At 38.0% G+C, this 57,671-nt stretch carries 52 protein-coding genes, 1 tRNA gene, 2 rRNA genes, 2 pseudogenes and 2 other annotated features (1 of these 59 cut by a window edge); of the genes and pseudogenes, 9 read left to right on the top strand and 48 right to left on the bottom strand.

Annotated elements, in window-relative coordinates; genetic code table 11:
- The first annotated feature begins 208 nt into the window (after window positions 1-208).
- Window positions 209-712: a hypothetical protein gene (locus tag FHY60_RS01330; protein ID WP_139902467.1), complete on the top strand. Its 504-nt coding sequence runs from the start codon at window positions 209-211 to the stop codon at window positions 710-712.
- A gap of 60 nt (window positions 713-772) precedes the next feature.
- Here the strand turns inward: FHY60_RS01330 and deoD are convergent, their stop codons facing one another.
- The 5 genes from deoD to FHY60_RS01305 all read right to left on the bottom strand — a co-directional run bounded on the left by deoD (window position 773) and on the right by FHY60_RS01305 (window position 5,929).
- Window positions 773-1,480 carry a purine-nucleoside phosphorylase gene (deoD, locus tag FHY60_RS01325; RefSeq protein WP_139902465.1) on the bottom strand — a complete coding sequence of 236 codons (708 nt, stop codon included), beginning with the start codon at window positions 1,478-1,480 and terminating at the stop codon, window positions 773-775.
- Between the two features lie 13 nt (window positions 1,481-1,493).
- Window positions 1,494-2,678: a phosphopentomutase gene (locus tag FHY60_RS01320; RefSeq protein ID WP_279230424.1), complete on the bottom strand. Its 1,185-nt coding sequence runs from the start codon at window positions 2,676-2,678 to the stop codon at window positions 1,494-1,496.
- Window positions 2,679-2,858: 180 nt separating this feature from the next.
- Window positions 2,859-4,163: a pyrimidine-nucleoside phosphorylase gene (locus FHY60_RS01315; RefSeq protein ID WP_139902462.1), complete on the bottom strand. Its 1,305-nt coding sequence runs from the start codon at window positions 4,161-4,163 to the stop codon at window positions 2,859-2,861.
- Window positions 4,164-4,207: 44 nt separating this feature from the next.
- A complete protein-coding gene (gene deoC, locus FHY60_RS01310) occupies window positions 4,208-4,879 on the bottom strand; it encodes a deoxyribose-phosphate aldolase (protein ID WP_139902458.1) in 672 nt (223 codons plus the stop codon).
- Between the two features lie 30 nt (window positions 4,880-4,909).
- Window positions 4,910-5,929, bottom strand: a complete 1,020-nt coding sequence (locus tag FHY60_RS01305; protein ID WP_139902455.1) for a LacI family DNA-binding transcriptional regulator — start codon at window positions 5,927-5,929, stop codon at window positions 4,910-4,912.
- Between the two features lie 305 nt (window positions 5,930-6,234).
- On the opposite strand from FHY60_RS01305, the gene FHY60_RS01300 reads away from it, so the two are divergent.
- Window positions 6,235-9,177: an ABC transporter substrate binding protein gene (locus FHY60_RS01300; RefSeq protein ID WP_139902452.1), complete on the top strand. Its 2,943-nt coding sequence runs from the start codon at window positions 6,235-6,237 to the stop codon at window positions 9,175-9,177.
- 60 nt (window positions 9,178-9,237) lie between these two features.
- Here the strand turns inward: FHY60_RS01300 and FHY60_RS01295 are convergent, their stop codons facing one another.
- The 7 genes from FHY60_RS01295 to FHY60_RS01265 all read right to left on the bottom strand — a co-directional run bounded on the left by FHY60_RS01295 (window position 9,238) and on the right by FHY60_RS01265 (window position 16,063).
- Window positions 9,238-9,942 (bottom strand): ABC transporter ATP-binding protein, encoded by a 705-nt coding sequence (locus tag FHY60_RS01295; protein WP_139902449.1) that lies wholly within the window; start codon window positions 9,940-9,942, stop codon window positions 9,238-9,240.
- Window positions 9,929-10,717, bottom strand: coding sequence for an ABC transporter ATP-binding protein (locus FHY60_RS01290; RefSeq protein ID WP_139902447.1), 789 nt, complete (start codon window positions 10,715-10,717; stop codon window positions 9,929-9,931). The genes FHY60_RS01295 and FHY60_RS01290 overlap by 14 nt, the downstream gene beginning before the upstream one ends.
- Window positions 10,686-11,657 carry a branched-chain amino acid ABC transporter permease gene (locus FHY60_RS01285; RefSeq protein ID WP_139902444.1) on the bottom strand — a complete coding sequence of 324 codons (972 nt, stop codon included), beginning with the start codon at window positions 11,655-11,657 and terminating at the stop codon, window positions 10,686-10,688. The genes FHY60_RS01290 and FHY60_RS01285 overlap by 32 nt, the downstream gene beginning before the upstream one ends.
- A gap of 10 nt (window positions 11,658-11,667) precedes the next feature.
- On the bottom strand, window positions 11,668-12,552 hold the full coding sequence (locus FHY60_RS01280) for a branched-chain amino acid ABC transporter permease (protein ID WP_139906253.1): 885 nt from the start codon (window positions 12,550-12,552) through the stop codon (window positions 11,668-11,670).
- A gap of 133 nt (window positions 12,553-12,685) precedes the next feature.
- Window positions 12,686-13,840, bottom strand: a complete 1,155-nt coding sequence (locus FHY60_RS01275; protein WP_139902442.1) for an ABC transporter substrate-binding protein — start codon at window positions 13,838-13,840, stop codon at window positions 12,686-12,688.
- Between the two features lie 203 nt (window positions 13,841-14,043).
- Window positions 14,044-14,274 (bottom strand) — a binding site (T-box leader).
- 227 nt (window positions 14,275-14,501) lie between these two features.
- On the bottom strand, window positions 14,502-15,038 hold the full coding sequence (locus FHY60_RS01270; RefSeq protein WP_163216112.1) for a Uma2 family endonuclease: 537 nt from the start codon (window positions 15,036-15,038) through the stop codon (window positions 14,502-14,504).
- Between the two features lie 209 nt (window positions 15,039-15,247).
- A complete protein-coding gene (locus tag FHY60_RS01265) occupies window positions 15,248-16,063 on the bottom strand; it encodes a DUF368 domain-containing protein (protein WP_139902436.1) in 816 nt (271 codons plus the stop codon).
- Window positions 16,064-16,180: 117 nt separating this feature from the next.
- On the opposite strand from FHY60_RS01265, the gene FHY60_RS17695 reads away from it, so the two are divergent.
- Complete coding sequence (locus FHY60_RS17695) at window positions 16,181-16,327, top strand: hypothetical protein (protein WP_163216109.1); 147 nt, start codon at window positions 16,181-16,183, stop codon at window positions 16,325-16,327.
- A 1,192-nt stretch (window positions 16,328-17,519) separates the two neighbouring features.
- On the opposite strand, the gene FHY60_RS01260 is transcribed toward FHY60_RS17695, so the two are convergent.
- From FHY60_RS01260 to FHY60_RS01230, 8 genes are all read right to left on the bottom strand, one after another.
- On the bottom strand, window positions 17,520-19,274 hold the full coding sequence (locus FHY60_RS01260) for an ABC transporter ATP-binding protein (protein WP_139902434.1): 1,755 nt from the start codon (window positions 19,272-19,274) through the stop codon (window positions 17,520-17,522).
- Between the two features lie 173 nt (window positions 19,275-19,447).
- Window positions 19,448-20,608: an aminotransferase class I/II-fold pyridoxal phosphate-dependent enzyme gene (locus tag FHY60_RS01255; RefSeq protein WP_139902431.1), complete on the bottom strand. Its 1,161-nt coding sequence runs from the start codon at window positions 20,606-20,608 to the stop codon at window positions 19,448-19,450.
- Window positions 20,605-21,084, bottom strand: coding sequence for an Lrp/AsnC family transcriptional regulator (locus FHY60_RS01250; protein WP_139902428.1), 480 nt, complete (start codon window positions 21,082-21,084; stop codon window positions 20,605-20,607). The genes FHY60_RS01255 and FHY60_RS01250 overlap by 4 nt, the downstream gene beginning before the upstream one ends.
- A 111-nt stretch (window positions 21,085-21,195) precedes the next feature.
- Window positions 21,196-21,445 (bottom strand) — a binding site (T-box leader).
- Window positions 21,446-21,520: 75 nt separating this feature from the next.
- Window positions 21,521-21,991, bottom strand: coding sequence for a hypothetical protein (locus tag FHY60_RS18185; protein WP_243122193.1), 471 nt, complete (start codon window positions 21,989-21,991; stop codon window positions 21,521-21,523).
- Window positions 21,992-22,001: 10 nt separating this feature from the next.
- A complete protein-coding gene (locus tag FHY60_RS18180; protein ID WP_243122192.1) occupies window positions 22,002-22,808 on the bottom strand; it encodes an alpha-amylase family glycosyl hydrolase in 807 nt (268 codons plus the stop codon).
- Window positions 22,809-22,858: 50 nt separating this feature from the next.
- Window positions 22,859-24,385: an FAD-dependent oxidoreductase gene (locus FHY60_RS01240; protein WP_243122191.1), complete on the bottom strand. Its 1,527-nt coding sequence runs from the start codon at window positions 24,383-24,385 to the stop codon at window positions 22,859-22,861.
- 99 nt (window positions 24,386-24,484) lie between these two features.
- A complete protein-coding gene (msrA, locus tag FHY60_RS01235; RefSeq protein WP_139902426.1) occupies window positions 24,485-24,973 on the bottom strand; it encodes a peptide-methionine (S)-S-oxide reductase MsrA in 489 nt (162 codons plus the stop codon).
- A 21-nt stretch (window positions 24,974-24,994) separates the two neighbouring features.
- Window positions 24,995-25,474, bottom strand: coding sequence for a glutathione peroxidase (locus FHY60_RS01230; RefSeq protein WP_139902423.1), 480 nt, complete (start codon window positions 25,472-25,474; stop codon window positions 24,995-24,997).
- Window positions 25,475-25,690: 216 nt separating this feature from the next.
- Between FHY60_RS01230 and FHY60_RS01225 the strand changes: the two genes are divergently transcribed.
- Window positions 25,691-26,146 carry a MarR family winged helix-turn-helix transcriptional regulator gene (locus tag FHY60_RS01225; RefSeq protein WP_139902420.1) on the top strand — a complete coding sequence of 152 codons (456 nt, stop codon included), beginning with the start codon at window positions 25,691-25,693 and terminating at the stop codon, window positions 26,144-26,146.
- 89 nt (window positions 26,147-26,235) lie between these two features.
- Here the strand turns inward: FHY60_RS01225 and FHY60_RS01220 are convergent, their stop codons facing one another.
- From FHY60_RS01220 to FHY60_RS01210, 4 genes are all read right to left on the bottom strand, one after another.
- Window positions 26,236-27,939, bottom strand: coding sequence for an IS1096 element passenger TnpR family protein (locus FHY60_RS01220; RefSeq protein WP_163216103.1), 1,704 nt, complete (start codon window positions 27,937-27,939; stop codon window positions 26,236-26,238).
- A gap of 160 nt (window positions 27,940-28,099) precedes the next feature.
- Entirely contained in the window at window positions 28,100-29,329 is a 1,230-nt protein-coding gene (locus FHY60_RS01215) for an MFS transporter (RefSeq protein WP_139902414.1), read from the bottom strand.
- A gap of 258 nt (window positions 29,330-29,587) precedes the next feature.
- Window positions 29,588-29,764, bottom strand: a complete 177-nt coding sequence (locus FHY60_RS17690) for a hypothetical protein (RefSeq protein ID WP_163216100.1) — start codon at window positions 29,762-29,764, stop codon at window positions 29,588-29,590.
- Window positions 29,765-30,227: 463 nt separating this feature from the next.
- On the bottom strand, window positions 30,228-31,523 hold the full coding sequence (locus FHY60_RS01210; protein WP_139902412.1) for an IS30 family transposase: 1,296 nt from the start codon (window positions 31,521-31,523) through the stop codon (window positions 30,228-30,230).
- Window positions 31,524-31,883: 360 nt separating this feature from the next.
- Between FHY60_RS01210 and FHY60_RS01205 the strand changes: the two genes are divergently transcribed.
- Together FHY60_RS01205 and FHY60_RS01200 are read left to right on the top strand one after the other, a co-directional pair.
- The gene (locus FHY60_RS01205; RefSeq protein WP_139902409.1) at window positions 31,884-32,534 is read left to right on the top strand and encodes a deoxynucleoside kinase; all 651 of its coding nucleotides are present in this window, start codon (window positions 31,884-31,886) and stop codon (window positions 32,532-32,534) included.
- A gap of 218 nt (window positions 32,535-32,752) precedes the next feature.
- On the top strand, window positions 32,753-33,595 hold the full coding sequence (locus tag FHY60_RS01200; RefSeq protein WP_139902406.1) for an AraC family transcriptional regulator: 843 nt from the start codon (window positions 32,753-32,755) through the stop codon (window positions 33,593-33,595).
- Between the two features lie 23 nt (window positions 33,596-33,618).
- Here FHY60_RS01200 and FHY60_RS01195 read toward each other — a convergent pair whose 3' ends face one another.
- From FHY60_RS01195 to FHY60_RS01135, 14 genes are all read right to left on the bottom strand, one after another.
- Window positions 33,619-34,485: a sugar phosphate isomerase/epimerase family protein gene (locus FHY60_RS01195; protein ID WP_139902403.1), complete on the bottom strand. Its 867-nt coding sequence runs from the start codon at window positions 34,483-34,485 to the stop codon at window positions 33,619-33,621.
- 21 nt (window positions 34,486-34,506) lie between these two features.
- Complete coding sequence (locus FHY60_RS01190) at window positions 34,507-35,664, bottom strand: Gfo/Idh/MocA family protein (RefSeq protein WP_139902400.1); 1,158 nt, start codon at window positions 35,662-35,664, stop codon at window positions 34,507-34,509.
- 34 nt (window positions 35,665-35,698) lie between these two features.
- Window positions 35,699-35,845: a hypothetical protein gene (locus tag FHY60_RS17685; protein ID WP_163216129.1), complete on the bottom strand. Its 147-nt coding sequence runs from the start codon at window positions 35,843-35,845 to the stop codon at window positions 35,699-35,701.
- A 176-nt stretch (window positions 35,846-36,021) separates the two neighbouring features.
- Complete coding sequence (locus FHY60_RS01185; RefSeq protein ID WP_139902398.1) at window positions 36,022-36,816, bottom strand: ABC transporter ATP-binding protein; 795 nt, start codon at window positions 36,814-36,816, stop codon at window positions 36,022-36,024.
- On the bottom strand, window positions 36,791-37,720 hold the full coding sequence (locus tag FHY60_RS01180) for an ABC transporter permease (RefSeq protein WP_139902395.1): 930 nt from the start codon (window positions 37,718-37,720) through the stop codon (window positions 36,791-36,793). The genes FHY60_RS01185 and FHY60_RS01180 overlap by 26 nt, the downstream gene beginning before the upstream one ends.
- A gap of 1 nt (window position 37,721) precedes the next feature.
- Window positions 37,722-38,729, bottom strand: a complete 1,008-nt coding sequence (locus FHY60_RS01175; protein WP_139902392.1) for an ABC transporter substrate-binding protein — start codon at window positions 38,727-38,729, stop codon at window positions 37,722-37,724.
- 283 nt (window positions 38,730-39,012) lie between these two features.
- A complete protein-coding gene (locus FHY60_RS01170) occupies window positions 39,013-39,429 on the bottom strand; it encodes a HutP family protein (RefSeq protein ID WP_139902390.1) in 417 nt (138 codons plus the stop codon).
- Window positions 39,430-39,547: 118 nt separating this feature from the next.
- Window positions 39,548-41,464, bottom strand: coding sequence for an ABC-F family ATP-binding cassette domain-containing protein (locus FHY60_RS01165; protein ID WP_139902387.1), 1,917 nt, complete (start codon window positions 41,462-41,464; stop codon window positions 39,548-39,550).
- A 202-nt stretch (window positions 41,465-41,666) separates the two neighbouring features.
- Entirely contained in the window at window positions 41,667-42,290 is a 624-nt protein-coding gene (locus FHY60_RS01160; RefSeq protein WP_139902385.1) for a hypothetical protein, read from the bottom strand.
- Window positions 42,291-42,337: 47 nt separating this feature from the next.
- Window positions 42,338-43,420, bottom strand: a complete 1,083-nt coding sequence (locus tag FHY60_RS01155) for a PD40 domain-containing protein (RefSeq protein WP_139902382.1) — start codon at window positions 43,418-43,420, stop codon at window positions 42,338-42,340.
- A 133-nt stretch (window positions 43,421-43,553) separates the two neighbouring features.
- Window positions 43,554-45,212, bottom strand: a complete 1,659-nt coding sequence (locus tag FHY60_RS01150) for a SulP family inorganic anion transporter (RefSeq protein WP_139902379.1) — start codon at window positions 45,210-45,212, stop codon at window positions 43,554-43,556.
- Between the two features lie 174 nt (window positions 45,213-45,386).
- Window positions 45,387-45,806, bottom strand: a complete 420-nt coding sequence (locus FHY60_RS01145) for a GNAT family N-acetyltransferase (RefSeq protein WP_139902376.1) — start codon at window positions 45,804-45,806, stop codon at window positions 45,387-45,389.
- A 103-nt stretch (window positions 45,807-45,909) separates the two neighbouring features.
- A complete protein-coding gene (locus FHY60_RS01140) occupies window positions 45,910-46,449 on the bottom strand; it encodes a hypothetical protein (RefSeq protein ID WP_139902374.1) in 540 nt (179 codons plus the stop codon).
- 85 nt (window positions 46,450-46,534) lie between these two features.
- Window positions 46,535-47,059, bottom strand: coding sequence for a cysteine hydrolase family protein (locus FHY60_RS01135; RefSeq protein WP_139902371.1), 525 nt, complete (start codon window positions 47,057-47,059; stop codon window positions 46,535-46,537).
- Window positions 47,060-47,195: 136 nt separating this feature from the next.
- Between FHY60_RS01135 and gloA2 the strand changes: the two genes are divergently transcribed.
- Window positions 47,196-47,582 carry an SMU1112c/YaeR family gloxylase I-like metalloprotein gene (gloA2, locus tag FHY60_RS01130; RefSeq protein WP_139902368.1) on the top strand — a complete coding sequence of 129 codons (387 nt, stop codon included), beginning with the start codon at window positions 47,196-47,198 and terminating at the stop codon, window positions 47,580-47,582.
- Between the two features lie 195 nt (window positions 47,583-47,777).
- Here the strand turns inward: gloA2 and FHY60_RS01125 are convergent, their stop codons facing one another.
- From FHY60_RS01125 to fusA, 5 genes and pseudogenes are all read right to left on the bottom strand, one after another.
- On the bottom strand, window positions 47,778-48,731 hold the full coding sequence (locus tag FHY60_RS01125) for a CPBP family intramembrane glutamic endopeptidase (protein ID WP_180375445.1): 954 nt from the start codon (window positions 48,729-48,731) through the stop codon (window positions 47,778-47,780).
- Between the two features lie 72 nt (window positions 48,732-48,803).
- A pseudogene (locus tag FHY60_RS01120) lies at window positions 48,804-49,268 on the bottom strand (CinA family protein); the annotation flags it as partial.
- A 92-nt stretch (window positions 49,269-49,360) separates the two neighbouring features.
- Window positions 49,361-50,299: pseudogene (locus FHY60_RS01115) on the bottom strand (ROK family protein); the annotation flags it as partial.
- A gap of 173 nt (window positions 50,300-50,472) precedes the next feature.
- Window positions 50,473-50,709 (bottom strand): hypothetical protein, encoded by a 237-nt coding sequence (locus FHY60_RS01110; RefSeq protein ID WP_139902357.1) that lies wholly within the window; start codon window positions 50,707-50,709, stop codon window positions 50,473-50,475.
- A gap of 96 nt (window positions 50,710-50,805) precedes the next feature.
- Window positions 50,806-52,890 (bottom strand): elongation factor G, encoded by a 2,085-nt coding sequence (fusA, locus tag FHY60_RS01105; RefSeq protein WP_139902354.1) that lies wholly within the window; start codon window positions 52,888-52,890, stop codon window positions 50,806-50,808.
- Between the two features lie 428 nt (window positions 52,891-53,318).
- On the opposite strand from fusA, the gene FHY60_RS01100 reads away from it, so the two are divergent.
- Window positions 53,319-53,594 (top strand): DUF4372 domain-containing protein, encoded by a 276-nt coding sequence (locus FHY60_RS01100; RefSeq protein ID WP_139902352.1) that lies wholly within the window; start codon window positions 53,319-53,321, stop codon window positions 53,592-53,594.
- A gap of 468 nt (window positions 53,595-54,062) precedes the next feature.
- On the opposite strand, the gene FHY60_RS01095 is transcribed toward FHY60_RS01100, so the two are convergent.
- Both FHY60_RS01095 and FHY60_RS01090 read right to left on the bottom strand, forming a co-directional pair.
- On the bottom strand, window positions 54,063-54,521 hold the full coding sequence (locus tag FHY60_RS01095) for a hypothetical protein (RefSeq protein ID WP_139902349.1): 459 nt from the start codon (window positions 54,519-54,521) through the stop codon (window positions 54,063-54,065).
- Window positions 54,522-54,811: 290 nt separating this feature from the next.
- Window positions 54,812-55,555, bottom strand: a complete 744-nt coding sequence (locus FHY60_RS01090) for a hypothetical protein (RefSeq protein ID WP_139902346.1) — start codon at window positions 55,553-55,555, stop codon at window positions 54,812-54,814.
- A gap of 514 nt (window positions 55,556-56,069) precedes the next feature.
- Here FHY60_RS01090 and tnpA point away from each other — a divergent pair.
- Window positions 56,070-56,375: an IS66 family insertion sequence element accessory protein TnpA gene (gene tnpA, locus FHY60_RS01085; protein ID WP_139902344.1), complete on the top strand. Its 306-nt coding sequence runs from the start codon at window positions 56,070-56,072 to the stop codon at window positions 56,373-56,375.
- A gap of 75 nt (window positions 56,376-56,450) precedes the next feature.
- Here tnpA and FHY60_RS01080 read toward each other — a convergent pair.
- The 3 genes from FHY60_RS01080 to FHY60_RS01070 form a co-directional block, all read right to left on the bottom strand.
- Window positions 56,451-56,525 (bottom strand) — tRNA-Asn (locus FHY60_RS01080).
- A gap of 7 nt (window positions 56,526-56,532) precedes the next feature.
- Window positions 56,533-56,649 (bottom strand): 5S ribosomal RNA (rrf, locus tag FHY60_RS01075).
- A gap of 46 nt (window positions 56,650-56,695) precedes the next feature.
- Window positions 56,696-57,671 (bottom strand): 23S ribosomal RNA (locus tag FHY60_RS01070); it runs 1,975 nt beyond the window's last position.

The raw sequence follows: 57,671 nt of genomic DNA, 5'->3' as shown, positions 1-57,671 counted from the left end.
TTTCACCTGTTGTTTCTCACACTACTGTGCCGGAATTTTTCCACGATATCATTCCGTCAGAATTTCCAATTGTTACAGAGAAGTTGGAAGCGCTAGCGGAATTTTATTTTAAAAAATGCTGCCTAAACGGCAGCATATTTATTATATATTATTCATTTTTTGCATAATTACCTTTTTCTAAGGAATCCTAGAGTTGAGGTGATTTTGTATGAAAAAAATAATATCTATGCTTTCGGCTGTGTTGCTTTGCTTGCTGATTCCATCTCAAACTGTCTATGCAAGGGCTGCTCTTAGGAGTCCTGAGAGCGAATTTAATGCTCAGGTAAAAGAAAAACGAAGGGCCATCAGTGAAAAAGAAAAGGAAATCAAGAAAATACAGCAGGAAATAAATAAAAAGGGGAAGAAAGCAGCGGACCTTTATATGAATTTATTCAGTGGTGAAATTCATCCTTCGGAAGAAGACAGCAGAAGGGTAGAAAAGATGGAGATGGAACTAAGCAACATTTCTGAGCAGCTTATACTTGTAGAGAAGGCAATTTCAAGAAGAAACTCAAACATTCAAAAACTCATAAAAAGTAAGTACTATGAAGAAGCCTTATCAGGTTATGATGGTATTTTAACTGTAATGAAAAAACAAATCGGTATCTTGAATAAAGAGAACGAACTATTGCAAAAATATATTGATTTATTGGAATCTCTACGGCATAAATGATGAGGAGAGTTGCTTTTAAAGTTAAAAAAGCTAGGATGATAGGCATCCTAGCTTTTTTTATTAATCTTCTATTATAGTATCCAAGGCAACTTCAATCATATTAGTAAAGGTCTTCTGTCTTTCTTCTGCACTTGTAAGTTCTCCTGTTACAAGATGATCGCTTACGGTTAATATTCCAAGAGCATCTACTCCAAACTTAGCTGCTATGGTATATAGGGCTGCTGTTTCCATTTCTACAGCCATAACTCCGTACTTAGCCCAAAGCTTCCAGCTGTCTGCCTCATCATTGTAGAAGGTGTCGGAGCTTAATACGCTACCTACCTTTGTGTTTAAGCCTTTCTCTACGCTTGTGTCATAGGCTTTCTTAAGCAGCTTGAAGCTGGCTGTAGGAGCATAATCCATGCCGTGGAATCTCAACTTGTTTATGTTTGAATCTGTGGAAGCTGACATTGCAATGATTACGTCTCTAACCTTAACATCTTCCAGGAAGGACCCGCAGGTACCTACTCTTATTAATTTCTTTACGCCATAGGACTGTATAAGTTCTGTAGCATAAATTGATATCGAAGGCATTCCCATACCGGTTCCTTGTACTGATACTCTCTTGCCCTTATAAGTACCGGTAAAACCATACATGCCTCTTACTTCATTATAGCATTCAGGATTTTCCAGGAAAGTTTCTGCTATAAACTTAGCTCTTAAAGGATCTCCCGGTAATAATATTCTATCTGCTATCTGTCCTTCCTTTGCACCAATATGAACACTCATTTAAAAATCCTCCTTATTTTATAACTTCAGCTAAGAAGCTTTTTCCGTTTTGAATACTTTCTGTTTCAAAAATATCTGCCAAGGTCTGACCCATATCTGCAAAAGTATGTCTTGTGCCAAGATTTACGCCTTCCTTTAAGGTCTTACCGTAAGCTATAAATGGTACATACTCCCTTGTATGATCTGTTCCTGGTGTTGTGGGGTCACAACCATGGTCTGCAGTTATAAACAATACATCTGTATCCTTCATGACATTTAATATTTCAGGCAGCCTTGCGTCAAAGTCTTCAAGACCCTTTCCATAGGCCTTATAGTCATTTCTGTGTCCCCACTTCATATCAAAGTCCACCAGGTTTGTAAAGATAAGACCCTTCTTATCTTCCTTCATGTATTCAAGCGTTTTATCAACGCCATCCATATTATCCTTTGTATGAACAGCTTCTGTAATTCCTTTGCCGGAGAAAATATCTTCTATCTTACCAACGGCCATAACGTTATAGCCGGCCTTTTTCATCTTATCTAATATTGTATCGTAAGGCGGTACCAATGAAAAGTCTCTTCTGTTAGGAGTTCTTGTAAAGGCTCCGGGCTTACCTACGAAAGGTCTTGCTATAACTCTGGCCACTGCATGAGGTTCTACCAAGATGTTTCTTGCAATTTCACACATCTTATATAGTTCTTCCAGAGGAACAACCTGTTCATGGGCAGCAATTTGGAATACACTGTCTGCAGAAGTATATACAATCACCTTGCCGGTCTTCATATGTTCTTCCCCAAGTTCATCCAATATCTCAGTGCCGGAAGCCGGCTTGTTACCTATAACCTTTCTGCCTGTTGCCTTCTCAAAAGCTTCAATTATATCCTGTGGAAAGCCTTCCGGGTAGGTTGGGAAGGGAACATCAGAAATAACACCGCTCATTTCCCAGTGTCCTGTAGTAGTGTCCTTACCTCTTGAGGCCTCAGCAAACCTTGCAAAACAGCCCTTTGGAGAATCTACTCTGTTTACTCCCTTTATTCCGTCTATATTTCCAAGACCTAAGGACTCCATGTTAGGCACCTTTAGGCCTCCCAGTGCCTTAGACACGTTACCGATAGTATTTACACCTACATCACCAAAGTCCTTGGCATCCGGCATTTCTCCCATACCAACACTGTCCAGCACAATCCATATTACTCTGTCTATATTGCCTTTTGTCAATTTTAACACCTCCGTATCTTAATTAGTACTTAATATTGAGTAATGAGTAATTAAGGAAGATATTTTTCAGCGAAGCTGAAAAATATCCACTAATTTATATTTTGTAGAAATTCAGCTTAGGCTGAATTTCCTCCATAATTACTCATTACTAATTACTCATTACTAATTACTCATTGCTCATTATCTAATCACGTCGTATATCAGCGGAATATTACGTGCTGCTTCCGGTGAAATAACGTAGTTCTTAAGTATATCCTTCTTGGCCTTTTCGATTCGGCTTTCGTCGTTGGCGTGAATATAGGCTATGGTTTCACCAACTTCTACCTTGTCGCCCCTCTTTTTGTTGAGCACGACTCCCACTGCCAGGTCAATGACATCTTCCTTTGTGGCCCTGCCAGCGCCCAGCTCCATAGCTATTAAGCCTAGGCTTTGGGCATTTATCTTTGTAACATAACCTGCCCTGTCACTCTTAACTTCCACTACATATTTAGCCTTTGGAAGCAGGTCTGGATTATCCACCTGTTCAGCACTGCCGCCTTGAGCTGTTATAAATTCTTTAAACTTGCGGATGGCAGAACCGTCTTCAATGGTCTTTAACAGCATCTGTCTTGCTTCTTCTACTGAAGCAGCTTTCTTGGCCAACAGCACCATCTGGCTTCCCACAGTCAAACACAGCTCCAACAAATCCTGTGGACCTTTTCCAACTAAGGTATCCATGGCTTCTCTTACTTCCAGGGCATTACCTATAGCTAAGCCCAGAGGTTGATCCATGTCAGAGATTACAGCTATGGTTTCTCTGCCTACATTCTTACCTATGCTCACCATAGCCTGGGCCAGTTCTTTTGCCTCCTCATAGGACTTCATAAAGGCTCCGTCTCCAACCTTAACGTCCAGAACTATGGCATCAGCTCCGGCCGCAATCTTCTTGCTCATTATACTTGAAGATATCAGTGAAATATTGTCTACAGTACCGGTAACATCTCTTAAGGCGTAGAGTTTTTTATCTGCAGGGGCTAAATCTGCAGTCTGGCCCATAATAGCCAGCTTTATTGTATTTACATTGTTTATAAACTGATCTTCAGTTATCTCTACAGAAAAGCCCTTGAAGGACTCCAGCTTATCTATAGTTCCTCCGGTATGGCCAAGTCCTCTTCCGGACATTTTAGCCACCGGTATTCCCAGCGCTGCCACCATAGGTGTAAGCACCAGGGAAGTAGTATCCCCAACACCGCCGGTGCTGTGCTTATCTACCTTTATACCCTCTATCTTTGAAAGATCCAATACATCCCCTGAATTGACAATAGCCATGGTCAGAGCCGAGGTTTCTCTCATGTTCATCTTCTGAAAATAAATAGCCATCATTAAGGCAGACACCTGATAATCCGGTATGTTCCCCTTTGTGTAGTTCTCAATAAAGTAATTTATCTCTTCTGTACTAAGCTCCTGACCATTTCTTTTCTTAATGATCAAATCATACATCCTCATACTGCATTCTCCTTCTCTGAGCTTCACTAATATTTAATGAGTAATTAGTATTTATCTCCACCTGCAGCTTCTTCGCCTTTAACTACCGCAATTCCTGCGCTCAAGCCCAAGCGGTTGGCTCCTGCATTGATCATTTCCATAGCTGTTTTGTAGTCTCTTATTCCACCGGAAGCCTTTACGCCCATGTCTTGGCCTACGGTTTTTCTCATCAGGGCTACATCTGCAGCGGTAGCTCCGCCGCTGGAAAAGCCTGTGGATGTCTTTACAAAGTCTGCTCCGGCGGTCTTGGCGATGGCACAAACCTGTACCTTTTCCTCATCGGTTAGTAGACAGGTTTCAATTATTACCTTTACCTTAGCTCTCTTGTTTGCTGCATTAACTACTGCTTCGATATCTGCTTTTACCACATCATATTTTTTATCCTTAAGTGCACCGATATTTATAACCATATCTATTTCTTCTGCACCGTGTTCTATGGCCTGGTTTGTTTCGAAGGCCTTTACTTCCTTTGTATTAGCTCCCAAGGGGAAACCTACTACCACACATACCTTAACATCTGAATCCATCAATTCTTTAGCTGCAAGGGAAGCATAATATGGATTTACACAAACAGAGGCGAAACCGTATTCCTTAGCCTCTTTGCAAAGCTTTATTACTGCCTCTTCCGTAGCCTCCGGTTTTAATATTGTATGGTCTATGTATTTTGCTAAATTCATTTAACTCGACATCCTTTCTTTGATAATTTTTTATTTTAAATACTTTTCTGAACCCTTTAATACAACAGTGGGACTAATAGTTACTTCTCTTATTCCTTTACTGTCCTCCTGTTCCACCAGCTGCAGCAGCATATTTGCCGCTTCTTTGCCCAGTTCTACCGGAAAATCATCTACATAGCTTATGTTAAAGCCCAATAAGTCCAAGGCCTGTATTTTGTCAAAGCCGATTATGGCTAAATCCTCCGGTATCTTTTTACCTGAATCGTGAATTGCCTTTACTGCCCCCAAGGTCATCATATTGCTGCATATGACAAGGGCAGTAGGACGGTCCGGCTTTTCCAGAATCTCCTTGGTAATTGTGTAGGCCTTCTCCATTCTGTAATCCCCATGGTATATTAAGCTTTCCTCCACGGGTAAATTACTGAAGGCCATAGCTTTTTTATAGCCCATAAGCCTATCCACAGATGGTTTTGAACTTAACCCACCGGTTATGATTCCGATTTTAGTATGCCCTTCTTTAATCAAATGATTAGTGGCGTCAAAAGCTCCCTTTATATCATCCACGAAGACACCGTTGAGCTTTGCATACTTTACGCTGGCTGCTGCCAGCACCAGAGGTACACCGATATTTTCAAGGGTATTTATATATTCACTGTTCAGGTCTTCTTCTCCAAAGCCGGGAGTCATGATTATACCCTTTATTCTTTGGGCCTTCAATAACTTTAGGGCCCTCAATTCCTTATTAATATTATCATCTGTATTAAATAATATGATATTCAAATCTTTACTTTCTGCAATTTCACTTATTCCCTTTATTATTTCACCAAAATAGGAGTTAGTTATATCCGGCACTACAATCCCTATGGTGTTTGTTTCGTTCTTAGACAGGCTTCTGGCTATGCCATTTGGTGTAAAGTCAAGTTCTTTTATTGCCTGAAGCACCTTTTTCCTCGTGTCAGCTGACACGTAACCGGAATCATTGATTACTCTGGATACAGTAGCCAAGGATACACCTGCCTTGTTTGCTATGTCATTTATGGTAACGGCCATGATTTAATCCTCCTGTCTTTCAGAACATGTGATAGCGCTTACATATTTAGTATACGTCTATTTTCTTTATAATGTCAACTCTATTCCCCATATATTTTTCTTACATTTTTTCATGCAGTGTGAAAATTATTTCATACATTTTTTACAGATTCCAACATTTATTATAAGCTTTTTCTATACTTTTATTTTAAATTTTTTATTATGTGATATAATTGTATATAATAATCATTTTTAGTTGATAATTTATTCCCATATTTTACATATCAGAAAACACACTAAAAATTATAATATACGGAGGTGAGTTTATGAAAAAACAAAAATGTCTACCCGCTGTCAAATTTCTAATTCTTCTTTTAGCTATCTTTACTGCAAGTTTCTGCAAACCCCTTTTTGTTTATGCAGATAAAATAGACGGACTAGTATTGATAATTAATTCTTATCATAGGGGGTATTCTTGGACCGACGATCAAACAGAGGGTATTTTAAGTTCTCTTAAAGAAAAGTATCCTGATAAGAATATTTCAGTAGAGTATATGGATTGGAAGCGCTATCCAACAAAGGAACAACTGCAAAACTTTTATTCTTCTCTAAAGTTAAAGTACCTTAATGAACATATTGATCTCTTAATTACCACTGACGATGCAGCTCTGGAGTTTGCCCTCGAAAATAGAAAGGAACTATTCTCTGATGCCCCCATAGTATTTTCCGGAATAAATGAAGATGGTCTGACTGCGCTGACCAAAGGTCACGAAAATATTACAGGCGTTATAGAAAACATCGATGTCAGAGGTACAGTATCCACAGCTTTACAAATCAATCCTGCCCTAAAAAAGATATATCTAATCTATGACAACACGGAAAGCGGTAAGTCTACTGCTCTGCTCTCTATCAAGACAATCACTGAATTAAATAAAGATATAGAAGTTATTCCACTAAATAATCACACACAAGAAGAAATATTTGAAACCCTATCGAAGCAAGAAGAAAATAGCATTACCTTAATTACTACTTATTCCACGGATATCGCAAATAAGTCTGTAGATAATGAATACTTTACCAGGCAGCTGAGCCAAAGGTCCCCAATTCCCATTTACCATATTTATGAATTTTCATCCGATGATGGCGTAGTGGGTGGCAGCATGGTTAGCGCCTCACAATATGGAGCGGATGCGGGAAAGTTAGCCATAGAAATACTGGAAGGTAAGAAGGCTTCTGATTTGCCTATTATTGCAAAGGAAAATTCACAATTAATATTCAACTACCTCCAATTAAAAAGATTCAATATACCCATGAAGCAGCTGCCCAATAATAGCCGTATATTAAATAATCCTTACGCTTTTTTTGAAACCTATGCCAGCTTGATAACCTACACCATTATTGCATTTCTTGTGCTACTTTCATCAGTTGCAATATTATTATATTACCTGGATAAGACAAGAAAAATGAAGAAACAATTGGAGCAGAGCCATGGTGAGTTGACTGAACTGTATAAGAATCTTTCTGACGCGGATAGCGAACTGAAAAGGCAGTATGAAATTATATGTACTTCCCAGGAAGAATTAAAGGAAAGCGAACAGAGATATAAGACCATACTGGATGCCACCAATGACGGCCTATGGGATTGGGACCTTCTTACCGATAAGATATACTTTTCTGATAAGTGGTTTGAAATTATGGGCTATGACAGGAAGTCCTACAAGCATACAGAAGAACAATGGCTTTCACTGGTTCATCCTAATGACAGAGAAAAGATAAAAACAACCCGTAAATTATATCTTAATAGGGAGATTGACAGCTATGAGTGTGACTATCGAATCAAGGCCCGGGATGGCTCTTACCGTTGGCTTCATACTCGCGGACAAGCTATCTTTAATGATGCCGGAGTTCCGGTGAGAATGATAGGATCCCATACTGATGTTACAAACACTAAACAATATCAAAGAGTACTTAAGCATTTAGCCTATCATGATCAGTTGACAGATTTATATAACAGGACATATTTTAATGAAGTATTTTCAGCAGAACTAAAGGATGTAAATACAAATGTAAGTCTGCAAGCAATGCTATTTATCGATACTGATAATTTCAAGCTGATAAACGATACCCTAGGCCACTCCTTTGGAGACAAAGTACTGATAGAAGTTGCCAACCGTTTATCCTCTGTTGCCAACTCCTCCTGTACCTTGTTTAGACTTGGTGGAGACGAGTTCATCTTTTATGTAAAGCAGGCAGAGAGTAGGGGTGAAATTGAGAACTATGCCCGTAATATAATTAATGTTTTCAGCTCACCCTTGATAATAGAGGAGAACACTATAAATATTACCGTGAGCATAGGAATTTCACTCTTCCCACAAGATGGTACAACCTTAGACAGCCTCCTGAAGTGCGCGGATATGGCAATGTATAAGTCAAAAGAAAAGGGAAAGAATGGGTATAGTTTCTTTAACTCAACTATAAAGGATGCGGTCATTACCAGAGTAGTTATTGAAAAGCAGTTGAAAAATGCCTTGGAGAAAAAGGAATTCCTGCTGTACTATCAGCCTCAAATTGATATCCGCACCAATGAAATTTACGGCTTTGAAGCTCTGGTCCGCTGGAAAAATGAAAAACTCGGTCTGGTTCCGCCACTACAGTTCATAGGTATTGCAGAGGAAACCCGCTTCATAGTTCCCCTAGGTGAATGGATATTGGAAAGCGCCTGCCGTTTCGCAGCAGACCTAAATAGAAGGCTTAACAGCCAATATAGGATAAGTATAAACATATCCGTAATTCAAATCCTCCAGGAAAACTTTTGTCAAATGATTATGGATATTATTGAAAGGTACAAGCTTCCAAACCACCTGTTAGAACTTGAAATCACTGAATCAGTTATTATGGAATCACCGGACATGATTATAGAAAAGCTTCAGTTTCTCAATGGAAAGGGTATACGGATCGCCCTGGATGACTTTGGCACAGGATATTCTTCTCTTGGTTACTTGAGAAACCTACCTATAAATACTTTGAAAATAGATAAGATGTTTATTGACGACATCATTGGAGACACTACCAAAAGCATTATTACAGACTCAATTATAGACTTGGGGCATAAAATCGGTGTTACCATAGTATCAGAGGGGGTAGAAACTCAAGAACAGCTTCACTATCTAAAAAATAATAATTGTGATATCATTCAGGGCTACTACTATTCCAAGCCTCTGCCGGAAGATCAGTTGGACAATTTTATAGAAAAACATAAAATTAAATAGGCATAAACCATAAGGGCTTCAGTAAAAGTATTTCAACCTTTACTGAAGCCCTTAATATATTTAGCCCCCTAAATATGCTTTCTTAACTTTTTCATCATGGAGAAGTTCCTGTGCCCTACCCTCGGCTTCGATTTCTCCGTTGGCAATTATATAAGCTCTGTCTGCAATCTTCAGAGCCATGCTGGCATTTTGCTCTACCAGCAAAACAGTAGTGCCTTCATTATTTATTTCTTTTATTATATTGAATATTTCCTTTACCACCAGAGGAGCCAGCCCCATTGAAGGCTCATCCAGGAGTAAAAGCTTCGGCCTTGACATCAGGGCTCTTCCCATGGCCAGCATCTGCTGCTCTCCGCCGGAGAGGGTACCTGCCATTTGAGACTTTCTTTCCTTCAATCTTGGAAACAGGGTAAATACCCTTTCAAAGTCTGCTTTAATCTCAGCCTTATCCTCTCTTGTATAAGCACCCATCTCTAAATTTTCCATAACCGTCATTTGAGGAAATACTCTTCTGCCCTCCGGTACCTGTGACAGCCCCATAGAAACTATTTCCGAAGCATTGGTCTTTCCTAAATCCCTGCCGTTGAACTCAATGCTGCCGGAGCTTATTTTTTCTATGCCGGAGATAGCCCGTAAGGTTGATGATTTTCCAGCCCCATTGGAACCTATCAACGTTACAATCTCCCCTTCTTGTATATTTATATTTATCCCCTTCAAGGCATGTATTACCCCATAATACAAATTTACGTCCCTAAGCTGTAGCATCCTGCTCCTCCTCTCCTAAGTAGGCCTTAATAACCTCAGGGTTATTTTGAACCTCATAAGGAGTTCCCTGGGCAATTAGCTTTCCATAGTCAAATACAAATATCTTTTCACATATATCCATAACCAAGGACATATCATGCTCAATAAGAATTACTGTAAGGTCGAAATCTTTTCTTATGTTCCTTATCAGCTTGGTAAGGTCCTTGGTTTCCTGTGGGTTCATTCCTGCTGCAGGCTCATCCAGCAGCAAGATCTTGGGCTTAGTGGCTAAGGCCCTTGCTATTTCAAGCTTTCTTTGCTCTCCGTAAGGAAGGTTTTTAGCTAATTCGTCCTTCTTTTCCAGCAGCCCCATTACCTTAAGAAGATCCATAGCCTCTTCCTTTGCCTTTTCTTCCCCCTTAAAGAAAGCCGGAAGCCTGAAGAATGAAGATAGTACACTGTACTTAAAGTTGCTGTGATAGCCCAACAATACGTTGTCCAAAACTGTCATCTCTTTAAAAAGTCTTACATTCTGAAAGGTTCTTGATATGCCATAGCCTGCAATCTTATGCGGCTTTAAGTTTTTGTTGCTTACTGTCCTATCAAGCTCATATATAATTTCTCCGGCGGAAGGAGTATAAATCCCTGTCAACAGATTAAAGAAGGTTGTTTTACCTGCCCCATTAGGTCCAATAACCCCTGCAATCTGACCCTTCTGTACTTCCATATTTATATCCGCAACCGCTACAATACCTCCAAAGGTCCTAGATAGATTCTTTACTGTCAATATTGCCATTTATACTTCCTCCCTTCTTTAAAAACCTGTTTATGAAGTTCAAATTTCCTTTTCCCAATAACCCCTGTGGTCTGTACACCATAATTACAAAGAGAATTACTGCATAGACTACCATTCTAAGTTCAGGTATGCTCTGCAATAAAGTAGATATTATTACCAGCGCTACTGCCCCCAAAGCAGCACCGGTAATACTGCCGATTCCACCAAATACCACCATAACAAGTATATCTATTGATCTCATAAAATCAAAAGATGTAGGCTTTATAAAGTTTACATATCCGGAATACAAGGCTCCGGCTATTCCTGCAAAGGCTGCTCCTATAACAAAGGCCATAACCTTATATTTTGTAGTGTTAACCCCCATAGCTTCTGCTGCAATTTCATCTTCTCTTATGGCAATACAGGCACGCCCCTGAAAGGATTTAACAAAATTACTGATAAGCAGCATGGTCAAAACTACCATAAAGAAGAGCCATGTCCAAGTTGTATTATTAGGTATATCATTGAAGCCTGTAGCTCCACCTAAGTATTCGTTATTCAAAATCAAAACCTGTATTATTTCGCAAAACCCCAAGGTTGCTATAGCTAAATAGTCACCTTTTAATCTTAAAGTTGGAATTCCAATGATAAGCCCTGCCAAAGCTGCTGTTACCGCTGAGGCAATAAGTCCAACAACAAAAGGCTGTCCGAAGTTTGATGTTATTACTGCAGAGGTATAAGCTCCTACAGACATAAAGGCTGCATGTCCAAGAGAAAACTGTCCTGTAAAACCGGTAATAAGATTTAGGCTTACTGCTAAAATAATATTTATACCAACTATAAACAAGTTAAAGGAAATATGCTGAGGAATGGCGCCTCCATCAATCAAAACCTTTGTAATAATGTAGACTAAAGCAATTACTGCTGCACCGACTGTATTCTTTTTTTGAAGCACCTTCATGTTATCACCTCTATACTTTCTCTTTAATATTTTTACCTAACAGCCCTCTTGGTTTAACGATTAATACTAATATCAATATTGCAAAAGCAACCGCATCCTTATATAAGGAATAACCCACTGCACTGACAAAGGTTTCAGTTATGCCTAAGAAAAATCCTCCAAACACTGCTCCCGGTATAATTCCTATACCTCCGATTACTGCTGCTATGAAGGCCTTTAACCCAGGGGTTGCCCCCATTAACGGGTTGATGGAATTATAGTAAACCCCTACTAAAACCCCTGCCGCTCCTGCCAAGGCTGAACCAATGGCAAAGGTATAGGATATAGTCTTGTTGATGTTAATCCCCATCAGCTGAGCAGCATCCCTATCCTGGGAAACGGCTCTCATAGCCTTACCAACCTTTGTCCTATGAACTATATACTGAAGTGCCGCCATAAGTAAAATTGTTATTGCAATAATATAGATATTTCTTGAATCCAATACTACGTTTCCGTTAAACAGTATAATGTTATGTCTTGGCAAAACATCCGGAAAAATTCTTGTCTCAGCCTTTACGAAAAACATCATTCCATATTGTAGGAACAGAGATACACTTATAGCCGTAATAAGCGCCGCTATTCTGCTTGAATTTCTAATTGGTTTATAAGCTACCTTTTCTATTCCCATTCCCAACAATGCACAAATTACCATAGATATTAGGAGGGATGGTAAAAATCCAAGGCCCAGAGTTGTAGTTACCGCAAATCCCACATAAGCACCCACCATTAATACTTCTCCGTGAGCAAAGTTAATTAAATTTATAATTCCGTAAACCATTGTGTATCCTAAAGCTATTAGAGCATATATACTTCCGATAGATACTCCGTTTATTAATTGTTGTACAAACTGCTGCACCATCATCACCTCTTTTTTTATCTATGTTGCTAATTTGGCGTCCTCTTTCAATGATTTTTTAAGAAAGGAGAAATTCAGCCCAAGCTGAATTTCCACCATAATTACTAATTATTAATTGTTAATTTTTAATTGATTAAGGTTCTACCTTCTTAACAAATGTAAAGTTCCCATCTTTAACTTCCAACACTGTTATGGATTTTACAGGGTTGTGGTCTTCGCCTATTGAGAATTTACCTGTTACTGCATTAAAGTCCTTAGTTTCTTCAAGAGCCTTCTTGATTGCCTCCGGATCAGCCTTACCTGCTCTCTTTATAGCATCTGCAGCAAAGTATCCTAAATCATAGCCAAGTGCATTAAATGCATCTGGGTCCTTGCCGTATTTAGCTTTGAAAGCTTCTCTGAATTTAGCTACTTCAGGTGCAGTATCCTGTGAAGAATAGTGGTTTGTGAAATAAACCTTGTTTAGTGCATCTTTTCCTGCTAACTCTATGAGCTTTGGTGAATCATAACCGTCTCCGCCTAGTACCGGAACATTTAAACCAAGCTCTCTGGCCTGTTTAACAATCAGACCAACTTCTTCATAATATCCAGGTACGAATAATACATCCGGTTGTGCAGCTTTTAGGTTAGTTAATACTGCCATAAAGTCTGTATCTTTTGCCTTGTAAGCTTCTTCTTTTGCTACAGTTCCGCCAAGCTTCTCATAGGTTTCCTGGAAGTTCTTTGCAAGCCCCTTACTATAATCACTGGTAGCATCTATAAGCATTGCTGCCTTCTTTGTGCCTAGGTCATTAAAGGCAAAGTTCGCCATTATAACTCCCTGGAAGGAATCGCTGAAACAAGTTTTAAATACGTATTCTCTTACCTTACCATTCTTGTCCACTGTTACGTCGTCAGCTGTAGCTGAAGCGGATACCAATGGGATTTTATTTTGATTAGCTATTGGTGATGCTGCCTTTGTATTTCCTGAGGTAGCTGGTCCTAACATCAAGACTACCTTGTCCTTAGTTGCTAACTTTGTTGCAACACTGGCTGCTTCTGTATCATTGGATTTATTATCTACCTTTACAGCTTCTATTTGCTTTTCCAGCACTCCGCCAGCCTTATTAATTTCTTCAAAAGCCAGTTCTATGCCTTCAACAAGACCTGTACCATAAGTAGCTACCTGACCAGATAACTCATAATTTAAACCTATCTTAACTGTATTAGAATTTTCTGCCTTACTGCAGCCTGCAAAAAGGCTTGCCCCAACCAAAACCGCAGTTAATAAACTCAAAGATTTTTTCATATTCAACATCCTTTCAACTTTTTGTCGTTAAAATATTTTTAGTATTCAGATTCTACTGGCGTATTATACCTTCCTCATCCTGTTGAATAGTAATCTCCAACAAAATCGCCCCCTTTTATTTATAATTACATCTTTTTATGTAAGCCCCATTTACATAAAAAGATAAGCCCCAATTATGCAAAACGCCTCTATATGTCTAAACATATAGAGGCGTTACATACGCGTTACCACTCTAGTTTACAGTTACTTCACAGCAACTGCCTCATCAGGTTCTTTCAAACCTTAGCCTTTTAACGGGACCACCGTTATGACTTACTGACTTCAGCCATAAGACTCAGAAGTGATCATTACCTATCAAACTAATACCGGTTTCCACCTATCCCGGCTCTCTGTAATTAATTTACTGATAGCTTTATCTTCTTCAACGTCTTTACATTTATTTTTATTCATAATTTTTGAATTAATTTACCTTGCTTTTAAATAATTAATAATAAATTCAAGGTTTTTTTAAATCTGTTATATATAAAATAGCATACAGTTAACACTATGTCAATAATTCACTTTAAAAAATGCGAATTATTTTTTAAAGCAATGAAAAAATGTTTGTAATCGTTTTAATTTTTTACAAAATTAAAACTCCGGCCTAAATAAGCCGGAGCTGTTACACCTCAAATAATTTAATATCCTTCAAACATATAGCCAAATCCTCAAAAATATTTACTTTAATCTCATCCTGAAAAGAATATACTGTCTCTTGACCATTAAAGCAAACGGTGACTGATTTATCAAAATAATCAACTATCCAATATTCTTTTACACCCTTAGAGATATACAGCTCCTTCTTAATATAATTATCTATTTTTATGGAGCTAGGACTTACTATCTCTAAAATAAAGTCTGGAATAGCTACAATATTATTTCCTACAAGCTCAAAACTATTATTACAAACAACAAATAAATCAGGCACTACAGGCCTTTTTAATTCGTTTATACTTATTGGTTCTTTGGGATCAGCCAAACATAAATCTGTTTTGTCCGGAAATAACTCACAGCTTTTATTTTCTAAGTAGTTGGCAAGTGTATTAAAAATCTTCTTATAAACTCTGCCATGATTGGGGTGCGGTGAAGGAGTCATATATTTTACGCCGTGGACCCATTCTATGGTAGTGTTATCCTCATAGTAATCTGTATAGACCACATTTACACTTCCTTTCCTTAAATGTTTGTTTTTATTCTTATCTGCATATATGGACAATTAATCTAATCAATTTATAACAATATTCTATATAATATTGTAAGCTTTATGCAATTATTTTTCCAAAATATTATATGATTATCTCCAAAAAGATAAGGCAGTAAAGAGAGTTTACAGTTGTATGATATCTGATTCATTCTTTCAAATAAAACTCAGGCTTCTACATCCTTTTTACTTATCCATCTTATAAGCATGAAGCCTAGCACAAAGGTTACTATTGAAGAGATTATGCTGTAGCCTGTTGGGAAACCAACCTGCTCAAATACCGGTTTTATTGAACCGGCCACAAAACCTAGAATAAGCATATAAGCTATGGATGGATACTTCTTTAATAATCCTTCTATTAATCTTGTGGTTGCTAAAGTACCAACTAGTACTCCCAAGGCCAAGGGTATTAGGAAAGGAATACTCCTATTTTCTATAGCACCTAGGGTTACATCGTATAGGCCCAGAATAAGAAGCATATAAGATCCGCTTATTCCCGGCAAAATCAGTGCTATGGCCATAACTATACCGGCAATGAATAAAAATATCATACTTTCTATACCCGGGGTAGTAGCCAAAGCTGCTGTTGTAGCCTCATCTGCGGGCATAATCATTACTATTACAAGTCCAATAAGCAGGAATATCCAGCCTTTTATGTCTTTTTTACCTTCTCCTGCCCTATTATAGAGCACCGGAATACCTCCGCAGATAATACCAATAAATAAAAACCTCATCTCAAAAGGGAAAGTTTCTACGGCAGACTTTAACAAGCTGCTAAACACCACAAGACCGGTAAGTCCTCCCAGGCCAACCTGTAGTAAGAATAGGGTATGCTTTTTCCAATCCTTGAAGAAAAAACCAATGGAATGCAGTAAATCATCGTAGATACCGAATATGATAGCCATTGTACCGCCGCTTACTCCCGGCACCAAGGTAGCCAGACCTACCGCTACTCCCTTTAAATAATTTATTAAAAATTTCATAGATACCTCCATTATGTATGTAGTATTTCTTTATATATCACCCTATCTATTTTAACTATAAATCCTACAATTGTAAATTTAAAAGTTAATAAATTTCAAAAGGACGCCATAGAAGAGATGACCAAGATCATCAAGGTATTGGAGGACGAAGTGCTGAAAACAACAGCGAAGGTTATTAACGATCACATACAGGAAGCAAGCATTGTGGATGAGCAGTTGCAAGAGGCTAGGTTACAGTTGGCTGCTTTTCAGAAAGATAGTTGAGAGGGGTACAATTAAAAATGTTTACCGTTTAATCAATGTTACTCATTATGCAATAAAAACAGAAGGCAGATATTTGACCTTCTGTTTCTAATTATTAGATTTCGTTAATTACTTCTATATCTCAATAATCTATAGAACTCTCTTATTTAGCTTTGTATTTAAATTATACATATTTTACTTAGAAAATTAGGCTAGTTTTTAATCCCCTTTTTAAAGCTATCACTGTATTTCTCTTTCCTTGAGTTTTCATGAAAATAATAATATACTATTAATTTAGGACATATTTTTAGCGTCCAGCATAATAATCTCCATTACCATTTCCGTAGATAGGAATTAAATCTTGATCACAATTTCATCCCTTATCATATTTGGATTTATGTCAATATAGTGGACACAAATAATCGAACTTTTTTATGCAGACAGCCTGGCCAACTCTTGGCATTTTTGAGAAGTAATGTATCCAATGCTCCTATGGATTCTTTTTCTATTATGCCAAGATTATATGTATCCAAGATTGCTAATCTGGCAGCGTTAAAGTCATAATACGTTACTAAATTAACCTCCTCTTTTTGCCATCGTAGACACTTCCTTCCCCTTTCTATATTTTAGAGCCTTCATCTTTTCGTGTCTACACTAATATACTAACACCAGTACATCTTTTATCCCTTGAGTCATATATAACTTCCACCAGCGGATTTAAATCATCATAATTATACTAATCTGCTTTAACTAGCTTTGTTTGCTTTGTTATGGCAATTGACAAAAACAAAGCAAATATTGCAAATATGTATAAAATTCTTTTTTAGTCCTGTTATCCCTCCTAGCAAAAATTAGCATACTGATGTGTTTTTTTACATAATTACTAGTTCATCTCTAATATGTAAGCAAAGCAATAAAATTTTGGCGATATTTTTATAATTAAACTCCTATTTTCAAAAGTCTTTGGCTCCATAGTCCTAAATATATGCATAAGGTATTTCCATAAACTTCAATTTTCGCCATAAGAAAAACACCTCAGCGCCTTTTGCAGACGAAGGTGTCCTTCTAATAAAAACTTACAACTTTTAGAAGTAAGTTCTAGCTTCTAATTAGTTCCGCTGAGAGGCTGTGATTACAGCAGGCTAAATGTTAAATCTGTCATAGTAACTCAAAAAAATAGATGTACAACCTCTCGATTGTACATCCATCTTCTTTAATTTAAACTTTCTGCTGCCACATCCTCAAACTGCATATTATAAAGATATGCATAAACGCCGCTCTGCTCCAGCAGCTCCTCATGGTTTCCTCTTTCCTTTATGCCCTCATCCGTCAATACCACTATCTCATCAGCATTTCTTATGGTACTTAGTCTATGGGCAATTACAAGAGTTGTCCTATTCTTTGACAGCTCTTCAAGGGATTTTTGTATAAACTTTTCGCTCTCATTGTCCAAGGCTGAGGTGGCTTCGTCCAATATCAGTATTGGAGGGTTTTTCAGGAATACTCTTGCTATGGATATTCTCTGTTTCTGACCTCCGGAAAGCTTAACTCCTCTTTCTCCCACGTAGGTGTCATAACCATCCTCAAGGCTCATGATAAAGTCATGAATATTGGCCTTTTTGGCAGCCTCCATAATTTCCTCTTTAGCAGCTCCGGGCTTGCCGTAGCCTATGTTTTCTCCTATGCTTCCTGCAAAGAGGTATACATCCTGCTGGACTATACCAATGGCCTTTCTCAGGGATTTTAGTTTTATATCCCTTATATCAATACCATCTATAGTTATAGATCCTTCGCTGATTTCATAGAATCTTGGGATAAGGCTGCAGAAGGTGGTCTTTCCTCCACCGGAAGGGCCTACCAGTGCAACATTTTTCCCGGCCTCTATACTAATGTTTATATTGCTTAATACATTGTTCTTATCGTTGTAGCTAAAGGATACATTGTTAAAAACTATATCTCCCTTAGGGTTAACAAGCTCTACAGCATCCTTTTTGTCCTGAATATCCGGTTCAGTTTCTACAACCTGTAAAAATCTTTCAAAGCCGGTAATTCCCTTTTGGAATTGCTCTGTGAAGTTTACAAGCTTATCGATAGGATTGAGGAATATATTGATATATAAGATATATACAGTTAAGCCTGAAAGTGTTAATTCACCAGCACTGATAAATATTCCCCCACCCAGTATTACTGATAGGTACAAAATTCCTTGGAAGAAGCTATTGCCGCTGAAGAATTTTCCCATTATGAAGTAACTATCCTTCTTTGTTTCCAGGAATTCCATATTTCCTTTTTCAAACTTTGTGTTTTCTATTTTTTCATTGGCAAAGGATTTTACAACTCTGATGCCGGAAAGGCTGTCCTGAACCTGCGCATTGACATTGGCAATCTTTTCTCTGTTCTTTTGGAAAACCAGACGCATTTTTTTGTTGTAGAATATTGAGAAGAACAACATAATTATGGTTACACCCAGTAGTATCAGGGTTATTCTCACATTAATTGTCATCAGTATTATAAAGGATCCCAACAATTTAATTATGGATATAAATATGTCCTCCGGTCCATGGTGGGCAAGCTCTGAGATATCAAAAAGATCATTAATGATCCTGGACATTAGCTTACCGGTATTTGTATTGTCATAGTATGAGAATGATAGCTTCTGAAGGTGTTCAAAAATATCTCTTCTCATGTCAGCTTCCATCTTGGCCCCCATAATATGGCCCCATGAGGTTATAAAGTACTGGCAGAAATATCTTACTATATACATTGCCAGCAATATGCCTCCAACGATTAGTACATATTTTAATATCTTACTTCTATCCTCCATGAGGTATACATCATCTAAGAGAAATCTAACAACAAGGGGAAACAGCAAGTCTATACCAGACAAGGTCAGCGCACAGAACATATCTGCAAAAAACAAATGCTTATAGGGTTTGTAGTAGGCTATAAATTTCCTTATGCTTTTCATGCTTTCGTTGTCACCTTCCTTCAAAAAACTCTCTTCATATTAGAATACCACTATGAGGTATCTTTAGCAATGGACAAATTTAGCTTGTCCCTGCCACAAGGACGAATGAAAAGCACAGCATGCCTGAACTGCTGCCTGTCAAGTTAGTAGTTCACACATGTTGTGCTTTCAAATTATAAGGATTTTATAAATCTCTCAATCCTCTTCAGGGCCTCAACTATATTTTCATAAGAAGATGCATAGCAGGCTCTGATAAAGCCCTCTCCGCATTGACCGAAGGCATTTCCCGGTACCACCAGGACCTTTTCCTGCATCAGGAGTCTTTCGCAGAATTCCTCGGAGGTCAGGCCTGTGGATTTAATGGATGGGAAAACATAAAAGGCTCCCAGAGGTTCAAAGCAGTCAAGTCCCATGTCTCTGAAACCTTTCACCATAACCCTTCTTCTCCTGTTGTATTCCTTCACCATTTCCACTACGTCATTGCCACAGTTTCTCAAGGCCTCAATAGCTCCATACTGAGCTGTGGTAGGAGCGCACATCAGTGCATATTGATGGATCTTCTTCATTTCTTCTATCAATATAGGATGTCCGCAAACATAGCCCAATCTCCAGCCCGTCATAGCAAAGGCCTTAGAGAAACCATTGATGACCAAGGTCTTATCCCTCATTTCCGGGAAACTTGCTATGGATACATGTTCAACTCCATAGCTTAATTCCGAGTATATTTCATCAGATATTACTATGAGGTCCTTATCCTTCAAAACCTCTACAATAGCCGCTAATTCTTCCCTTGTCATTATGGCCCCGGTAGGGTTATTGGGGAAAGGTACTATAACCACCTTGGTTTTAGGGGTTATGGCTTCCATCAAAAGTTCCGGGGTCAGCTTGAACTGATCCTCTGCTCTTAGATTTATGACCTTAGGAGTAGCTCCTGTAAAGGCTGTACAACCTTGATAGGCCACAAAGCTTGGTTCCGGAATTACTACCTCATCTCCAGGCCCCACCAAGGCTCTTAAAGCGATATCAATACCTTCGCTGCCTCCTACAGTTACAAGTATCTGATTCTTTGGGTCATAATGAAGATCATACTTCTTGAGGTAGTTTGCAATTTCCTGCCGCAGCTCCACAAAACCAGCATTGGAGGAATAATGGGTGTGACCTTCTTCCAAGGAGTAAATACCTGCCTCTCTCACCCTCCAAGGCGTTACAAAGTCCGGCTCACCAACTCCTAGGGATATGGCATCCTTCATTTCATTCAACAGATCAAAATACTTTCTTATGCCTGATGGCGGCATGGTCTTTACTTTATCCAAAATCATATCCTCTATTCTCATACAAATATAGCCTCCCTGTCATCCACCGGTTTTTTCTCAAAGATTGTACCCTTGTCCTTGTATTTCTTTAGCACAAAATGAGTTGCACAGCTCAGTACACTTTCCTGTACCGCCAACTTTTCTGCCACAAACAAGGCCACTTCTTTCATGGTCTTACCCTCTACTATGACAGTGAGGTCGAAACCTCCGGACATCAAGTAGCAAGCCTTAACCTCCGGGAATTTATATATTCTGGCTGCAACCTTATCAAAACCCTCTCCCCTTTGAGGAGTAACCTTAACTTCTATAAGTGCAGTTACACTTTCTTTTTCTGTTTCTTCATAATTTATCAAGGCTGTATATCCAACAATAACATTCTTTTCTTCGTACTCCTTTATGGCCGCTTCAACCTCTGCCACGGTTTTCCCCGCCATCACCGCAATTTCTTCATTGCTGAGTCTGCTGTTCTTTTCAAGGATTTCTAAGATTTCATCCATTTTAATAACCCCTTTCTATGTTTTCAGCGGATTTTTTCTTTGCTCACTTTTAACAGTAAAGCAAATGTCCCCTTAAAAAATTTTTAAAAATAAAAAACTCCTTCATCCCTGCAAAGGGACGAAGGAGTAAATTCGCGGTACCACCCTAATTAGTGCCAAAAGACACTCTCTCAACCGGAACAAAATTATTCCGTGCCTCTGTAACGTGAGGTAACGTCTTATTTATTGAGTACAACTTATACTCATTTCTCAGTAAGAAATTCAAAGGCTGCTTTCCATAAGGGCTTACCACCGGATTTCCACCACCACCGGCTCTCTAAGAGTTTTACCCAGATGTACTCTTCCTCATCAACATTTTTAAGCATTTATTTGATTTTTTTAATAATTATACTTCATAATTCATAATAATTCAATAGTTTTTTTATTATTTCAATAATTATACTCTTATTATTACCGGAACATAGGGGAGCTTCAGCTCTCCGTTTTCCATATGTATAAATTTGCCCGTTGCCAGGTTTTCGTAACTTCCGCCCTCTATAGGAAGCTGAATGGTCCCATTTTCAAGGCCAACATTAAATATGCCAATAAGCTTTTCCTGTCCCATTTCATAGGTAATAACTATTACGTCCTTGTCATCAAAGACCCCTATGGAATAGTTCCCCTCCGCCATTATAGGCGTCTTCTTCAAGGCTGCCAACCTTCTTAGCATGGATGTAAATTCATCCCTTGCTCCATCCCACACTACCTTGTCGATGTTGAAAAGGTTGGGAAGATGATCATCTTTAGCCTCCTGACCGTTGAATAGAAGTACCGCTCCCTTTTGGAAGTACATATACGCTGTCCATATGTCTAACTTTATATCATCATGGATAAGTTCTGCAGCCCTTAGCTGGTCATGGTTCTCCAAAAATCTGAGCTTAACATAGTTGTCTGGATATATACTCCTGCTGGGCCACCTTTTCTATATATTCTTTAAGGGTATATTCACCCATGAGGTAGCCTTTGAAGTATTTATGTACATCGTAATCGTAGCAGATATCAAAGGCATTGTACATCTCACTGTCTGAATGAGCTATAAAACCGCCTTTTCTAAGTTCCAATATAAAGCTAGCTTCCACGCTTTCCGCCAGCCATATGAAGTCCGGTTTAATTTTCTTAATTTCTTCTCTGGCCTGCATCCAGAACTGGATTGGTACTAAGGGGGCTACATCGCACCTAAAGCCATCCACTCCCATCTGAACCCAGTATTTCAAAGTTTCTATCTGGTATCTCCACAAATCCTTGTTGTTGTAATCTAAGTCAACAATGTCACTCCAGTCTCCCACTTTGTTTCCAATTTTTCCATCAGGTTTCTTATAGAAATATTCCGGCCTGTTCTTCACAAGATAGGAATCAGGCGAGGTATGGTTATATACTATGTCCATCATAGCCTTCATACCATATTGATGAATCTTGTCAACCAACCTTTTAAAGTCCTCCAAGGTGCCGTACTCAGGATTTACTTCTCTGTAATCCCTAATAGCATATGGGGACCCCTTAATGCCCTTCCTGTTTAATTCCCCTATAGGATGGATTGGCAGAAACCAGATTATATCTGTACCAAGGTCCTTTACCCTCTGCAGATCATTTTCCACATCAATAAATTTGCCGTTCTTTCCGTAATTTCTCACATATACAGAATAAATTATTGCATTTCTCAAATTCTTCGATGTGTCCAAAGCCATATTACCACTCCCTTACCTAACTATTATATCAAATTTTGCATATAACAGCACTAATCAAGCTGTTTAAGCGGCTTAAGAGCAGGGCCTTCTATTACATGACCATCTACATCAAATCTAGACCCGTGGCAAGGACAATCCCAGCTTCTTTCAGCACTGTTCCACTGCACTTCACAGCCCATATGTGTACAGGTGGTATCAACCATGTAAGTCCTGCCCTCACTGTTCTTATATACACCTACCTTATTGCCATCGATATCTATAACCTTGCCAGCATCAGGCTGTAAATCCTCCAAGGTCTGTGAGGCGGCCTTTAGCTTGCCCTTAATAAACTCCTTTGCTATCATGGCACCTTCTTTTGCCAGGTTTTTAAGTGAAGGGTCTGATTTGAATCTTGAAGGCGTATAAAGTTCCTCCCAAGGACTTTGCTTTTTCAGGATCAAATCCTTAATTAAAAGGCCTGCCATTGTACCCGTAGTCATCCCCCACTTTTTATAACCGGTAGCCACAAAAACATTTTGCTTTCCTGTAGTTAAGCGACCTATGTAAGGCAGGTCATCCAAAGTCATCAGGTCTTGAGTGGACCAGCGGAACAGTATCTCATTAATTCCATAGGTCTGTTCTGCAAAATCTCTTAAGTTCTCAAAATGCACCATTGTATTGGCATCCTGCCCTGTATTGTGGTGTTCTCCGCCTACTATTACAAGCTTTTCCCCATTAAAGGGAGTATACCTTAAGGATCTTGTAGGCTGTTCCGCATTTATAAACATACCTTCTTCAAAGCCCTTCTTTGTTTTTATAGCCATGGCATAGGACTTCTGAGCATACATTCTCATGAAGTACATTCCAAACCCATCAAAAAAAGGGAAATGGCTTGCAATTACAGCATAGTCACAATAAACTTTAACTTCATTTTCTGCAATTACAATGAGTTTTTTATCTCCTGAAGCATCCTGCTCAATATCCAGGGCCCTGGTATTTTCATATATACATTGGTCTTTTTCGTTTATGAGCCTGCACAGGGCAGCGAGATACCTTAGAGGGTGAAACATGGCTTGGTCCTCAAAGCATACAGCACACTTTATATCAAAGGGCAGGGGCACCTTTTCCAGATATGTAGCTTTTAAGCCAAGCTGTTGAGCTGTTTTTACTTCATCTTGTATCTTTTGTATGTAATCATCAGACTGGGTATATACATAGGAATTTTGAGCTACAAAATCACAATCTATATTCTTTTCTTTTATTATATCCCGTATGAACTGTAAACCTGCACTGTTAGATTCGCCATAGAGCCTGGCAAATTCCTCACTGAACTGATTCTTTAGCTTATCATATATAAGGTCATGCTGTATAGTAACCTTTGCAGTGGTATGCCCGGTGGTGCCTGCCAGTACCTTGTTTGCCTCCAGCAGTGCTACCTTTAAGCCTTCCTTTTGCAGCATATAAGCTGTGCTTATACCGGTTATTCCTCCGCCAATTACCACAGTATCCACAGTGATATCCTCTTTTAAGCCTGGATAGTCCGGCAACTTTACAGTATCCATCCATAGACTCTTTGAAAAGTTAGGTATATTTGCCACAATATCTCCTCCTTAGAAAATCTCTATAGGTTATTGTGTCAATATTTCCATATTCATATACATAAAATGCCTACTGTAAGGCTGGCAAGGGCCCCCCCATTAATGGCTTTCCAGCAGCTCTCTAGGTATGTGGCAGTAACCATTAGGGTTCTTTTGCAGATACTTTTGATGATATTCCTCAGCAACATAGAAATTTTCCAACGGTTTTACTTCTGTCACTATCTTTTTCTCATACTTTTTCTGTTCCTCAGCTACTGACTTTAAAATTATGTTTAAATCGCTTTCATCGGTATAGTATATTCCGGTTCTGTACTGGCTGCCAACATCAGGGCCCTGCCTGTTCAGCACAGTGGGATCTACTATTCTCCAATACTCCTCCAGCAGCTTTTCCAAAGGCAATTGACTTTCATCATACTCTACATAACAAGTTTCCGCAAAGCCGGTGTTCTGCTGGCATACCATCTCATAAGTTGGATTTGCTACTCTGCCGTTAGCATAGCCAACCTTTGTCTCAATAACTCCCTTAATCCCGCTCAAAAAAGCTTCTACTCCCCAGAAGCAACCTCCTGCAAGAACAATTTTCTTCATAAATCCACTTCCTTTACATAATTATTTGTTTATAAGTTCCGCTATAGCTTTTTCAATCTTTAGTGGTGATGTAGTAGGTGCAAATCTATCTATTATATTTCCCTCTTTATCAATTAAAAATTTTGTGAAATTCCATTTTATACTTCCGGTAAGGAACCCCTTCTTTTGCTCTGTAAGATACTTATACAGTGGGTGAGCATTCTCCCCATTCACATCAATCTTTTCAAACATTTGAAAATCCACACCATAATTTAATTGGCAGAAATTCTGTATGTCACTGCTGCTGCCCGGTTCCTGATTACCAAACTGATTGCAGGGGAAACCCAGAATCTCAAATTTTTCATTTCCCAGCTTCTCATAAAGCTCTTGAAGTTCCTTATACTGCGGGGTAAATCCGCAATTACTGGCTGTGTTAACTATTAAGAGTACCTTTCCCTTATACTTGCTTAAGCTGATTTCTTCCCCTTCTAAGGTCACTGCTGTAAAATCATAAATACCCATATTACTTCCTCCATAAAATGTATTTCTCAATTAATAACAACTTTATTATAACATAAAATTAATTGTGCGCAATGCAATTTTATAAAATAATATTAACAAATTACAGATTACCTATTATAATTAAGTATAAGGATTCAATATTTGGTGAAATTTTATAATATGAAGATATTTTTCACCATCAGTAATAAATAATTCTTATGTTTAGGAGATGATTATATGGATAAAAATGACTTAACAAGAGATTATGATATATTGAGCTTAGATAACCAGTTATGTTTTTCTGCCTACGCAGTTTCAAGAGCTATAACAAAAATTTATCGACCTCTCTTGGAGGAACTTGGCATAACCTACCCCCAATACCTTGTGATGCTCGTACTTTGGGAAAATAACGCTGTAACCCTGAAGGAAATGGGTAATAAGCTTTTCTTAGATTCCGGCACCTTGACCCCTTTATTAAAGAGACTAGAATCCTTAGGCCTGCTGCAAAGGGAACGTTCCAGCAAAGACGAAAGAGTTTTGAACGTAACCATAACAGAAAAGGGGCTTGCTTTAAGAGAAAAGGCCCTAAATATACCCCAGGGAATTTTAAACGCCATTAATATCGACCTTCAGGAATTGGCAGACTTGAAGCATCGCTTGGACAATTTATTAAGCAAAATAAACGACAAATAGTAATTAAGGATGAAATTCAAACATGGCTGATTTTCACCCTTAATTAAAAATAAAGCTGAGTCACTGCTTACTCACATCATCTGTACATCCTATGCCTTTTTGTTGGGTATTACTGCCGGATAAGACATATCCTTCTGCAGTGGCTCAGTACCTACAAACTCGATTTCAAAGGTTATATCCTCACCAAAATCATAGATGAACAAAAATCTTTGAGATTTATATAGCTTAACTTGGTGGAGTTTTACCTTTTCAGTGTTTGTACTGGCCTCGCGGTCATAGGGACAGGGAATCTCATAATCCCTGTCATAGGGCTTATTATTCATAAAGAAGGAATATAAGTGTCCCCACTCCAGGTCATATTTGTTTCTGATTGCATCCACCAAATCTTCAAAACTCTGAGTTCCCTTAACTGCCACAGTGATAAATTTACGTTTGTTATTGACCTTTTTCACCTTAAATATATAGGCTGTATTCTTCTCCGTTATCACTTCTTCATTCTTTTCAGGTTCAACATTCAACGCATCTTTATTATTTTTGCCTCTTCTCTTAGGTGCAAATTGCTCAAAAAAGGCATTCAGTATTTCCTCTTCTGAAAAATTATCCCGTTCTTCGTCTAGGGCTGTTTCTTCATTCTGATAGTCACAGATATCCTTATAGGCCTGCTGGAAGTCTATCTTTTCTTCTAAGGTTTGAAATTCATTTTTGGGCTTAATTCCGTCCAGGAGTACCTTATGTCCCAGTACTGTGAGATCAAACCCGTTTGGCATTAGGAAGAATAGTTTTATTAAGGGGACCTGATTCACTTCTGCGCTGTATAACTCGTAGAAATAGTAGGATGCATCATAGACGTATATATATATTGGCTGAAGTACTTGCAGGTAGTAGCCCAAAGGAGTAGCTATATAAGCATCCAGGGCAAAGGACAGCTCCATCCTAATGGCAAGGGAAATCACGGATCCTTGGGGAAGGTCTTCTTCGTCCATTTCATCCAGCTTATCCATATCTATGTTTTCTAATTCGCCCATATCTATGTTTAAATTATACTTATCCATAATACCGTTAAGGTACTCATTAAGGTCCACAGCATCTCTTATAAGCTTTCTTAAAGCTGAAACACTGAAGGTACTTCTGTTTATAGGAAAAGCCTCACACATATGCTTTGATGCAATAACTAATACAGCTTCCACTATTTTTTTCAGCTGGTCTTCACTGGACATTTGGAAGAATTTCCTTACATTTTCCGCCACTGCGGCAGCTCTATGTACTCCTATGGAAGGTAGCTTCCTCAGCAGTCCTAACTCATAGGAGATATTAGTTAAGAAAGTTACATAAAAAATTTCTCTAAAGGTAAGCAAATCAATAAATTCGTCTCTTTCATCCTCAAGGATAAAACCATTTTCATCCACGCCGATATCCGGCAGGCAAGTATTCAAAAACATTTTCAGGTCCTTAAGCACAGGATGGTTTTCCACACTAAAAACTACAAATTCCTGTTCAAAGTCTACCAAAGCCTTTCGCTTATAAACAGGCCTTGCTATGGGCACAATCACTGTGTCCTGGCCATACTTTTCTTTTATCTGCATGTTGATAAAGTTTGCCGGTGAAAGCGGCGTATCATCCATTAAGGCAGAATAGTACCACATTCGGTATATATATGGCAATGCCTTTTTTACAGGCTTTTTCTCTTTTGCTGAAAGAAGGTTATAGTTCTCCAGAAATTCTTTTTTATAAAGATCAAATATCCTTTTAATACTTTCCGTTTCATTACAGTATTCAATAATCTTATGTTCCATAAAATGCATCCTTTCCTGTAGATATAGAGATTTTACTCCAAATGGTGGAAATATGCAATATTAGACAAGCTAATTATTTATATAATAGGCATTCCGGATTACCTCCTAAAAAGTCCTCAGGCGTCATACCTATCTCATTATTAAAAATTAAATATGAAAATCAATAATGATTCTCAATTCCCTTCTTTTTCAGTCTTCTGCTCAATACAAATAGGAGCAGGGCAGCAGTGCCGATAACTGCAGTTATTATAACCCATACGTCATTTGTGGTTATATAGTCCAGGGCCTTTCCCATTATGAAGGGTCCCGCAGCAAAGCCTGCACCATAGATAATTTGGAATATGGCACTGACCCTGCCTCTATACTGAGGAGGAGTTACACTGGAGATGAAGGTATTGTTGTTAACAGTGACCATCATCTCTCCCATGGTCATGATTATAACCACAACAAAGAACATGGGCAGTAGCCTTGTTACTATCAGTATTGCAAAGGATACTGCATAAAATAAACCTCCAGTTGCTATAACCTTGGTAGGCATAGTCTTAAGAGTAAACTTTGTTATTACCGGTGTAAATAATAATATCAATAAGCCATTCATACCCTCCAGCATTCCATAATACTTTGGTCCCTCTTCCGGGAACAGGGATACCATATGAATTGGCAGGGTGAAGGCCCACTGAGAGTATGAAAAATTATAGAAGAACAACAGGCCCGCAAATACTAAGACCACCGGCCTGCTCAATAGGAATTCCACTACATTCAGCTTCTTTTTATCCTCACCATGTTCTTTCTTACTCTTATGCTGTTCCTGATGATGGCGTATATCCGGAATAAAAAACAGTACGAGCAAAACTGATATCAGGGTTGTAATGGCATCTATAATAAATACTAAATAGAGATAGTTTTTAAAGAGAAAGCCTCCTAACACCGGCGCAATGGAAAAGCCTAAATTGTGGCCCATGAACATAAGGGAAAAGGCCCTTTTTCTGGTATGAGAGTTAGTTAAGTCTGCTATAAGTGCATCATAGGCCGGCAGGGATGCTGCCAACATAGCGGAACCCAAAATCAGCAGGTATACGATCAACATTGAAGGATTTATAAAACCACAGCTTAAAAATATTATCGCTGCCAGGCTGTGAAATATTACTATTACCTTTTTGCGTCCAAAGGTGTCTACCAGCCTTCCTCCCAGCAACAGCCCCGGAACAAAGCTTACATTCAGTATAAGAATATAAAAACCTGCCTGTGAACTGCTGAGTCCGATTTTTTCCGTGAGAATAAGTGTCAGCAGAGGCATTATAAAGTTTCCAAGTCCGTTGATGGTCTTAGCCGCTACCAGAAAATATACTGCCTTTGGTAAATGAAAATATTCCTTATACCCTTTTAACATAGTTCTCTCCTAAATAAATTGCTTGCATTAAATATTTTGTAATTTTATTTTGTTCAAATAAACCAAAATTATTTTTTATGTTTAGTGTATATTATACCAACACTGTATTATTTTGGCTACAAAATATTATATCCTCACTGTCCACTGCCTTTTTCACACTTCTATGAGCACATTTTCCTTATCCGCACCATATCCTAGGTTCCATGTTAAAGAAAAAAATGCAGTGTTTTAAGTTCACCGCATCTTTTTTCTAGCCGATTAACCATTCAATTCTTTATTTTGACTTCTTACAAGCTCCTCAAGGTCTTCTAATCTTCTTTTTAAGTCCTCTACTTCTCTTGGCAGATTAGTTATTCTCCTAATAAATCTCCATATCTCTAGACTCACCACTAGTACTGCCGCTACCATAATACCAATACGAATACCATCCAACATAATTTTTCAAGGCCCTTTCTTCCTAGATTGTATTTAGACTTCTCATCCTACTTTCCTGAGATAGTTGCTCCTGTCACGCAGACATAGGGGTAAATTGCAGAGCCATAGTCTACTCTTTCTTTTGAAATCCCCTTCCTCTCCAATGAAAATATTATATCATTTTACATAATCTAGGCAAATAAATTTACTTGTGTTATTTTGGTGAATTGAAAAGTTAACTTCCACTTTGTAGAATTAACTTCCACCGTAAAATCGATACTAGATAAGATTTTTGGTTATAAGAGTAATTTTTTGCTTATTTTAGACAAAAATGAGGTATAATTTAAGTAGCTCAAGCAGATTTCAGCTGATTTTGGGTATAGCAAACAAAGGGTGAATATTTTCCGTTTTTTTTGCAAAGGTAAATTCCACCCATTGAAAAAGTTTTAACTTAAGCGCCAGCGGTAATCCCTGCTTGAGTAGGTTAATATTTTAATAAACTCGGATTCATGATAATCTCATTTGGTTTGATGAGTTCTGAATCCAACTTTGCGAGCGTTTTAGCGCCGTAAAGGAAGCTGAATACCGAGTATGGAGACTGGTCATTCAGCTTTTTTCTTGAATAAGAATTAATGTGACTCATCATCAATGAGATATCCTTCTGTTGAAATGAGTTGAAGCTCTGGCCTTTAGGAACAATTCTCCGGATCAATTCATGGTTGTTTTCTGCAGCACCTTTCTGATATGGCGCTGAAGGGTCGCAGTAGAAGATGCGTGTTATGCGGTTTCCCTGCCTATCAAACTCGATAGCCTTTGGATTTGTAAACTCACTGCCGTTGTCAGTTAGAATGACAGGAAATAGTTTTAGAAAAGTGTCAGGCCCCAGTTCCAAATAAAGATTTTCGAAAATATCTATGACGGAACGTGAAGTGTTTGCATCCCTAATAAAAGCAAGCATAAACTGAGAATCAACGAAATGGATAGTGAGCAACACCTTACCACCTTTAGTACCTTCAACAGAATCCATTTCAACTACTGGAGTATCAGGATTTTCCTTCATGAATTCAAGAAAATCCTGATATGTGCGTCCAATTCTGTAGGACTTATCCACTTTAAAATGATTTTTAAGCTTTTTTCTTGGACGATAAACAACTTTTCTTGGAAGGTCAATATTTTTTGTGGAGAAAAGATTGTAATCAATATAGTTGTAGATTGATTTTTCACTATGCATGATAAGGTCTCTGTTATTAACGCAGATATGGTGTATAGATTGACCTCTTTGAATGAGTGGGGTTATGATTTTATCAAGACGTTTAATCTCGTCCTCAGAAATAGTTATGCCGCTTCGTGACTCAGAACGACGAAGTACATATTCATCATGGGCATAGGAAGCATTATAGATTGCTTTCTCCAGAGTACATTTTGTAAGGCTAGCACATCCATTGCACACATAAGGTGGCTTAGAGAGTAAGTCACAAGTATATGCTTTGTAATCAGAACAGAATTTTGAACAATCTGAACAAAAGCGACAGCGTCGAATTCTACAATGTGATTTCTCACATAGATATGTATGGTTGCAAGTTAAACGATGAATACAGTTGTTAAAAGGTCTACCGTAAGAACCTGTTCGCTTGTACATGATATGATTTTTAACCTCTTTGGAAATGGTTGTACAATCTCGATCAAGCTCTCGGGCTATTGCTTTGAAAGAAAGGGAGGCTTTAAGCATTATTTCAATAGAGACTCTTTCCTCTAACGTAAAGTGTTTGAATTTAGCCATAATGAAAAACTCCTTCCTTACCAAGCAAGGATTACTGTAATGACGCATATATCAATATAATAATATTTTGTATTACTAAATTCCACTCTCTATACTCTTTCATATTTGTAGAATTAAAATCCACTCTTACCACCTAGAGAGGTGGAATTTACTTTTGCAATTAAAGCTTGTGTTATTTTCCAACTACTTTTTTCGACCAAATCTCCCCACCTCCTTTTTTTTATGATATAATTCTCACAGGAATTATATCGATTCAGAGGGGGGACTAATATGTCCTATGACAGTGTTGAATTATATAAAACAATTTTTGCAATCATAAAAAATAATAACTTAAATAACCTAGGTAAAGGAGTTTCGAACATGATAAAGGATTCAGGCGTACATAAAGATGGTGTTATAGTAATTGATGGTGTGGTAGGTGTAGGTAAGTCTACACTGATGAACATATTAGCGGAGATGGGACATATACCTTTTTCTGAACCGGTAGTAAATAATCCAATATTAGAGAAATTTTATTATGATAGGGCCAGATGGAGTTTTTCTCTTCAAATATTCTTCTTGAACAAACGTTTTCAATATATTAAAGAAGCTGTTGCAATGGGGAATGCGGTAATGGACCGTTCCATATATGGTGATGCCATATTTGCAAAGCTCTTAAATTCCAACGGAGAAATGAGCGATGATGAATTTTCCCTATATATGGAGCTCTTATCTAACATGCTGGAGCATGTACAAGCTCCCAAGCTTATGATTTATCTTGAAACCAGCGTAGACCACGCCATGCAGAAGATTAAAAAACGTGGAAGAGATTATGAGCAAGTAGTTGAAAGAGAGTATTGGGAAAGACTTAATGCTGAGTATACTGCTTACTTTGAAAACTACGATATTTCACCCATTCTTAAGATCAATGTAGATAACCTTGATTTCGAAAATAATCCGGAAGATAAGGCCTATGTATTGGGCTTGATAGAAGAAAAGCTTGCCGAAATAGATGGCAGAATGGCTAGTTAACCTTACATATATTTTACAGCACAAAAAACCAGCCTTATGATGTGTGTTCCGCACCGGCTGGTTTTATGTTCATATATTTAAAGGAGGGGGATTCCTTCGTTATATTTATATAATAAACCATATTTATTACAAATCTATGTCAATAATAAGTATTATTTGTTAATTAGTTTTGAATAATTTATTAACTATTGATATTATACTTTAGGATGGTGATATAATTGGATAATCCCTCCATATATCATATATATAACAGTTTTGCTTTCCATCATGCTATCGATAAAGAGCACTTTGATTGTTCTATCCATATCCATGACGGCTATGAGATCTATTACCTTATATCCGGTAATGTTACCTACTTTATAGAAGGTACAGCCTATGAACTGAACCCCAAGGATATACTGCTGATCAACTCCAAGGAACTTCACAGACCCCAGCTTAACGGCAATTGCATATACGAAAGAAAAGTTATAAATTTTACACAGGACTTTTTCAAGGAATTCAGCTTCACCGATTACAATTTATTTAGGTGTCTGGATGATAGGGTCTCAGGAAAAAATAACCTTATACCAGCCTATGAAGTCATGTCCAATAATCTCGATCAAATAATTGCTAATATTGAAAAATGCAACGGCAAAGATCATTCACAGGAGTTATTAAAAAAGACCTATGTAGCTCAGCTTCTTATTTTTATAAACAATATTATGGACAATAAGAAGAATGAGATCCTGATTTTAAATAAGAATAATGAAAGAATCAGCTATATTATACAATTTATAAATGACAATCTTTCTTCAGACCTCTCCTTAAATACTTTACAGGAGAAATTTTATGTAACAAAATATTATCTGTGTCATCAGTTTAAGCAGGTAACTGGTTTTACTTTGAATGAGTATATAACCTATAAGCGGATTATGAAGGCCAGAGAGTTTATAACCCAGGATTACCCAATTTCAGAGATTTATAAATTAGTGGGCTTCAGCGACTATTCCAACTTTTTTAAAGCCTTTAAGAAGGCCAATGGAATTTCACCAAGAGATTATAAAAAAATGGCATCAAAATAGACCGGCACTGACCGGTCTATTTTCTACTTATTAAGTAGCTCTTTTATGAACTCCAAATTTCTTTTCAGCTTTACATCAGTTGTTTCGTCATTGGAAAAGTCCTCAAAAGACAAATATCCGTCATAGCCCACTGACTTTAGGGCAGCAAAAAGCTTATTGAAATTAACTTGTCCCTTTTCTACTGCGCTCCACTGACACTGCCATTCCCTTGCTCCCTCAGTTTCTGTATCCTTCAAGGCCCAGGCCGCATTCTTTATATGAACATGATCCAGATATTCTCCCAATAGCTCTAAGCCCATTTGATACTGCTCAAAGCCCTCATGGACCATATTGCCGGCATCGTATATTATTCCAATGTATTTGCTGTCAAAGCCGGATACTAACCTATAGGCTGCACTGGCACTGGGTACAATGGTACCGTGATGAATTTCAAAATTTACTTTTACCATGTACTTTTTTGCCAGTTCCTCTAAAGCCTTAATTTCCTCCTGAGTTTTAACGAAAAGGTCTCTGTAGTTTACAGTTCCATTATATTGGGGAAGATTTACCCTAATCTTAGGGCAGTTCATCACAACCGCAGCTTTTAGTACTTTCTCAATTGTGTCTATTTCGTCAGTTTTAAGATATGTGGCCAAGGCACAGATTTCAATTCCTTCCTTTTCGCATATATCCCTTACCGGCTGCGCTTCTTCCAATATATTATCAACATCTACTGTACTTCTGTTATATTGCCAATACCATATCTCCCTTGGAGGGATAACTTCCGGCTTACTTTTTACACTATTGCTTACTCTCCATTCTACGCCATCATAGCCATATTCCTTTAGCTTCTTAACGGTTTCTACGACATCATAGTCCGGAGTACCTACTGTGAAAACGGAAAACTTCATACATATTCCTCCAATCGTTTTTTAGTAAGTGCCATTGACATCCAAGGTTCTTTCCTCTACATTTTTCTTATAGCTGGATTTCTCTATTCTCTCTTGCAGCAGGTCATAGAACAGGTCTTCATTTACAGGGATGTCAGCCCAACTATCTGTCCATGCTGATAAATGCATTGCATTCGAAATTTCCAGGCCTTTTATACCTTCAATTCCAGGAGCTAAAAGCTTGCTGCCCTTTAAGATTGCATCCACAAAGTTTTGTGTAATCCCCTTATGCCATGTGCTTTTGCCATTTATGGGAATATCAATCTTCCAGCACTCCGGCTCCCCAAAGCCTCCTGTATATCTTTTGTTAAAGTCTCTTTCCGACTCTCTCAGGCGCCAGAAAGTCAGTTTATCATCCTCTGATACGATTTTACCGTTATTACCGCTTATCTCCAGACGGTTTGTCCCAGGTGCCTCTCCTGTGGAAGTTACAAACAAGCCCGTTGCGCCATTTTCATATTCTACATAAGCAGTAACATCGTCTTCAACCTCTATATCATGATACTTTCCAAAGGAGCAGAAAGCTCGTACACGTTTTGGCATACCGCAGATCCACTGCCATAAATCCAACTGATGGGGATCTTGATTTAATAGTACCCCGCCACCTTCTCCTGCCCAGGTTGCACGCCAGCCGCCGGAATTATAGTAGCTTTGAGACCTATACCAGTTAGTTATTATCCACACCGTTCTCTTTATATCTCCCAGCTCTCCGGAATCTATCAGATCCTTAAGCTTTTGATACAGCGGATTAGTTCTTTGATTGAACATGATTCCAAATACCCTATCACTCTTTAATGCTACTTTATTCATTTCCCTAACCTGTTTTGTATATACTCCCGCAGGTTTTTCTATAAGTACATGAAGTCCATGGTTAAAACCTTCTATAGCCAGTGGCGGATGGTCATAGTGAGGGGTTGCGATAAGTACGGCATCTACTTCTCCTGAGTCCATTAAGGCCATAGGATTATCGAAGAGTTTTACACCTTCCCCTGAATTCTCCCTTGCCCACTCTAACCTCTTAGGACTTACATCGCAGACTGCTGTGAGCTCTGCTCCATTTACCTCTCCTTTAATGAGATACTCAGCATGCTTTGAACCCATATTCCCTATGCCAATTATTCCAATACGCACTTTATTCATATTACTTCCTCCCCTATTTCAGATAATAAATTCTTTAAAGCCCATAATGCTCTTGCGAACTCTCCCAGCCCATCTGTTGATATTTAGATATAATTAACCTTGCACTGCTCAAAACCTCCGTTTGGTCATCTAATTTTAGGTCAATACCTTCTTCAAAAGCCGATATTATAAATCTGTCCATCTCCTCCCTTCCTATGCTTTATTTAATACCTATACTTACATTTTAGCTTAATTTATGTTTATATCCATTGCACTTGTTGCTGCAAACATTGCAAATATTGCTTTTAAAACATAATAAAAGAGATGAATGCTCCATAATATGATGCATCCATCTCCTATCTTTATATCTATTATAACTTATGCAAACAATACCCTATCACTTATCATATCTTTAGAATTCAAGCTTTCAAAGTGTGAAAGCAGCTTATTGACGGTCAGGTTCCTTTTCTGCTCACCCTGTACATCCAGAATTATCTTACCCTGATCCATCATAAACAATCTATTACCCATTTTTATAGCATGATTCATATTATGCGTAACCATCAAGGCCGTCATATTATGCTCAGTTATTATATTATCTGTGATTTCATTTATTCTTTCAGAAGTTTTTGGATCCAGCGCTGCGGTATGCTCGTCTAACAGAAGCAGCTTTGGCTTGGTCATTACCGCCATTATAAGGGATAGTGCCTGCCTTTGTCCACCGGATAAGAGGCCTACCTTATTATATAGCTTATCCTCAAGACCAAGATTTACTTCTGCTAAGAGTTCCTTGAAGTAACTTATATTTTTCTTTGAAATACCCCAGGTAAGGTTAAAGCTCTTGCCTTTGTTGTAGGCCATAGACATGTTTTCAAGGATTGTCATATTAGGAGCTACCCCCTTGGATGGATCTTGAAACACATGGCCTATATGCCTTGCACACCTATAGTCCGGCTTTCCGGTCAGTTCCATTCCTTCAAGCTTTATTGACCCCTCGTCCGCAGGTAAAAGTCCGGATATTATATTTAAAAGGGTAGACTTTCCAGCGCCATTACTGCCTATTATGGTTATAAACTGTCCTTTTTCAACCTTTAGGTTTAGTCCATCAAACACAACTTTTTCGTTGATGGTGGATTTATTAAATACCTTATGCAGATTTTGTATTTGGAGCAATGCCATCACCTCCCACTGAGGATTTTCTTGTAAACTTAAACTTCTTAAATATATCACCGTTTAAAGATAATGCAAGCACCACTATGGTTGCAGTTATAAGCTTTAGGTCCGAGGACGGCAAGCCCAATCTCATAGCAAGTGCTAAAGCAGCTTGATACACCATTGCACCTACTATAACTGCAGACGTAGCTTTTATAAAGTTAAATATAGGGGATAATTTCTTTATATACCCTATGAGCGCCTCACCCACAATAACTGCAGCAAGACCCATAACCACTACTCCGGTACCCATATTTACGTCGGAATAACTCTGGCTTTGTGCCAAAATTGAACCGGCCAGCGCTACCAGACCGTTAGATATAACCAGGCCAATGACCTTAATCTTACTTTTATTTATAGCTAAGGAAGTAACCAATTGTTCATTATCACCAACGGCCTTTAGAACAAAGCCAAGCTTTGTTTTTAAAAAGAGGTCTATAAGCAGTTTTACTGCCATGGCAAAGGCCAAAACGATCAAAATTCTTACTATAGGTTCACTGCTGCCTGGCAGAATCAGTTTATCTGCCATCAATAGTGACTCATTAGGCTTTTTCATAACCCTAAGATTAATTGAATATAAGGCCATCATTACGAGAATACCGGACAATAGGTTAGATATTTTCAATACTACGTGGAGAAAACCTGTAAGAAACCCTGCCAGACATCCACCAATTATAGCTAACAAACAGGCAACATAGGGATCTCCTCCCTTGACAACCCACGCAGCTGTAATGGCAGCACCAAGGGGGAAACTCCCGTCTACTGAAAGATCAGGAAAATCAAGAATCCTATAAGTTATATATACCCCGACTGCTACTATACCGAATATTAACCCCTGCTCCATTACATTGAAAAGAATTTGCATTTTATTTTACCCCTCCAGTTATCTTCTCTGCTTTATCTAAAATGTCAGATGGAACGGTTATATTTAATTTCTTTGCGGCATCTGTATTAACTACTAATTGCATATCTTCGAGTACTGTTATAGGAATATCTTTTGGAGCCTTACCGTTGATTACATCAACAGCTACAAGACCAGTCTGATATCCTAACTTGTAATAATCGATACCTAAAGTTGCCAATGCTCCGTTTTCAACCATTCCAGCTTCTGATCCAATTATGGGAATATTGTTGCTATAGCATTTGTCGACTAATAACGGCATAGCTGATGCTATAGTATTATCTGTGGGAACGTACACTACATCTACTTTGCCAACAGCCGAAGCTATTGCCTGGGCAATATCATTCGTGCCGGTTACACCAATTTCTACAATTTCCAGTCCCATACCCGGTGCTGTTTCCTTTGCAGCCTTAACCTGTACTTCGGAATTCTTTTCACCGGTATTAAATACAACTCCTACCTTCTTTGCAGCAGGAACAAGCTGCTTCAACAGTTCAAACTGCTTATCTATGGGCACATTGTCAGAAGTACCTGTTACATTGGTTTCAGGCTTTTCCAAGGACTTTGCTATCCCTGCTTCTACCGGATCTGTTACCGCCGTAATAAGAATAGGAATATCCTTTGTTTGGTTATATGCAGCCTGTGCCGTAGGCGTTGCTATGGCCAAAATCATGTCCACCTTATCAGAAACAAACTTTGATGCTATAGTATTGGCAGTGGCCTGCTGGCCCTGAGCATTCTGTATATCAAGCTTTAAATTCTTTCCTTCCTCATATCCCTTGTCCTTTAAGGCAGCTATAAAGCCCTCTCTGGCTGAGTCCAGTGCCGGATGCTCAACTATTTGTGTGATTCCAATCTTTATCTCTTTTTTGTCTTTCAGCGGAGTTCCTGAGGAGCCCTTTGAAGAACACCCCGCCAGAAGTGAGATTCCTAATACAACTGCTAAAATACGTGATACTTTTTTTCCTACCATTCTACCATCCCCCTGTTATTATTTAGATAAATTTCTGTTATTTGCAGCTGATTGGAAAAGATAGGACATATAGAAATGCAAAAAAACTCTCCTAATAGGAGAGTTTATATTCCAAAAAAGAATAGACTAATCCGCTTATTTCAAAACTATCTCCTACCATACTACCATGCTGCAAATATTTTTTCTTGAATACTTTTTATTCTACCATGCTACTACAAACAAGCCACACCATTATGGCTTGTTTAAATTTTATTACCTTTTCCCATAATTGTCAATACGATTTTTACAGGTCCGGTATAGATCTATGTCCTATGCCTATTACTACTTCATTAAGGTGTAAAAGGCCTATACTCATAAAAATACAAAGACTCAAATGCTCTCCATATCTTGCAATACCTATCTTGCCTCCCACGTTTAATCCGTTGGCCTTGGGCGCCAACTGGGCTATAGCCTCTCTTGCAGCCCCGGCTACGGCGCCGTCATGTACATGACAGTCTTTAATAAGCCCACACCTTTTAGACGCCACAAGAGCTCTCTCTATTATTTTAGGAATAGAATTAATTAGGTTTCCGCCTACATCTACTGCCACGGTCTTAATGCCCTTAGCTTGAAATTCTGCTTCCAGCTCCTTCTCTTCCTCTCTGGAAGAAATAGCAAGCCTCACTGAAGCCTTAGCCACATCAATACTATCTATTGTCATTATATTCACACCCACCTTTTATGTTTGTAATTTAATAATGTGTAATGAGCAATTTATGTAGAAATTCAGCTGATAAGCTGAATTTCATCCTTAACTACTCATTACTCATTACAAATTACTAATTATTTTTAGACTTTTCAATTTGTTCTGCCAAATCGTTGAGATACATCCACCTCTCCATCTTCTCCTCAAGCTTGGCTTCAAGTTCTTCTTTTTCCTTTAAAAGTTCCTGCAGCAATGAATAGTCTGCCGCAGCCCTTTCTATTTTCTTCTCTGTTTCTTCTATTTTTTCTTCTAAGTCTGCAATTATTGAATCTATTTGCTCATATTCTCTCTGTTCCATATATGAGAATTTTACAGGTTTCTTCTTTTCTTCTTTTATTTCATCCACAGACGATTTATTTATATTCACAGTTTCCTTGGATTTTTCACTGTTTTCATTGATAGCCTTTTCTTCCTCTGCAACTTTTGCCTTGTAGTCCGAATAGTCCCCGGAATATTGCACTATTTCTCCCTCTCCCTTGAAGGCAAAGATCTTTTCTGCCAATCTGTCTAGGAAGTATCTGTCGTGGGATACTGTGATGACAGCCCCGGCAAAATTATCTATATAGTCCTCCAGAATAGTGAGAGTTTGAATATCCAAATCATTGGTAGGCTCATCTAAGAGCAGAACATTTGGAGCTTCCATCAACACCCTTAGAAGATACAGCCTTCTCTTTTCTCCCCCTGATAGCTTTCCAATTGGAGTCCACTGTGCTTCCGGCGGGAAGAGAAATCTTTCAAGCATCTGTGAAGCACTTATCCTCTCACCTTCAGCAGTAGTCAAATACTCTGCTGCATCCCTGATATATTCAATAACCCTCATATCTTCTTTCATATGATAGTTTTCTTGGGAGTACAGGCCTATCTTTACGGTTTCTCCAACCTCCACCTCTCCACTATCCGGCTTTAGATTGCCGGCAATGATATTCATCAAGGTTGACTTTCCGCTTCCATTAGGCCCCACTATACCTATTCTATCATCTCTCAGCAGGATGTATTCAAAGTCCTTTATTAAAACTCTTTCTCCAAAGGACTTGCTTATATGCTTTAACTCTATCACCTTTTTGCCCAGACGGCTGCTGGCAACTGAGATATCTACCTTGTCCTGTACTTTATTCACGGTTTGGTCAGCCAGCTTATTAAAGCGGTCTATTCTGGCTTTCTGCTTGGTAGTTCGGGCCTTTGCCCCCCGCTTTATCCAAGCCAACTCCTTTCTTAAGAGATTTTGCCTCTTAGCTTCATTGGCTTCTTCTCTTTCCATTCTTTCCGCCTTCTTCTCTAGGAACTCAGTATAGTTCCCCTTATAGGTGTACAAATTGCCCCGGTCTAATTCTATTATCTCATTAGCAACCCTATCCAGGAAGTACCTGTCATGAGTTATCATGAGCAAGGCACCCTTTCTCTTGTTTAGATACTGCTCCAGCCAATCTATTGTATCATTGTCAAGGTGGTTGGTAGGCTCATCCAGAATCAACAGGTTTGAAGGATGAATCAAGGCTGAGGCCAGGGCTATCCTTTTTCTTTGTCCTCCGGAAAGGTTACCTACCTTAGCATTAAAATCTGAAATTCCTAACTTGTTAAGAACGGCCTTGGCTTCACTTTCTATTGTCCATGCATTTGCCGCATCCATGTCATGGGTGAGCTTCATCATTTTTTCTCCAAAACCCGAATCCTTTTGGAGTTCTTCTTCATATTCTCTGATCAACTTCATTATGGGAGAATTGCCGTTGAAGACCTGCTGAAGCACCGTAGCTTCCTGATCAAAATGTGGATTTTGCGGTAGATACTCTATTTGAAGAGCATTGGACCTAATAATCCTCCCCTCATCCACTTCTTCAACTCCGGCAATGACCTTTAGGAGGGTGCTTTTCCCTGTACCGTTTATGCCAATAACCCCTATCTTATCTCCGTCATTTATACCTAAATTTATATTATTAAACAGTTTCTTTTCACTATAGCTCTTTGTAATATTTTCTGCACTTAATAGATTCATGTTTCTTCCTCTCTATGGGACTTATGCCCTTAAAATAAACTTCAATTACTTTATAACATAAGCGGATGAAAAGAGCAAATACATTATAAACTTGTCACACTTAACTTGTCACTAAAGAAAACTGCTTCACACTTTCTTTCAAATAGAAATAAACCCTTAAAAATAAAAGAAATTCAGCTTTGCTGAATTTCTTACATAATTGTCAATTGAACTCCCCCAGTTGTGCTTCAAACTCCTCTGCCGTCACACTCTCTCCTAAATAGCCGGTGTTCATAGCAATATTTATATATTCACTGCTGATTATGCCTGAATCTGCTTTAAAGCATGCCTGCTTGGGATTTACACAGGAGTAAGGCATTGAAACACTGTCTTTGCCAAAGGTCTCTAAAAACAGATAGTATTCCTCCTGAGGTTTGAAATACCTATCCTCGTCAAAGCCGTTGGCTATTACCTTTTTTCCGTCTCCCAGCTGTTTAACAAAGATGATGTCTCCTTCTTGGATATTTCCCTTTATAACTTTTAAAACCTTTATTCTGGAAACGGTATAAAGATATTCTATAGGTTCTCCGTCCTCATGGTCACCCATATGAATTTCCTTTATACCTGTATCAAGTATCTGTCCCCTGATCACTATTTCGCTGTTATCATACAGGTCTTTCAAGGTCTCATACTGGGGAAAATCAAGGCTAATTATCTTTGTCTCACTGACTACTTTTGCCACCTTTTGAGCCTTCTTTTTCTTAAGCAGCTTTATTCCTGCATATACAGATGCTCCAACTACCGCTGTTGTCGCTGCTACACCTATAGCCAAATTTTTCTTCTTCATAACTACACACCCTTCATATACCATATATCCCCATTATATACTTTAAATTATTCTAATTCAATTATTACTGCAAAAGGTTTATTTATATTGTCAACAATCTCATAGCCTGTCATCAGAAGTTTATTTTCAGAAGGGTTCCATAGAATGTTTGGAAAACTTTGAGGTAAGTCTAAAGGAAACTGTATTGTCTTTCCTGTATCCACATGGGTAATAAACAAGAGTTCCTTATTGCTTTCTTGTGGCATAACAACATAAGCCAGTCTTTTGCCATTCTTGGACCAGCTAAAGCCTCCCACACTCCCTTGATCATATATGTTCATTATCTTATTTCCCTTGGCATCTCTTATATCAAGACTCTTACGTCCCAAGGGCACAAATGCAAATTTACTTCCATCTTTATTAGGAACAAATTCAGCCGCATTACTGAGCAGATTTGTAAGCTTATTGGCCGTTATATCATACTTATAAAGCTTATATTCACTGGAAACAAAGTAGACATTATCACTAACTTTAATTGGATCCCTCATAAACATGCCATTGGCAGGTATTATCTGCTTTCTGGAACCGGCCACATCTGCGGTGAATACGGCCCCCTTTGCAGCAGAATAGAAGATTATCTTATTATCTACCCATCTTCCGATACCTGCAGGGATCTCTTCCATGTCCGTTACTCTTATATTTTTATTATTTTCTATGTCATAAATATATCCCGTGGCAGTAACATCTGCATCTTCCTGATAGTACACATATCTTCTATCGGGAGACAGCACTGCATAACCTATGTCCCGGGTGGATGCTACCAGTAATTCTTCCTTTCCGGTTTTTATATTGTATTTATATAAATTATTGGGATAGCCCTTTGTACTATCTCCTTTATCAATTTCAGGCTTATTTATGTTTTCCTTTTTAATCAGTATATACTCCTCATCGAACCAGTCTAAAGGATATATGCCTTGAATTGTATGTATATTTTTTAATATTATTGTTTTTTCTCTTTCAACTGCAATATTTTGAAGTACTTCTTTTGTCTGCTTTACCTCTGTAACCTGCTGACTTGAACATGCTGATGACAAAATCATCGTAGTAAACAAGCTGATTACTCTTAAGAATCTTACCTTAGCCACTTTCAAAAATAAAACACCTCCCCAAAAACTTATGATATTATTTTGAATAAAAATGTGCAATTTTATTTATAAAAAAAAGATTTTCTGCGGTCCACCCACAGAAAATCCTCCTTAATTCTTAATTTTTAATCCTTAATTCCTAACTAGCTTTTTCCAAAGCTTCTTCTAAGCTCTCGAAGACTGCTCCCTCTCCCAGCTTATCAATAAAGCCTGCTTTCTCCAGTGCAGAATAGGGTTGAGCCTTAACCCCTGTAAGTATAAGCTTAGTCTTAGATGCCTTACAAGTTTTTCTCAATTTATTCATGGCATGAATTGCGGTAGCATCCATGGCCGGTACAAGATTCATTTTTAATATAAGGACCTTGGCCGGACCCTGAACCTGTTCTATGACTTCTGCAAATTTGTCAGCTGCCCCAAAGAAGAAGGGCCCATTTATCTCATATACCAGCACGTCCTTTGAAACTGTATCTCTCAGCGGTGTGTCGGAATCCACATCATCCAGATCCATGGATACATACTGAACCTGGGTGACATCAGCCATTCGTTTCATAAATAAGAGGGCTGCCAGGACCATTCCAATTTCAATGGCCACAACCAAATCTATGAGTACTGTTAAAGCAAAAGTAGCCAGCAGCACAAAAATATCACTCTTTGGAGCACTTAGTAAGCTCTTAAAGGCTCTCCACTCACTCATATTGTAAGCTACTACCATTAGTATGGCAGCCAGAGATGTCAGTGGAATAAGCTTAGCATAAGGCATAAAGAGAACCATGATTAAAAGCAGTACTAAGGCATGTACCATTCCAGCCACCGGAGTTCTTCCTCCATTTTTCACATTGGCTGCTGTTCTTGCAATAGCTCCTGTGGCCGGTATACCGCCAAATAATCCAGAAGCAATATTGGCTGCACCTTGGGCAATCAATTCAGTATTGGACCTATGCTTTCCTCCTATCATACCATCAGCTACTACTGCAGAAAGTAATGATTCAATTCCCCCAAGCAGTGCTATTGTAAAAGCGGGCTGGAGCAACTTCTTAACAGTAGCTATGCTGATATTAGGAAGCTTTGGCATAGGAAGTGCCGATGAAAGTTCACCATACTTACTGCCTATGGTATCAACATCTAACTTAAAGAAATAGGCAATCAAGGTTGTAACAATAAGAGCCACCAAAGAGCCCGGTATCTTTCTGTTTACCTTTGGCCAATATATGATGATAAGTAAAGCAGCAACGCCTAAAAGAACACTTGTCCAATTTATTTTGTTTATATTTAAAATATAAGATTCCCACTTTTCTATGAATTCTGAAGGAACCTCTTCTATTGATAATCCAAAGAAATCCTTAATCTGAGTTGAAAATATTACTAGAGCTATACCGCTGGTGAAACCTGTGGTTATGGGATAGGGTATAAATTTTATTATGCTCCCCAGGCGGAAAACACCCATCAATACTAGAATTACACCCGCTAATATAGTGGATATGATCAATCCCTCCAGACCATGCTCAGCGATAATTCCGGAAACAATCACCATAAAGGCTCCGGTTGGTCCACCAATTTGAACTCTGCTGCCCCCTAAGAAGGAAATAAAAAATCCTGCTATGATTGCTGTATGTAGCCCCTTCTCCGGAGATACACCGGAAGCTATAGCCAAGGCAATGGACAGCGGTAAGGCTATAATTGCAACTATCACCCCTGCAGTAATATCCTTATAAAATTGAGAAAGACTATAATTCTTCATGCAGGTAAAGAATTTGGGTTTGAATGTAGACACTTTAAGACTCCTTTCAATATTGCGCATCTTTTATGCGATTCCTTGTTTAATTTTAGTCAACTCCATCAACTATTCTAGCACTGAAAAAACTTTAATAATAGTGGTAATTCGCATAATAATAAAGTTCCAATATTCCGAATATTTAAATTTTAATATAAGTTTGCACTTAGGCACTATCTCATACTAAAAATCCCTTCAAGCTTATTTTCCCAACCTTTGTGTATATATCAACATATCCTTTCTTTGCTCCCAACCGGTGTTTGACCAAAAATCTTGATCCCAAAGGTTGTCCTTAGATACAAATAGGTGACATGTGTCAATACCTTCAGCCCTCAATCTCTTCAAAACCTCATTGACCATCTCTAGGCCAATTCCCCTTATCCTGTATTTATGTTCCACAGCTACGCTATATATGTAACCTCTACGCCCGTCACAACCGCAAAGTACCGCAGCTACTATCCTGTTTTCTATTTGGCACACTATGTTAAAACATGCATTTTTCTCAAGAAACCTGGCAAGGTTTTCTCTCGAATCAGCGTCACTAACCACTATGTAGGGTGCAGCTTCCCACAATCTCATTACTTCATCATAATCATTTATGGTCATCTGCCTTATTATCATAGCAACCACTCCATACTATATAAATATTAAAGGCAGAAAGTCTATAAATTCTCTAGATTTCTGCCATGCTTTATGAAAATATAAAATTATATGATTGCGGTTTTTAAACAATTACTGACTTAAATATTTGATTGGTGTACCCTTCAAAAACAGGATACATAAAACTGATCTTCATAAAATCCTTAACTGTTACTAAATTCGATGGTTTATCAAATTGAACTATACCACTCTTCTGCATGACTTCGGATACAAACTGTGAGCAAAAGTAGTGGTTCTTCCTATACTTGTCCAACTTAAGAACAACATATAGTAATCCTAAAAAGTTATATCTCAATTTATGTCTATTAACCTCAAAGTCTTTTAACAGCTGCTGTAATCTATTGTATTGTTCATCAGTTATTTCAAGCTTATATATAATACATCTACATTCTGGGAATATCTTGTATACTCCTTCATTAATATTTTCAAGTACGAATCCACCACTAAAAGGATTAATAGGATTGACTCTGCCGAAGCTATACATTGTACTCAAACTTTCATCTAAACTTAAAGATATGTGATTGTAGCTTAATTTAGTATACAATTTTATCATCTTTGAAAGCCAAGTTCCAGTTTGGGACATAACTATATATACAGCCTTCACTCCCATCCCCCCCTTCCATCATAGATATATAATATTATATAATAGATTAACATAGAAAGCAAAGATTAACTTTGAGACAGGTAATCTATATAAAGTGTACCTCTTTTCTCTTTAACACAATGATATTTTCATTTCTCAAATTCTCATTCCACTGATTAATTACTTCTTCTGCATTCTGATTGTTATTACTGTGGCCGTCTGCCACCAATACTACTTCATAGCCCAGTTGCTTTCCATCCAGGCAGGTGGTCTTTATAGCTCCCTGGGTAATCAGTCCTGTGACTACTATTTTGTATATATTCCTTTTCCTAAGTTCTTCATGAAGCCCGGTATTTTTAAAAGCACTTATCTGTTCCTTATATAATAAAACATCTCCATCCCTTAAGGTAATTCTAGGGTGTAATTTAACAGCCGGCATCCCTAAGCCACTCAAAGCTCGATTAAAATTCAGTATGTAAAAAATCTGAACCCCTGCCTTATGTGCCTCATCGATCAGGCCAACAATATTATCTAACAACCCCCTCTCATTGTGTATCGTACTAGGTCCGCTAAACAAGCCTCTATGTACATCAACTACTAAAAGAGCTGTATTGCTAGAATTTAAACTCATTTCCCTGCCCTCCTAATTTATCCTGGTATATTATATTATTCATACTAGAAATAATAAATAACTATTTAAGTTTTTCAATAACTTAACTTTTAATTTTACACCCTTATATACTATAATAGTGGAAGAGGTGATATTAATGAAACTCAACAAAGTTCATCACGTAGCAATTATTTGTTCCGATTACAAAAGTTCAAAGCACTTTTATGTTGATATTCTTGGCCTGAAGCCCTTAAAGGAAACCTATAGGAAAGAGAGGATTTCCTATAAACTAGACCTAGCATTGGGTAACGAATATGTAATAGAGCTATTTTCCTTTCCCAATCCACCTAAGCGCTTAAGCTATCCAGAGGCAGCAGGTCTGAGGCATATTGCCTTTCAGGTTCATGATATAACTGAAGCTATAGAGGAACTAGAACTAAAAGGTATAAAGACAGAACCTCTTAGAATAGATGAGTTAACAGGGAAAAAGTTCACCTTTTTCAGCGATCCAGATGGACTTCCCATAGAGCTTTACGAAGTTTAGGAAAAAGTTGGAAGCACTTTTTTAATGAGTAATTAATAATGAATAATTGTGGTGGAAATTCAGCGGTTGCTGAATTTCTTTTATTTATAGAGACAACTATAAATAAAAGAGCTATTATATCCAAGTATAGTCACCTTAAGGATATAATAGCAGAATTTGTCCATAATTAATACAGTAAATTTAATCTGTCCAAGCTTATGAAGTTATCATCATTATGGCAATATAAAGAAAGATTAAAATAACTAGCGGAATATAGGCAATAAAAGTTCTTTCCTGTTGCTGTACATTGTTAAACAAATAAGCTCTTTCATTGTCTATTTCATAATTAATATTATCATATGCGTTACCTTCGCTGTAGGCAGCTGCCACAGCTTTTTTATTTCTATTGTTCATATAAATCAAAAGTCCCACTATTGCTGCAGCGGAACCCAGGGCAATTACAAAACTAACTGCCAGCATTATGGCTGTTTGTGCTGCTGTTGTAACCTGCTGAGCCTCCTGGGCTGCTTCTATGACTTCAGTGCCAACCTTATCCTTTAACATTTGCGATAGCTCAAGCATAGTTACTTGAATTCCATTGAAAGTAAAATGACATAGCACTGAGGCCCATATGGAATTGGTTATTCTAACCATATATGCGAAAAGTACCCCAAGAACAAAGGTATATAAGGATTGCTGTGGATCAAGATGAAGTATACTAAATACTAAGCCATTTATCAGTGCAGCCCTTAAGATGCTTGTCTTGTTATAGCCATGAAGTACTATCCCTCTTGTAACCAGCTCCTCACATATCGCAGGTGTAATTGCCATCATAAAGAGCAATTTAGGATATGATATGTCTTTTAATATCTCAAAGGCCTGGGCTACAGGATTATCAAAAAACAAGGCCGTTATCTGAGATAAGAAAGATGCCACAGGCTGTGCAAAAAACGCTATTGTTATAGCTATAGCCGCATCTATAGGCTTAATTTTATTTAATCTGAAAACTTCTTTTGGAGACTGTTTTGTTATTAATATAAAAGCTACTGCCGGTATTAACAGGGCAATGTATTCATGTACAGCCATCAAATTTACGTATCCCAATAGGCCAATCAGATCCCTTACCAGAAACATTTCAATAGCCAGCATAAACACTATTAATAAAAGCATAAACAGGTTAGCACGGAAAATCGACTTCATTTACTTCTCCCTTTCAAATTTATTTCAATAATCTCAGACTGGCTACCTATAAATTTCTCTCCTCAGCCACTCCAAAACGCTTTGTACCGTTTTGTTTCTTATCTCCTGCCTGGTCCCTGAGAAGTTAAACTTTTTCACCATAACTCTGCCATTAACATATAAACCTGCGTAAACAAGACCCACAGGTTTTGCTTCTGTACCCCCACCTGGTCCTGCAATCCCTGTTACTGATATACCAACTTTTGTTCCGGTAAGCCTAATAAGTCCTTCTACCATCTCTTTTGCAGTCTCTTCACTGACAGCCCCAAACCTATCCAAGGTTTCTTTCTTAACTCCTAGAAGCTGAATCTTAGCCTCATTGGAATATGTCACTACTCCATGACTTAGTACCGCCGAAATTCCGGGATAGTTTACTAATGTGGCCGATATGAGCCCACCGGTACATGACTCTGCTGTGGATATGGTAAGGGCCTTTGATACCAGTAATGCCCCTACTATATCCTCTAAGTTCTGAGTGTTAAGATTATCTTTCATATTCCCTCCTAATAATACACCGGGTGGTGATAGTATCTCCCCCCGGTATCATTACGTCCCTTTTATTATCTGCTTTCAGTTATTGCCACAGCTACTGCACCAAAAACACCTGCATCTGTTCCAAGTCCTGCGGGAACTATTTTACAGTTGTTCATTGGTCTTAAGGCTCTGTTCTTTACTACTTCTTTTACTCTCTGAAATACTATTTCTCCTCCCTTTGAAACTCCGCCGCCGATTACTACAACCTCAGGGTCAAAGCAGCAGATTACGTTTGCCACGCAAATTCCTAAATAAGTAAGGCTTCTGCCAAGTACAAAGGATGCTACTGGGTCCCCTTTTTCTGCTTCAACAAAAACTTCATAGGAAGTAACCTTCTCGTATTTTGTTAGAGATGTTTCCAAACCTCTGTTGATTGCATCATTTGCCTGTCTGGCAATAGCTGTTCCGGATGCAAAAGCTTCTGCACAACCATAGTTACCACAGTTACATCTTGGTCCTTCAGGCTGAACAGTTATATGTCCTATTTCAAGAGCGTTAGAAGTTGCTCCCTTATACAATTTGCCATTTAATACTGCTCCACCGCCAATACCGGTACTTACAGTAATATAAACCATATTCTCTGTTCCTCTACCGGCACCAAAAAGGTATTCACCTACAGCTGCAGCATTGGCATCATTTTCTAAATATGTTGGAATTCCAAACTTATCTACTATACCTTTAACTATCTGGAAGTTCTTAAAAGGTAGGTTTGCTGAATTTAATATTACTCCTGTTTTGGAATCTAAGGGTCCTGGAGAACCAATTCCTATTGCTCTGATTTCACTATAATCTTTTTCAGAAGCTCTAACCGCTTCTTCGATTACATGTAGAATTCTTTGCATTACTGCCTCTTCACCTTCATGGGCATTAGTAGGAACTGTTATCTTACTTAATAGTGTTCCCTCCAAGTCTGATGCTGCGCCGCAAATCTTTGTCCCCCCGAGATCTACTCCTACTACATATTTTTATCCATGCGTTAACCCTCCAATATGTTCCCTATTTTCTTTTTTAATGCCTTATTATCTAATTTTTTATTATACCATAATTAAATAATTATTAATACTAATTTATTCAATAACCTATAAAACAGTAAACAGCCAAGAACCATGTCTTTGGCTGCTTGTCATATTTACTCAGATTAGGCTTTTCTCCTGACAGACAAATAAATCTTTCCGTCACTGTGCTCTTCTCTAGAATAAATAATAAAATTCTTCTCTTGGAGCATGCTACATATGATATTTATATTTTCTGTACTTACATTGTCAAAAGTGATTGTAAACTTGTCGTCTGAATCTACCAATTCAATATAATCACTGATATTGCTGTAATCACTTAATCCAATATTGCCCATAACATCTAACCTATACTGCGACATAGGATAAGCACCCTCCTTAAGAGTAGGATATATTATAATATGTCCATATTTTTAGTTATTATGTATACAGAAAAAAAGGTGGCCAAGGCCACCTTTTTATACAGCTTCATGCTGTTTCTTTGCATTTTCAATTATCTTAGCAGCTTCAGATACAGGTACTTCTTCATATCTTTCAAAAGTCATCCTGAAAGTACCTCGGGCTTGTGTCATTGATCTTAAATCGGTTGCATATTTAAACATTTCTGCCATAGGAACTTCAGCCATAATTTTCTGTCCGACCTCTACAGGGTCCATGCCTAATACTCTTCCTCTCTTCTTGTTGATGTCACCTATAATGTCACCCATGTACTCATCCGGAACAGTAACTTCAACATGCATAATTGGCTCTAATAAAACCGGATCTGCCGCTTCTAAGCCCTTTTTATATGCTAGTGAAGCTGCAACTTTAAAGGCCATTTCAGAAGAGTCAACGGGATGGGAAGATCCATCATGTAATGTAGCTTTTAATCTGATAACAGGATAACCTGCCAGTACCCCGTGCTGTATACATTCCCTTAATCCCTTTTCTACAGCAGGTATATACTGTCTTGGTACAACTCCACCTACTACTTCATCAACAAATAGAAGATCATCGCCATCATATCTGGGCTCGAATTTAATCCAAACATCTCCATATTGTCCATGACCACCGGACTGTTTCTTATGTTTTCCCTGTACATCCGAGGTCTTTCTAATGGTTTCTCTGTATGGAACCTTAGGTGCTTGAAGGACAACCTCTGCACCAAACTTGTTCTTTAACTTGCTGGCAATTACGTCCAAATGTGTTTCTCCTACACCTGAAATAATTGTTTCTGCATTCTCTATGTCTCTTCTTACTGTGAAAGTTGGGTCTTCATCCATCAATCTTTGCAGACCTGAGGATATCTTATCTTCATCACCCTTGGCCTTAGGCATTGCACTCAATGAAATTACCGGCTCTGGGAAATTAATCTTGTCATATACTATATTAAGGTTTTGATCACACAGCGTTTCTCCAGTATTGGTATACTGCAGTTTTGATACAGCACCAATGTCACCGGCCACTATTTCTGTGGTTTGGATCTGATTCTTTCCTCTCAAGAAATATAGGCTTCCAATCTTTTCTTGTTTCTCTTTATTTGAGTTATAAACTATACTATCGCTTTTAAGCTTACCGGTTATAACTCTAAATATGGATAATTTTCCAACAAAGGGGTCTGCAATGGTTTTAAATACAAAAGCTGAAAATGGTTCTGCAGGGTTTATTTTAACATACACTTCTTTATTATTCTTCAGGTCCATTGCCTTTTGCGGAATAGCATATTCAGGAGATGGGAAGCACTCTACTATGTCTTCCAGCAAGGTCTCCATGCCTATGCACTCTAATGAGCTGCCGCACATAACAGGAGCTATATCACCGGATGCACAGCCTGCTATTAATCCGCCATATATTTCTTCATCACTTAATTCACCTTCACCAAAGTACTTTTCTAATAGTTCTTCATCTGTTTCCGCAACAGCCTCCATGATCATTCTCTTACATTCGTCAACCTTATCTATTAAATCTGCTGGTATGTCTGCTGGTTCCATAGTCTTTGTCTTAGGGTTATATATTCTGGCTTTTCTGGATATTACATTAATTACACCTTTGAAATCTGCTTCGCTGCCAATAGGGTATTGTATTGGTACTACTGAGATGCCAAACTTATCTTTCAATGCCTGTAAAACTTTCTCAAAACTGCTATTCTCTCTGTCTAGCTTGTTAATGAAGAATGTTCTGGGAAGCTTTATTTTGTTAACATAATCCCAGGCTTTTTCTGTTCCTACTTCAATACCAGAAGCTCCGCATAGAACTATCAATGCAACGTCTACAGGTCTCATGCCTTGAATTAATTCACCTACGAAATCAAAATATCCAGGAATGTCTACTAGGTTTATTTTTGTGTTCTCCCATTCAATTGGAGCTACAGAAGAAGAAATAGAAATACGTCTTTTCTTTTCCTCTATATCATAATCACTTGTAGTAGTCCCATCCTCAACCTTACCAAAACGGTCTATAGTCTTTGTATAATATAACAAAGCTTCTGTTAACGTTGTCTTTCCGGACCCGCTGTGTCCAATGATTCCAACATTTCTAAGATTTTGGGTTTGATAGTCTTTCATAGTGATACCCCCTAATATAGTTTTGACTTATAGAGAAACAACTTCAACTATTAACTTACACACCACCGATAAGCGCTGACGATAAACTTTGCGGCTCATATATAAGTTAAGTTTCCGTAAGCTTTCCCTGCGGTAACCATAATAATATATTCTATCTTTAGCTTAATTTTCCTTCTGGAATTAATAAAATTTTCAAAATCTTTAGACATTATAATTATTACCTGCATCTGATGATTTATTCAGCGGATCCAGTTTAATAATATTAATATTTTATTACCAATATACCTATAGTTTTAACATGGATACAAGGGGGTGGGCGTTGGCGGAATAAATATATTGGATTCTGTAGCTTAACAAAAATAAAAAAATAAGCCCCTTTGTGTTTTAATAGTTTTGACTAGAAACTAAACACAAAGGAGGCTTTTTTAATGTTCAATTATAATAATAAATTAGTTTTTCATAAACTGATAGCGGAAATAGGAGGGAATTTTTTAGCTAGCACTATAGAAAGGTACGGGGGAGACTGCCGCAGTCAGCATTTTGATACTAAATCTCATATAAATTCGATGCTTTATCTGAATTTTAAACAGTGCAATAGTTTGAGAGAGGCAAATGAAGAAATAGCAACAAATAGAAAATTGAGAAATTTAATAAATGTACCAAGTGTTTCACAGTTTTCACGAAAAAATGCTACCCGTGATTAAAGAATATTTGAAGAGATTTTCTATTATTTAGTTGATAAGGCTAAGAGAAGACATGGTGCCGCTAGGCTACTTAAGGACATTCCACCTGCTAAAATAATTGACTCTACCGTAGTATTAGTTGCCTTGAAGTTAGCTTCTCATTTAAAAATTTTCCTTATTTAAGCCATAGGATAAATCCAACTACTTAAGGGCAAATTTTTCTTTTTGAGTCCAAGCTAACCAAAAATCAGGGAGTTATTGGAATATATAAAAATCCAATAGCTCCCTTTAAAATTGTCAACAGTATTTAATTGTATTAATGCAACACTAGAAGCCGGAAACTACTTTTTAAAGTAGTTTTGCGACACCACCCTACACTGTGCACTAGGATGGACTTATCAAAATGCTTTGATACACTTGACCATTTGATTATTCTAAAGACAATTAATTTTGTAAAACTTAGATTTGAAGGAGGTGATTCAATAATTCTTAATAAAAAAGTTTTTGGTATAGATCATTTAGAACAGAAACAATTTCACTGTTTTTATCTATAATAAACTTTTTCTCATTAATACTTAGGAATAGAGATTCCTTATTTCTATCAGCTATTGATAATCTCAGTGGATTGGTATCATCCTTAAAAACTAACTTAATGGAATATAATTCTCCATTTGGAATAGTCTCTTCACATAAATTGACATATGTCAATGAATTAATTGAGGTTACTATATTTTTAATATCATTAATTTCTTCATTCTTTAGCGTTTCACTGTCACCTGCTTTAGTAGCCTCAATAAAATCAACTTTATTACTGTCGATTTCTACCGACAATACTTTTTTTTGCTCTATATTATTGGGATTGCCTTTTGAACAACCTGAATAAAGTACACAACAAAGTATCAGTAAAATATAAAATATACCTTTTCCAATTTTAAAATCTCTTAGCATAGCCATCACCCCAAGCTTACTATTTAAGATATTGTGATACGTATATTGAATCGTCAAGATTTATATAGTATCAATATTTTTTATAAACTACTCTAACCAGATGATGTCATCATAGTATGTTGCTGTTGAAGTAACGGTTACATCATTATGACCAAATCCATCATTCACAATCAAATAATAATACCCATAATTTTCTGTATATCCATGAGTGATTAACCAATGATTATCATCTATTGGGTTTCCGGGTTCGGTTCCTGTTATTACAGGCAGGTTTCTATTAATTAATGACTTTATTTGAGAATATAAATAGCTCTGCCAAGAGATGCCCGATACCACAAATATCTATCACCGCAATATAGACTTAATCCGCTTCCTACTTGGCTTGCGCTAGTGCCGGCATCCGGAATGTATGTACCGGCAAGTAAACCTGTTAAAGCCGATGCTGATTCATAGCTGGTAGCTACAGTATTATCATTGTAATAATCATCATAATACATAAGCAGTATAGCAGCACCATCTACACCACAATAATGAGATGTAGCCCATGTTCTTAGAGTTCCTGTTATCCTTGAGCCGTAAGATGTCGATGAATAATTGCTCTCAATACTGTAAGCGTCATTTAATTGATTTATATTTTTTTCTTTTTCGGAAGCAGATTTCTTATAATTCTTGGTAAGCTTATCTTTGTCTACCTTTTTATTTGTATTAAGACTTACTAGTTGACCATCCTCATATTTATAATATTTAAGTGGTCCATTGTATATGGGTTTCGAAGTATCATTTAAAACTGAATATGGATTTTCGGTCTTTAATGAAAACTCTGGTACTGATAAATCATTAGTATTAATTATGACATAACCCCCATCGTTTATTGAAATACTTAGTGCCTCTAACTCATCATCAATATTATATAATGGTATCGCTTTGCCTAGTTCTACATCATGGCCCATTAGTTTAAGGAATTTCTTAGCATACTCTTTTTCATCACTAAAATTATCTTTTGCAAATACATTAATGGTAGTTGATAACGTCAAAACAATGGTTAGAAGTAAACTTAATAATGATAATCTTTTTCTTCTTATTTTTTCTCTCCTCCTAAATAATAATTAGCGATTTGGTTATATATGCATATAGCCTCGATGATATTTATTCTACACATACTTAAAAATTCCTCCTAAATAAAACAAATATTCAATTATAAGGAATATTTGTGAAAGAATTTTTATATAAGGGCTGTAACAAGCAGGATATTTCATGGTTAACAACTGTACCTGGTGCATCAGCATTGGTAAAACCAAGTGATACAGCTGATATTATCAGTGTTAGAATTAAAGCAACAAGTCTTTTTCTAATATGAAACATCCTAAACTTTTTAATATTACAAATGAAAAATCTCTCATGTTAAATTAAGTATATTAAGTAGACACAGATTTTTCCGTAATCTAATTTACTAAGGATTCAATTTTTTTTGCAATATTTGCTACAGCTTTTATATAAAATTTTTATGAGATAATACCTTCAGGATGATTTACTAGGGAGGTTTGAATATTGAAAAGTATAGATAACTCTAAAGAATGGCAAGGTTTAATTAATGATTATCACTCCAGCGGACTATCAGCAAAGGCATGGTGCAAACTTAACAAGAAAAACATAAATGCCCTGCATTGCTGGAATAAAAAGCTTAAAAAAACTAAGTCCAATGACGAAGCTAAGCAAAATTGGGTTTCAGTTCAGACAAGTTCTATTACATTATCGCCAACTATTACTGTAAAAGTGGGAAACGTTGAAGTGTCAGTTTCTGAAGGCTTTAATAAAGAGCTCTTCTCAGAGGTTGTTCACTTGAAAAGAATATAGAGGGACAGCTTTCTCTTGCTATATTCAATAAAAAAATCAGGCTCACGCCTGATTAACTTTCCAAAAAAATAAAAATGGCTCCGCGAAGAGGACTCGAACCTCCAACCCTTCGGTTAACAGCCGAATGCTCCACCATTGAGCTATCGCGGAATGCCTGACCTGGCAACGTCCTACTCTTCCACTCAGTCTCCCGAGCAGTACCATCGGCGCTGTGAGTCTTAACCATCGTGTTCGGAATGGGAACGGGTGTAACCCTCACGCTATCATCACCAGATATCAGAGAAGTTTGTTCTCTGAAAATTGCACATAAGAATGTGTTTTAGGTCAAGTCCTCGACCTATTAGTACTAGTCAGCTGCACACATTACTGTGCTTACACCTCTAGCCTATCAACCTTGTGTTCTTCAAGGGGTCTTACTGACTTACGTCATGGGAAATCTTATCTTGAGGTGGGCTTCACGCTTAGATGCTTTCAGCGTTTATCCCGTCCCGACATAGCTACCCAGCGGTGCTCCTGGCAGAACAACTGGTACACCAGAGGTCAGTCCATCCCGGTCCTCTCGTACTAAGGACAGCTCCTCTCAAATTTCCTACGCCCGCGACGGATAGGGACCGAACTGTCTCACGACGTTCTGAACCCAGCTCGCGTGCCGCTTTAATGGGCGAACAGCCCAACCCTTGGGACCTACTTCAGCCCCAGGATGCGACGAGCCGACATCGAGGTGCCAAACCTCCCCGTCGATGTGGACTCTTGGGGGAGATCAGCCTGTTATCCCCGAGGTAGCTTTTATCCGTTGAGCGATGGCCCTCCCACGAGGTACCACCGGATCACTAAGTCCGACTTTCGTCCCTGCTCCACTTGTGGGTGTCGCAGTCAGGCTCCCTTCTGCCTTTACACTCTACGAACGATTTCCAACCGTTCTGAGGGAACCTTTGAGCGCCTCCGTTACTTTTTAGGAGGCGACCGCCCCAGTCAAACTGCCCACCTAACAATGTCCCGTCACCAGCTTCATGGTGTCCGGTTAGAATCTCAGTATCATCAGGGTGGTATCCCAAGGTCGACTCCACAAAGGCTGACGCCCTTGCTTCCAAGTCTCCCACCTATCCTGTACAGATAATACCGAAACTCAATGCTAAGCTACAGTAAAGCTCTACGGGGTCTTTCCGTCCAATCGCGGGTAGCAAGCATCTTCACTTGCACTACAATTTCGCCGGATTTGCAGTTGAGACAGTGCCCAAATCATTACGCCATTCGTGCGGGTCGGAACTTACCCGACAAGGAATTTCGCTACCTTAG

Origin of the sequence: Clostridium thermarum (assembly GCF_006351925.1) — a bacterium.
In the GTDB taxonomy this organism is placed as follows: Bacteria; Bacillota; Clostridia; order Clostridiales; family Clostridiaceae; genus Clostridium_AU; species Clostridium_AU thermarum.
The sequence above is the reverse complement of the archived record's forward strand: the minus strand, read 5'-3'. Positions and strand labels throughout refer to the sequence as shown.

What these genes read in the sequence shown, in the direction of transcription:
- FHY60_RS01175 (WP_139902392.1), bottom strand. Translation starts at nt 38,729, where the DNA reads ATGGTAGGAAAAAAAGTATCACGTATTTTAGCAGTTGTATTAGGAATC.
- FHY60_RS01305 (WP_139902455.1), bottom strand. Translation starts at nt 5,929, where the DNA reads ATGGCCGTTACCATAAATGACATAGCAAACAAGGCAGGTGTATCCTTG.
- FHY60_RS01215 (WP_139902414.1), bottom strand. Translation starts at nt 29,329, where the DNA reads ATGTTAAAAGGGTATAAGGAATATTTTCATTTACCAAAGGCAGTATAT.
- FHY60_RS01180 (WP_139902395.1), bottom strand. Translation starts at nt 37,720, where the DNA reads ATGCAAATTCTTTTCAATGTAATGGAGCAGGGGTTAATATTCGGTATA.
- FHY60_RS17695 (WP_163216109.1), top strand. Translation starts at nt 16,181, where the DNA reads ATGACCAAGATCATCAAGGTATTGGAGGACGAAGTGCTGAAAACAACA.
- msrA (WP_139902426.1), bottom strand. Translation starts at nt 24,973, where the DNA reads ATGAAGAAAATTGTTCTTGCAGGAGGTTGCTTCTGGGGAGTAGAAGCT.
- FHY60_RS01100 (WP_139902352.1), top strand. Translation starts at nt 53,319, where the DNA reads ATGTTCAATTATAATAATAAATTAGTTTTTCATAAACTGATAGCGGAA.
- FHY60_RS01255 (WP_139902431.1), bottom strand. Translation starts at nt 20,608, where the DNA reads ATGAGAATAGAGGATATGATTTTGGATAAAGTAAAGACCATGCCGCCA.
- deoD (WP_139902465.1), bottom strand. Translation starts at nt 1,480, where the DNA reads ATGAGTGTTCATATTGGTGCAAAGGAAGGACAGATAGCAGATAGAATA.
- gloA2 (WP_139902368.1), top strand. Translation starts at nt 47,196, where the DNA reads ATGAAACTCAACAAAGTTCATCACGTAGCAATTATTTGTTCCGATTAC.
- FHY60_RS01110 (WP_139902357.1), bottom strand. Translation starts at nt 50,709, where the DNA reads ATGTCGCAGTATAGGTTAGATGTTATGGGCAATATTGGATTAAGTGAT.
- FHY60_RS17690 (WP_163216100.1), bottom strand. Translation starts at nt 29,764, where the DNA reads ATGTTGGATGGTATTCGTATTGGTATTATGGTAGCGGCAGTACTAGTG.
- FHY60_RS01220 (WP_163216103.1), bottom strand. Translation starts at nt 27,939, where the DNA reads ATGGAACATAAGATTATTGAATACTGTAATGAAACGGAAAGTATTAAA.
- FHY60_RS01205 (WP_139902409.1), top strand. Translation starts at nt 31,884, where the DNA reads ATGATAAAGGATTCAGGCGTACATAAAGATGGTGTTATAGTAATTGAT.
- FHY60_RS01210 (WP_139902412.1), bottom strand. Translation starts at nt 31,523, where the DNA reads ATGGCTAAATTCAAACACTTTACGTTAGAGGAAAGAGTCTCTATTGAA.
- FHY60_RS01250 (WP_139902428.1), bottom strand. Translation starts at nt 21,084, where the DNA reads ATGGATGAAATCTTAGAAATCCTTGAAAAGAACAGCAGACTCAGCAAT.
- FHY60_RS01285 (WP_139902444.1), bottom strand. Translation starts at nt 11,657, where the DNA reads ATGAAGGTGCTTCAAAAAAAGAATACAGTCGGTGCAGCAGTAATTGCT.
- FHY60_RS01330 (WP_139902467.1), top strand. Translation starts at nt 209, where the DNA reads ATGAAAAAAATAATATCTATGCTTTCGGCTGTGTTGCTTTGCTTGCTG.
- FHY60_RS01300 (WP_139902452.1), top strand. Translation starts at nt 6,235, where the DNA reads ATGAAAAAACAAAAATGTCTACCCGCTGTCAAATTTCTAATTCTTCTT.
- FHY60_RS01160 (WP_139902385.1), bottom strand. Translation starts at nt 42,290, where the DNA reads ATGAAGAAGAAAAATTTGGCTATAGGTGTAGCAGCGACAACAGCGGTA.
- FHY60_RS01150 (WP_139902379.1), bottom strand. Translation starts at nt 45,212, where the DNA reads ATGCGCAATATTGAAAGGAGTCTTAAAGTGTCTACATTCAAACCCAAA.
- fusA (WP_139902354.1), bottom strand. Translation starts at nt 52,890, where the DNA reads ATGAAAGACTATCAAACCCAAAATCTTAGAAATGTTGGAATCATTGGA.
- FHY60_RS01125 (WP_180375445.1), bottom strand. Translation starts at nt 48,731, where the DNA reads ATGCTTTTATTAATAGTGTTTATGCTGGCTATTGAAATGTTTCTGGTA.
- FHY60_RS01225 (WP_139902420.1), top strand. Translation starts at nt 25,691, where the DNA reads ATGGATAAAAATGACTTAACAAGAGATTATGATATATTGAGCTTAGAT.
- FHY60_RS01190 (WP_139902400.1), bottom strand. Translation starts at nt 35,664, where the DNA reads ATGAATAAAGTGCGTATTGGAATAATTGGCATAGGGAATATGGGTTCA.
- FHY60_RS17685 (WP_163216129.1), bottom strand. Translation starts at nt 35,845, where the DNA reads ATGGACAGATTTATAATATCGGCTTTTGAAGAAGGTATTGACCTAAAA.
- FHY60_RS01095 (WP_139902349.1), bottom strand. Translation starts at nt 54,521, where the DNA reads ATGCTAAGAGATTTTAAAATTGGAAAAGGTATATTTTATATTTTACTG.
- FHY60_RS01165 (WP_139902387.1), bottom strand. Translation starts at nt 41,464, where the DNA reads ATGAATCTATTAAGTGCAGAAAATATTACAAAGAGCTATAGTGAAAAG.
- FHY60_RS01265 (WP_139902436.1), bottom strand. Translation starts at nt 16,063, where the DNA reads ATGAAATTTTTAATAAATTATTTAAAGGGAGTAGCGGTAGGTCTGGCT.
- FHY60_RS01315 (WP_139902462.1), bottom strand. Translation starts at nt 4,163, where the DNA reads ATGAGGATGTATGATTTGATCATTAAGAAAAGAAATGGTCAGGAGCTT.
- FHY60_RS01275 (WP_139902442.1), bottom strand. Translation starts at nt 13,840, where the DNA reads ATGAAAAAATCTTTGAGTTTATTAACTGCGGTTTTGGTTGGGGCAAGC.
- FHY60_RS01295 (WP_139902449.1), bottom strand. Translation starts at nt 9,942, where the DNA reads ATGCTACAGCTTAGGGACGTAAATTTGTATTATGGGGTAATACATGCC.
- FHY60_RS01230 (WP_139902423.1), bottom strand. Translation starts at nt 25,474, where the DNA reads ATGGGTATTTATGATTTTACAGCAGTGACCTTAGAAGGGGAAGAAATC.
- FHY60_RS01260 (WP_139902434.1), bottom strand. Translation starts at nt 19,274, where the DNA reads ATGAAAAGCATAAGGAAATTTATAGCCTACTACAAACCCTATAAGCAT.
- deoC (WP_139902458.1), bottom strand. Translation starts at nt 4,879, where the DNA reads ATGAATTTAGCAAAATACATAGACCATACAATATTAAAACCGGAGGCT.
- FHY60_RS01290 (WP_139902447.1), bottom strand. Translation starts at nt 10,717, where the DNA reads ATGGCAATATTGACAGTAAAGAATCTATCTAGGACCTTTGGAGGTATT.
- FHY60_RS01170 (WP_139902390.1), bottom strand. Translation starts at nt 39,429, where the DNA reads ATGACAATAGATAGTATTGATGTGGCTAAGGCTTCAGTGAGGCTTGCT.
- FHY60_RS01145 (WP_139902376.1), bottom strand. Translation starts at nt 45,806, where the DNA reads ATGATAATAAGGCAGATGACCATAAATGATTATGATGAAGTAATGAGA.
- FHY60_RS18180 (WP_243122192.1), bottom strand. Translation starts at nt 22,808, where the DNA reads ATGGCTTTGGACACATCGAAGAATTTGAGAAATGCAATAATTTATTCT.
- FHY60_RS01195 (WP_139902403.1), bottom strand. Translation starts at nt 34,485, where the DNA reads ATGAAGTTTTCCGTTTTCACAGTAGGTACTCCGGACTATGATGTCGTA.
- FHY60_RS01135 (WP_139902371.1), bottom strand. Translation starts at nt 47,059, where the DNA reads ATGAGTTTAAATTCTAGCAATACAGCTCTTTTAGTAGTTGATGTACAT.